The sequence below is a fragment of the Acinetobacter tianfuensis genome, assembly GCF_003611465.1.
GTDB classification, from domain to species: Bacteria; Pseudomonadota; Gammaproteobacteria; order Pseudomonadales; family Moraxellaceae; genus Acinetobacter; species Acinetobacter tianfuensis.
On the sequence record NZ_RAXV01000020.1, the window covers coordinates 1 to 57,671 of the forward strand.

At 44.4% G+C, this 57,671-nt stretch carries 50 protein-coding genes and 1 riboswitch (1 of these 51 running past the window's edge); of the genes, 35 read left to right on the top strand and 15 right to left on the bottom strand.

Features of this window, described 5'->3' with window-relative positions:
- Positions 1-87 precede the first annotated feature (87 nt).
- The gene (locus D7V32_RS09930; protein WP_120402730.1) at positions 88-960 is read right to left on the bottom strand and encodes a tetratricopeptide repeat protein; all 873 of its coding nucleotides are present in this window, start codon (positions 958-960) and stop codon (positions 88-90) included.
- 127 nt (positions 961-1,087) lie between these two features.
- A complete protein-coding gene (locus D7V32_RS09935) occupies positions 1,088-1,486 on the bottom strand; it encodes an Imm63 family immunity protein (RefSeq protein WP_120402731.1) in 399 nt (132 codons plus the stop codon).
- Between the two features lie 158 nt (positions 1,487-1,644).
- Between D7V32_RS09935 and D7V32_RS09940 the strand changes: the two genes are divergently transcribed.
- Positions 1,645-2,979 (top strand): ISNCY family transposase, encoded by a 1,335-nt coding sequence (locus D7V32_RS09940; RefSeq protein ID WP_120402732.1) that lies wholly within the window; start codon positions 1,645-1,647, stop codon positions 2,977-2,979.
- Between the two features lie 154 nt (positions 2,980-3,133).
- Here the strand turns inward: D7V32_RS09940 and D7V32_RS09945 are convergent, their stop codons facing one another.
- Positions 3,134-3,343, bottom strand: a complete 210-nt coding sequence (locus tag D7V32_RS09945; RefSeq protein WP_067727831.1) for a cold-shock protein — start codon at positions 3,341-3,343, stop codon at positions 3,134-3,136.
- Between the two features lie 230 nt (positions 3,344-3,573).
- Entirely contained in the window at positions 3,574-3,780 is a 207-nt protein-coding gene (locus tag D7V32_RS09950; protein WP_120402733.1) for a DUF3565 domain-containing protein, read from the bottom strand.
- Between the two features lie 122 nt (positions 3,781-3,902).
- Here D7V32_RS09950 and gshB point away from each other — a divergent pair, with 122 nt between their 5' ends.
- From gshB to lpxC, 8 genes are all read left to right on the top strand, one after another.
- The gene (gene gshB, locus D7V32_RS09955; RefSeq protein WP_120402734.1) at positions 3,903-4,850 is read left to right on the top strand and encodes a glutathione synthase; all 948 of its coding nucleotides are present in this window, start codon (positions 3,903-3,905) and stop codon (positions 4,848-4,850) included.
- Between the two features lie 353 nt (positions 4,851-5,203).
- A complete protein-coding gene (gene murG, locus D7V32_RS09960; RefSeq protein ID WP_120402735.1) occupies positions 5,204-6,301 on the top strand; it encodes an undecaprenyldiphospho-muramoylpentapeptide beta-N-acetylglucosaminyltransferase in 1,098 nt (365 codons plus the stop codon).
- A gap of 12 nt (positions 6,302-6,313) precedes the next feature.
- Entirely contained in the window at positions 6,314-7,765 is a 1,452-nt protein-coding gene (gene murC, locus D7V32_RS09965; protein ID WP_120402736.1) for a UDP-N-acetylmuramate--L-alanine ligase, read from the top strand.
- A gap of 54 nt (positions 7,766-7,819) precedes the next feature.
- Complete coding sequence (locus tag D7V32_RS09970; protein ID WP_120402737.1) at positions 7,820-8,749, top strand: D-alanine--D-alanine ligase; 930 nt, start codon at positions 7,820-7,822, stop codon at positions 8,747-8,749.
- 3 nt (positions 8,750-8,752) lie between these two features.
- Positions 8,753-9,607, top strand: coding sequence for a cell division protein FtsQ/DivIB (locus D7V32_RS09975; protein ID WP_120402738.1), 855 nt, complete (start codon positions 8,753-8,755; stop codon positions 9,605-9,607).
- Positions 9,608-9,677: 70 nt separating this feature from the next.
- Positions 9,678-10,940 (top strand): cell division protein FtsA, encoded by a 1,263-nt coding sequence (gene ftsA, locus D7V32_RS09980; RefSeq protein ID WP_120402739.1) that lies wholly within the window; start codon positions 9,678-9,680, stop codon positions 10,938-10,940.
- 159 nt (positions 10,941-11,099) lie between these two features.
- On the top strand, positions 11,100-12,278 hold the full coding sequence (gene ftsZ / locus D7V32_RS09985) for a cell division protein FtsZ (protein ID WP_120402740.1): 1,179 nt from the start codon (positions 11,100-11,102) through the stop codon (positions 12,276-12,278).
- Positions 12,279-12,402: 124 nt separating this feature from the next.
- Positions 12,403-13,305: a UDP-3-O-acyl-N-acetylglucosamine deacetylase gene (lpxC, locus tag D7V32_RS09990; protein ID WP_120402741.1), complete on the top strand. Its 903-nt coding sequence runs from the start codon at positions 12,403-12,405 to the stop codon at positions 13,303-13,305.
- Between the two features lie 98 nt (positions 13,306-13,403).
- On the opposite strand, the gene D7V32_RS09995 is transcribed toward lpxC, so the two are convergent.
- Positions 13,404-13,844: a DciA family protein gene (locus D7V32_RS09995; RefSeq protein WP_120402742.1), complete on the bottom strand. Its 441-nt coding sequence runs from the start codon at positions 13,842-13,844 to the stop codon at positions 13,404-13,406.
- A gap of 107 nt (positions 13,845-13,951) precedes the next feature.
- Between D7V32_RS09995 and D7V32_RS10000 the strand changes: the two genes are divergently transcribed.
- The 10 genes from D7V32_RS10000 to recJ all read left to right on the top strand — a co-directional run bounded on the left by D7V32_RS10000 (position 13,952) and on the right by recJ (position 27,474).
- Positions 13,952-14,641 carry a M23 family metallopeptidase gene (locus tag D7V32_RS10000; protein ID WP_120402743.1) on the top strand — a complete coding sequence of 230 codons (690 nt, stop codon included), beginning with the start codon at positions 13,952-13,954 and terminating at the stop codon, positions 14,639-14,641.
- Between the two features lie 305 nt (positions 14,642-14,946).
- Complete coding sequence (aceE, locus tag D7V32_RS10005) at positions 14,947-17,649, top strand: pyruvate dehydrogenase (acetyl-transferring), homodimeric type (protein WP_120402744.1); 2,703 nt, start codon at positions 14,947-14,949, stop codon at positions 17,647-17,649.
- Between the two features lie 2 nt (positions 17,650-17,651).
- Positions 17,652-19,601, top strand: coding sequence for a 2-oxo acid dehydrogenase subunit E2 (locus tag D7V32_RS10010; RefSeq protein WP_120402745.1), 1,950 nt, complete (start codon positions 17,652-17,654; stop codon positions 19,599-19,601).
- Positions 19,602-19,741: 140 nt separating this feature from the next.
- A riboswitch (yybP-ykoY riboswitch) is annotated at positions 19,742-19,844 on the top strand.
- 111 nt (positions 19,845-19,955) lie between these two features.
- The gene (locus D7V32_RS10020) at positions 19,956-20,534 is read left to right on the top strand and encodes a TMEM165/GDT1 family protein (protein ID WP_120402746.1); all 579 of its coding nucleotides are present in this window, start codon (positions 19,956-19,958) and stop codon (positions 20,532-20,534) included.
- Between the two features lie 193 nt (positions 20,535-20,727).
- Positions 20,728-21,525 (top strand): oxygen-binding di-iron domain-containing protein, encoded by a 798-nt coding sequence (locus D7V32_RS10025; RefSeq protein ID WP_120402747.1) that lies wholly within the window; start codon positions 20,728-20,730, stop codon positions 21,523-21,525.
- 100 nt (positions 21,526-21,625) lie between these two features.
- Positions 21,626-21,991 carry a YkgJ family cysteine cluster protein gene (locus tag D7V32_RS10030; protein WP_120402748.1) on the top strand — a complete coding sequence of 122 codons (366 nt, stop codon included), beginning with the start codon at positions 21,626-21,628 and terminating at the stop codon, positions 21,989-21,991.
- 179 nt (positions 21,992-22,170) lie between these two features.
- Positions 22,171-23,637: an IMP dehydrogenase gene (guaB, locus tag D7V32_RS10035; protein WP_120402749.1), complete on the top strand. Its 1,467-nt coding sequence runs from the start codon at positions 22,171-22,173 to the stop codon at positions 23,635-23,637.
- 129 nt (positions 23,638-23,766) lie between these two features.
- Complete coding sequence (gene glmM / locus D7V32_RS10040) at positions 23,767-25,098, top strand: phosphoglucosamine mutase (RefSeq protein WP_120402750.1); 1,332 nt, start codon at positions 23,767-23,769, stop codon at positions 25,096-25,098.
- Positions 25,099-25,112: 14 nt separating this feature from the next.
- The gene (gene pdxH, locus D7V32_RS10045; protein ID WP_120402751.1) at positions 25,113-25,769 is read left to right on the top strand and encodes a pyridoxamine 5'-phosphate oxidase; all 657 of its coding nucleotides are present in this window, start codon (positions 25,113-25,115) and stop codon (positions 25,767-25,769) included.
- A 1-nt stretch (position 25,770) separates the two neighbouring features.
- Positions 25,771-27,474 carry a single-stranded-DNA-specific exonuclease RecJ gene (recJ, locus tag D7V32_RS10050; RefSeq protein ID WP_120402752.1) on the top strand — a complete coding sequence of 568 codons (1,704 nt, stop codon included), beginning with the start codon at positions 25,771-25,773 and terminating at the stop codon, positions 27,472-27,474.
- 89 nt (positions 27,475-27,563) lie between these two features.
- Here recJ and D7V32_RS10055 read toward each other — a convergent pair whose 3' ends face one another.
- Complete coding sequence (locus D7V32_RS10055) at positions 27,564-28,349, bottom strand: putative porin (protein ID WP_106984208.1); 786 nt, start codon at positions 28,347-28,349, stop codon at positions 27,564-27,566.
- A 325-nt stretch (positions 28,350-28,674) separates the two neighbouring features.
- Complete coding sequence (locus D7V32_RS10060) at positions 28,675-29,475, bottom strand: putative porin (RefSeq protein WP_120402753.1); 801 nt, start codon at positions 29,473-29,475, stop codon at positions 28,675-28,677.
- Positions 29,476-29,658: 183 nt separating this feature from the next.
- Here D7V32_RS10060 and prfB point away from each other — a divergent pair.
- The 5 genes from prfB (at position 29,659) to D7V32_RS10085 (ending at position 34,646) form a co-directional block, all read left to right on the top strand.
- Positions 29,659-30,754, top strand: a protein-coding gene (prfB, locus tag D7V32_RS10065; RefSeq protein WP_120402754.1) for a peptide chain release factor 2 whose coding sequence is annotated in 2 segments (ribosomal slippage) — positions 29,659-29,730 and positions 29,732-30,754 — 1,095 coding nt in all. Because the reading frame shifts where the segments join, the coding sequence is not laid out codon by codon here.
- A 147-nt stretch (positions 30,755-30,901) separates the two neighbouring features.
- On the top strand, positions 30,902-31,201 hold the full coding sequence (locus D7V32_RS10070) for an ArsR/SmtB family transcription factor (protein ID WP_120402755.1): 300 nt from the start codon (positions 30,902-30,904) through the stop codon (positions 31,199-31,201).
- 29 nt (positions 31,202-31,230) lie between these two features.
- Positions 31,231-32,295: an alkene reductase gene (locus D7V32_RS10075; RefSeq protein ID WP_120402756.1), complete on the top strand. Its 1,065-nt coding sequence runs from the start codon at positions 31,231-31,233 to the stop codon at positions 32,293-32,295.
- Positions 32,296-32,402: 107 nt separating this feature from the next.
- Positions 32,403-33,683, top strand: a complete 1,281-nt coding sequence (locus D7V32_RS10080) for a 3-deoxy-D-manno-octulosonic acid transferase (RefSeq protein ID WP_120402779.1) — start codon at positions 32,403-32,405, stop codon at positions 33,681-33,683.
- Between the two features lie 252 nt (positions 33,684-33,935).
- Entirely contained in the window at positions 33,936-34,646 is a 711-nt protein-coding gene (locus D7V32_RS10085; RefSeq protein ID WP_120402757.1) for a 16S rRNA (uracil(1498)-N(3))-methyltransferase, read from the top strand.
- Here the strand turns inward: D7V32_RS10085 and D7V32_RS10090 are convergent.
- Positions 34,632-35,594, bottom strand: coding sequence for a mechanosensitive ion channel family protein (locus tag D7V32_RS10090; protein WP_120402758.1), 963 nt, complete (start codon positions 35,592-35,594; stop codon positions 34,632-34,634). The genes D7V32_RS10085 and D7V32_RS10090 overlap by 15 nt on opposite strands.
- Positions 35,595-35,705: 111 nt before the next feature.
- Positions 35,706-36,287: a DUF805 domain-containing protein gene (locus D7V32_RS10095; protein WP_120402759.1), complete on the bottom strand. Its 582-nt coding sequence runs from the start codon at positions 36,285-36,287 to the stop codon at positions 35,706-35,708.
- A gap of 295 nt (positions 36,288-36,582) precedes the next feature.
- Between D7V32_RS10095 and acs the strand changes: the two genes are divergently transcribed.
- Complete coding sequence (gene acs, locus D7V32_RS10100) at positions 36,583-38,526, top strand: acetate--CoA ligase (protein WP_120402760.1); 1,944 nt, start codon at positions 36,583-36,585, stop codon at positions 38,524-38,526.
- A 268-nt stretch (positions 38,527-38,794) separates the two neighbouring features.
- A complete protein-coding gene (locus D7V32_RS10105; RefSeq protein WP_120402761.1) occupies positions 38,795-39,973 on the top strand; it encodes an acyl-CoA dehydrogenase family protein in 1,179 nt (392 codons plus the stop codon).
- 76 nt (positions 39,974-40,049) lie between these two features.
- Here D7V32_RS10105 and D7V32_RS10110 read toward each other — a convergent pair whose 3' ends face one another.
- The 3 genes from D7V32_RS10110 to msuE form a co-directional block, all read right to left on the bottom strand.
- Positions 40,050-40,664, bottom strand: a complete 615-nt coding sequence (locus D7V32_RS10110) for a riboflavin synthase subunit alpha (RefSeq protein ID WP_120402762.1) — start codon at positions 40,662-40,664, stop codon at positions 40,050-40,052.
- Positions 40,665-40,945: 281 nt separating this feature from the next.
- A complete protein-coding gene (gene sfnG / locus D7V32_RS10115; protein WP_120402780.1) occupies positions 40,946-42,043 on the bottom strand; it encodes a dimethylsulfone monooxygenase SfnG in 1,098 nt (365 codons plus the stop codon).
- A gap of 31 nt (positions 42,044-42,074) precedes the next feature.
- Positions 42,075-42,806 carry an FMN reductase gene (gene msuE, locus D7V32_RS10120; RefSeq protein ID WP_120402763.1) on the bottom strand — a complete coding sequence of 244 codons (732 nt, stop codon included), beginning with the start codon at positions 42,804-42,806 and terminating at the stop codon, positions 42,075-42,077.
- A 376-nt stretch (positions 42,807-43,182) separates the two neighbouring features.
- Here msuE and D7V32_RS10125 point away from each other — a divergent pair, with 376 nt between their 5' ends.
- Positions 43,183-43,833, top strand: coding sequence for a response regulator (locus tag D7V32_RS10125; RefSeq protein WP_120402764.1), 651 nt, complete (start codon positions 43,183-43,185; stop codon positions 43,831-43,833).
- 63 nt (positions 43,834-43,896) lie between these two features.
- On the opposite strand, the gene D7V32_RS10130 is transcribed toward D7V32_RS10125, so the two are convergent.
- Entirely contained in the window at positions 43,897-44,664 is a 768-nt protein-coding gene (locus D7V32_RS10130; RefSeq protein ID WP_120402765.1) for a hypothetical protein, read from the bottom strand.
- Positions 44,665-45,087: 423 nt separating this feature from the next.
- On the bottom strand, positions 45,088-48,579 hold the full coding sequence (locus D7V32_RS10135; protein ID WP_120402766.1) for a hybrid sensor histidine kinase/response regulator: 3,492 nt from the start codon (positions 48,577-48,579) through the stop codon (positions 45,088-45,090).
- 186 nt (positions 48,580-48,765) lie between these two features.
- On the opposite strand from D7V32_RS10135, the gene D7V32_RS10140 reads away from it, so the two are divergent.
- The 3 genes from D7V32_RS10140 (at position 48,766) to D7V32_RS10155 (ending at position 51,734) form a co-directional block, all read left to right on the top strand.
- A complete protein-coding gene (locus D7V32_RS10140) occupies positions 48,766-49,098 on the top strand; it encodes a DUF485 domain-containing protein (RefSeq protein ID WP_120402767.1) in 333 nt (110 codons plus the stop codon).
- Position 49,099: 1 nt separating this feature from the next.
- On the top strand, positions 49,100-50,815 hold the full coding sequence (locus tag D7V32_RS10145; RefSeq protein WP_120402768.1) for a cation acetate symporter: 1,716 nt from the start codon (positions 49,100-49,102) through the stop codon (positions 50,813-50,815).
- Positions 50,816-51,017: 202 nt separating this feature from the next.
- Positions 51,018-51,734 carry an ion channel gene (locus D7V32_RS10155; RefSeq protein WP_120402770.1) on the top strand — a complete coding sequence of 239 codons (717 nt, stop codon included), beginning with the start codon at positions 51,018-51,020 and terminating at the stop codon, positions 51,732-51,734.
- Between the two features lie 56 nt (positions 51,735-51,790).
- On the opposite strand, the gene omp33-36 is transcribed toward D7V32_RS10155, so the two are convergent.
- Positions 51,791-52,666 carry a porin Omp33-36 gene (omp33-36, locus tag D7V32_RS10160; RefSeq protein ID WP_120402771.1) on the bottom strand — a complete coding sequence of 292 codons (876 nt, stop codon included), beginning with the start codon at positions 52,664-52,666 and terminating at the stop codon, positions 51,791-51,793.
- A 1,001-nt stretch (positions 52,667-53,667) separates the two neighbouring features.
- Here omp33-36 and D7V32_RS17705 point away from each other — a divergent pair.
- The 5 genes from D7V32_RS17705 to D7V32_RS17590 all read left to right on the top strand — a co-directional run.
- The gene (locus D7V32_RS17705; RefSeq protein WP_265936381.1) at positions 53,668-53,790 is read left to right on the top strand and encodes a hypothetical protein; all 123 of its coding nucleotides are present in this window, start codon (positions 53,668-53,670) and stop codon (positions 53,788-53,790) included.
- Between the two features lie 88 nt (positions 53,791-53,878).
- Complete coding sequence (locus D7V32_RS10170) at positions 53,879-55,360, top strand: GGDEF domain-containing protein (RefSeq protein ID WP_213072550.1); 1,482 nt, start codon at positions 53,879-53,881, stop codon at positions 55,358-55,360.
- A 138-nt stretch (positions 55,361-55,498) separates the two neighbouring features.
- Positions 55,499-56,299 (top strand): class D beta-lactamase, encoded by an 801-nt coding sequence (gene blaOXA / locus D7V32_RS10175; protein ID WP_407641543.1) that lies wholly within the window; start codon positions 55,499-55,501, stop codon positions 56,297-56,299.
- A 269-nt stretch (positions 56,300-56,568) separates the two neighbouring features.
- On the top strand, positions 56,569-57,549 hold the full coding sequence (locus tag D7V32_RS17585) for a hypothetical protein (protein WP_228200202.1): 981 nt from the start codon (positions 56,569-56,571) through the stop codon (positions 57,547-57,549).
- A 90-nt stretch (positions 57,550-57,639) separates the two neighbouring features.
- Positions 57,640-57,671: the beginning of a hypothetical protein gene (locus tag D7V32_RS17590; protein ID WP_228200203.1), read on the top strand. Its footprint extends 661 nt past the window's final position; 32 of the gene's 693 nt are visible here — the first part of the coding sequence; it begins with the start codon at positions 57,640-57,642; its stop codon lies off the right edge, out of view.

Consider the following 57,671-nt stretch of genomic DNA (forward strand, 5'->3'; position numbering starts at 1 on the left):
GCTCCCATTTTTAGATTCGTATAACGTGTATTATGTTAATTTTAGGAAAACTTTATAGAAATATATAAGAAGATAATATGTCTAAAATTAATAATTCTTAAGTTCTTCAATGGCTTTTTTATTGCCTTGTTGGGCAGATTTATTTAACCATTCCAAAGCTTTTCTTTTATCTTTTGCCACACCTTCACCACTTTGATACATACTTCCTAAAAAATACTGTGCATCAGCATTATTTTTATCTGCTGCTTTATTAATCCATTCAAATGCCTTTTTATCATCTTTTGGAATACCACGTCCTAGTATATATATCATACCAAGCCTAAGCTGAGCATCGACATTACCTTGTTGAGCAGCTTGGGAAAACCAAAAAAATGCTTCTTTATCATCCTTTTCTCCACCTAAGCCATTCGAATACATCATCCCTAGTTCATATTTTTTTTCAGCATCAATGTTCGCTATGACCATTTGAGCCGAAGTATTTCCATTTACAGCAGCCTTTTTATACCAATATATGGCTTTATCTAAATCACGAGGAACCCCGTTTCCATATGCATATAACATCCCTATATAGAGCTGTGCTCTAGCGTAATTTTGCTCAGAAGCTTTTAGATACCACTCCATTGCTTTTTCATAATCCTCTCTCACTTCGTAAGATAACCCAACATCATATTGTGCTTCGGGATCTCCTTGTAAAGCCGCTTTTTTTTCCCACTTTAATGCTTCATCGAAATCTTGAGCGATTCCAAATCGTCCTGATGCATAGGCGATTCCTAAATCTTTTTGTGCTCGAATATTTCCCTTTTCTGCGCATTCTTTTGTAAGGTTTAAATCAAGTTTTATTACACCATCGATAATTTCTGCTTTTCTATTTTCATCATCTTTTGGACATTGTTCTGCAAATACACTTTGTACGTTTAAAAATAAAGACATCGCTAGAATGATTTGGATAAATAGTTTCATCTCTAAGACATTTTTGATTTAAGAAGAAACTAAAATGATATCTTATTTTTACCCTCCATTTAACATAATGGCTGTTATGCGAAATTCCATAGATATTTTAATTCTCTTGAAAATAAATATTTATAAATCAAACATCTCTAAAAGGAGCTGTTTCCAATACTTTTTTTATCTCATTTTCTTTTTTTACTTTCCATTGATCACTGATTAAACCAAAAAGTTCAATTTGTTTTGAAAAAGCGAGTCGACGGGAATCTTGTCCTCTAGTTCTATTCTTAAGTTCAAACTCAAACGAATAGCTAGATATAAAATTATCCATTATCCAATAAAGCAACTCTTCAAAATCCTTAGTTGTTTTTTCAAAAAAAACTTCTCCTCTTTCTTCAGAAATATACCAATATTTATTTTCATGGATTAATACATATGGAGCTCCATCATTCTGAACTGCGGGCCAAACTCTTTTTTTTTCCAGCCCAATTTTTTCACAAATTTGATCAACCTTACGTTGAATTTCTAAAAATGTAAGCATTATTCTTTGATTCTCCAAATGTTCTTAATATCTATTTAACATAAAATCTCTTATACGAAATGTCCGTGTTAGAACCCATTTAAAGTGTCTATATTCTCACCAATAAAAATGTCTGGTTTATGATGGTTTTCACCATCATGGGCTGGATATAAATATAGATGCTGATCACTATGTCTGACAAAGAAATTCAACGTCTCGCAGTCCTGCAAGATGTTCGAGATCATCGTATTACACAAGTCCGTGCTGCTGAAATCCTGAATCTTTCAACCCGTCAAATTACCCGGTTATTGCAGAAGTTTAATCAAGATGGTATTTCAGGTCTGGCCCATGCCAGTCGTGGTCAACCAGGTCATCATTGTCATGATGAAGCGGTAAAATCTCAATGCCTTTCCATTATTTCTGAACATCTGCTTGGCTTTGGGCCGACCTTGGCCCATGAGAAGCTCAGCAGCATGTTTGCCCTGAATATCCCAGTAGAAACGATTCGGCGCTGGATGACGGCTAATGATCTCTGGATTCCTAGGTCTAAACGCCTGAAACGTCCATACCAGCCACGCTATAATCGTGATTGCTTGGGTGAACTGATCCAGATTGATGGTTCATATCATGACTGGTTTGAAGGACGATCGGCCAAATGCTGCTTGTTGGTTTATATCGATGATGCCACTGGAAAGCTGTTGCATCTGCGCTTTTGCGAGGCTGAAACCACCTTTGATTATATGCTTTCAACCCGAGCCTACATTGAGCAGTATGGTAAGCCTCTGGCTTTTTACAGCGACAAACATTCGGTATTCAGAGTCAATCAGAAATCTAGCCACGACAGCCAGATCACGCAATTTGGGCGGATTCTGAATGAGTTAAACATCGATATTATCTTTGCCAATTCTCCACAGGCCAAAGGTCGCGTAGAACGTGCCAATAGAACACTTCAGGACCGTCTGATCAAGGAGATGCGCCTGGAAGACATCGGTTCGATTGATGAAGCCAATGCATGGTTGCCCTACTTTATTGAGCATTTCAATCAGAAGTTTGGCAAATGTGCGCGAAACTCAAAGAATTTACATCGGCCTTTAACTGAAGCAAAGACTGAGCTGGATGATATTTTTACTTGGCAAGAGCCACGTAAAGTGACAAAAAGTCTGACCATCACGTATGACAAATGTATTTATCTGCTTGAACCGACTGAATTGAATCAGAAGCTTATAGGACAGTATATTTCATTCTTAGAATATCCAGATGGCACTGTGGCTATCATGTATCAGGGACGAAAGATCAACTATAGCATCTTCAATAAATTAGCTGGGCTACAGCAAAATGAGATCGTTGAGAATAAACGGTTAGGTTCGGTTCTGGCACATATTCAACAACAACATGAAGAGTTGGAACAACAAAATAAGCGTTCCCGGGCCAAGAAAAGTATGCCGAGTCGTAAAGCCCAGAAAGCTATCATTGAGCAAAGAAAATTAAATCCTGTGATTGACTCTTGTGGTTAAAAACAGGACATTTTAAATGGTTTATCGCATAGACATTTTAATTGGTTAATAACAGTCCGCTGTCAGATGTATGCACAACAAGCCGCTGTTTTACCCAACATAAACTGCAGACCTAAAAAAAGCACCTTAAGGTGCTTTTTTTCAAAGTTCTAAATTAAAGAACAGTGATGTTTGTCGCGTTAGGGCCTTTTTGACCTTCAACAACAACAAAAGAAACTTTTTGGCCTTCAGCTAAAGTTTTGAAGCCAGAACCAGTGATTTCGCGGAAGTGAGCGAAAACGTCTGGGCCGCCGTCTTGTTGAATGAAGCCAAAACCTTTAGTTTCGTTAAACCATTTTACTGTGCCAGTAACTGTATTAGACATACAATGAACCTATCAAAATATTAGTAATTTCAGTCATATTGACTGTGGGTAATTTGAAAAAAAGAGTCGAAATGGAAATAAAAATCTGAAAAACGAAGAATTATAAATAACACTACGGCACTTCAAAGATGTTTAACGGAACAACACTTTTTTTCTAGTTCAGGATATCCTACACGAAATTACTGCAGTTCTAAAACTTTAATCGTGACAAAAAATAATTTTTTTTTGCATTATTGGAATAAAGCGCTTTTTTCAGCATCACATTTTTTGCAATTCAGCATCAGCCCCAAGGCATTTTTTCGGCTTTTTTCGGTTAAAACCCAAGGCCTATTTTGCCATGGCGGGTCATGCCGTACGTGCTGTGTATGGCCGCAAGCCAGCAAGGCATACCAGTGGTTTTCATCATCTAAAGCAAAATCAATAATGGGCTGCTGCATCACTTTTTAACCTTATTGAATACATACGAAAGCATACATAGACATGCAAAATCAGAATAAACAAAAGAATAATCTCGGCTATACTCATTCTCAAATTTATTTTCAGAAAAGAGCACAGATACATGCGCGTACTTGTTGTGATGGACCCCATTGAAAATGTAAACCTGAAAAAGGATTCAAGCATGGCAATGCTGTGGGCAGCAGCGCGCCGCGGTCATGAATTAGGGTATGCGCTGCAGCAAGATTTATATATTGACCAAGGCAAAGCATTTGGCTTAATCAGCCCTTTAAAAGTTTTTGAAGATGATGACCATTACTATGAGCTAGGCGAGAAACAAAAAGAATCACTGGCAGCCTATGATGTGGTGCTCATGCGTAAAGATCCGCCTTTTGATATGAACTTTGTCTATACCACGTATATTTTGGAACAGGCAGAGCGTGAAGGCGCATGGATCATCAACAAGCCGCAAAGCCTGCGTGACTGCAATGAAAAACTCTTTGCTACACAGTTCCCAGAACTGCAAGTGCCAACTTTGGTGACATCACAGCAAAGCCTGATTCGTGAATTTATTGCGCAGCATCAAGATGTCATTGTAAAACCGCTGGATGGCATGGGCGGCATGGGGATTTTCCGCTTAACGGCAGACGGCGCGAATATTGGCTCTACTTTAGAAATGCTGACAGAAATGGGCCAGAAGCCTATCATGGCGCAGCGTTATATCCCTGAAATTACAGATGGCGATAAACGCATTTTGATGGTGAATGGCGAGCCTGTGCCTTACTGCTTGGCGCGTATTCCGCAAAATGGTGAAACCCGAGGCAATTTAGCGGCTGGGGGCCTTGGCGAAGCGCGGCCATTAACCGAAAATGATAAAGCGATTGCAGCTCAAGTCGGGCCATTCCTGCGTGAAAAAGGCTTAGTTTTTGTAGGGCTGGATGTGATTGGCAATTATGTGACCGAAATTAATGTCACCAGCCCGACTTGTATCCGTGAAATTGATGCTCAGTTTGGAACATCGATTGCAGATGATTTATTTAATGTGCTTGAGGCTGGTTTAAGCCATAAATAAACGCGGCTGCCTGTCACTGAAAAAGCGCTGTTATGACAGCGCTTTTTTTTCTGATCGGAAAAGTGTGTTTCTCCGCGCATAAAGAAAATAGCGCCGCAAAATTTTTTATAAAGATGGCAGGGCAGGCCCCCTCTATGTATTGGAGAGATATTGAAATTGCATTAAAAATGTAAAAGTTTGCCAAATTTGCATGATTAATAATAAAACTAGTTTAAACTCGATTTTCTGCAGAAAAAAACAATGGGCCGCCGAAGTGAAAAAAGGGAAATCATCTTTCACGGCAATGCGTTTGTGATTACAATTGTCTGCTTATAACCATTATCCACTAGCCATTTTAAAATTGAAGAAATAACGTGACTGACGCACAGCAAAAACAGCCTAAACATGTAATGATGATGGCCGCAGGCACAGGCGGGCATGTTTTCCCTGCGTTAGCCGTAGCAAAAGAACTGCAGCAGAAAGGCATACAGGTGTCATGGCTGGCGACGCCTGCCGGTATGGAAAACCGCCTGCTGAAAAATCATAATATTCCAATTTATCAAATTGACATTCAAGGTGTGCGCGGCAACGGCATTGTGCGTAAAGTGCTCGCGCCGTTTAAAATCTTAAAAGCGACCCTCAGCGCGATGAAATACATGAAGCAGCTGAAGGTTGATGCTGTCGCAGGGTTTGGCGGCTATGTAGCGGGTCCGGGCGGCCTTGCAGCCCGTGCGCTGGGCATTCCTGTGATTATTCATGAGCAGAACGCAATTGCAGGCTTTACCAATACACAGCTTGCCCGTATTGCCAAAACGGTATGTCAGGCATTTCCCAATACTTTTGCGGCGCAAGAAAAAATTGTGACCACAGGCAATCCTGTGCGTAAAGAAATTACCGAAATTTTCAATCCGTCGTGGCGTTATCAAGAGCGTGAAAAATTGGGCCAGCCGCTGCGGATTTTAATTGTCGGCGGATCATTGGGCGCACGTGCGCTGAATGAGTGTGTGCCGGCGGCTTTAAAGCAGCTGAACATGCCGCTGAATGTTTTTCATCAGTGCGGTCAAAATAATGCCGAAGCTACGCAAAAGCTTTATGCCAATGCGCCAGAATCGCTGCAGGCAGAAGTTTCACCGTTTATTGAAGATATGGCTCAGGCTTATGCCGAAGCCGATTTAATTATTTGCCGCGCAGGTGCTTTAACGGTGACTGAAATCGCCACTGCCGGTCTTGCAGCTGTGTTCGTTCCGCTTCCTTCCGCAGTGGACGACCACCAAACTGCAAATGCCAAATTCCTGGCCGGCATTAATGCTGCAAAAATTTGCCCGCAAGCCGAAATGACGCCAGACAGTTTAGCGGATTTGCTTAAGCCCCTTATGAACCGTCAGCTATTGCAAGAAATGGCGGTTAAGGCGCGTCAGCAGGCACAGCCAGATGCAGCACAGCATGTGGTTCGTTTAATTCAAGAATTGTAATTCGAGTAATCTATGTCTCCATCATCAACTCCTGCTGAGCAAGCTAAAAAGTTAATTAAAGTGCCAGAGATGCGCCGTATCAAGCACATCCATTTTATTGGCGTTGGCGGCGCAGGTATGTGCGGCATTGCAGAAGTGCTGAAGAACCAAGGCTATAAAGTGTCTGGTTCAGATATTAAAACTTCAAAAACGACCGCACAGCTTGAAGAAAACGGCATCAAAGTCTATATCGGCCATGCTGCTGAAAATATTCAGGGCGCAAATGTGATTGTGGTTTCAACAGCTATTGATCAGGAAAACCCTGAAATTAAAGCTGCCATTGAAACCCGTACGCCAGTGGTACGCCGTGCAGAAATGCTGGGTGAGTTAATGCGTTACCGTCACGGGATTGCGGTTGCAGGCACACACGGCAAGACGACCACCACAAGTTTAGTCACCTGCATGCTGGCAGAAGAAAATCTCGACCCGACTTATGTGATCGGCGGCTTATTAAACCGTACAGGTGTCAATGCTGCGCTGGGCGCAAGCCGTTTTATTGTTGCGGAAGCGGACGAATCAGATGCATCATTCCTGCACTTGCAGCCAATGGCGACCATTGTGACGAATATTGATGCAGACCATATGGATACGTATGGCGGCAGTTTTGATGTGCTGAAAGATACGTTTGTGCAATTCCTGCAAAAGCTGCCGTTCTACGGTTTAGCTGTTGTTTGCGGTGATGATGCAAATATCCGTGAAATCATGCCGCGCATTGGCCGTCCGCTGGTGACTTACGGCTTTAATGAAGACAATGACATCCGTGCGGTTGATGTTGCTCAAGAAGGCATGCAGTCCCACTTTACTGTATTGCGCAAAGATCGTGAGCCATTGCGCCTAACCATTAACTTGCCGGGTCTGCATAATATTTTAAATGCTTTGGCAGCGATTGGTATTGCCACAGATGAAGGCGTGTCGGATGCTGCGATTGCCCGCGCATTGGAAAGCTTCAGCGGTGTAGGCCGCCGTTTCCAAGTTCAAGGCCACTTTGAAATTGATGGCGGCGATGTGAAACTGGTGGATGACTATGGCCATCATCCGAAGGAAGTCGAGGCAACCATTAAGGCTGCCCGCGCAAGCCATCCAGACCGCCGCTTAGTCATGATGTTCCAGCCGCACCGCTTCAGCCGTACACGTGACTGTTTTGATGACTTTGTTGATGTGCTGTCACAGGTGGATCAATTGCTTTTGCTTGAAGTGTATTCTGCAGGTGAAAAACCGATTGTTGGCGCAGACAGCCGCGCCCTTGCGCGCAGTATCCGTTTGCGCGGAGAGGTCGAGCCGATTCTGATTGATCCAGTCGAAGGCAATCTGCAAAATGCGATGAAAAAAGTCCTGCAGCAGGGTGACTTGTTATTAACGCAAGGTGCGGGTAATGTGGGTGCTATCTCAGTTGAATTAGCACAAAATAATTTATATTTAAAATAATCGCTTCAAGCGGTTAAGTTGAATCGGCAGTTATAAAAGTTTAAGGATATAAACGTGTCAAATGCTTCAAAGTTCGGCAAAGTTGCCGTGTTGCTTGGTGGTAAATCCGCTGAGCGTGAGGTTTCTCTAGATAGCGGTACAGCAGTACTTGAAGCATTGCGCCGTTCGGGTGTAAATGCTGAAGCATTTGATCCGCAGCAGCGCAGCATTACAGAGCTGAAGGGCTTTGACCGCGCATTTATTGTGCTGCATGGCCGCGGCGGTGAAGATGGTCAAATTCAAGGCGCTTTAGAGTGGCTGAATATTCCTTATACAGGCACTGGTGTTCAAGGCTCTGCTATTGGTATGGACAAAGTCAAAACCAAACAGGTTTGGCAAGGTTCTGAACTGCCGACTGCGCCTTACCGCATTGTGACTAAAGATTCAGATTTGAATGACGTTGTGAACAGCATCGGCTTGCCGTTTATTATTAAGCCTGTACATGAAGGCTCAAGCATTGGCATGAGTAAAGTCGAAAAAATTGAAGACTTTGCAGATGCGATTGCAAAAGCGGCTGTGCATGATGCGGTTGTTATGGCTGAAAAATGGATTACAGGCCGTGAATTTACGATTGTCATTTTAAATGGTCAGGCTTTGCCGGTCATCCGTTTGCAGCCGCCTGAAGATGTGGCATTTTATGATTATGAAGCAAAATACCAGCGCAATGACGTACAGTACGGCATTCCGTGCGGTCTGACTGCAGATGAAGAGCAGCGCCTGCAAGCGCTTTGCTTGCGTGCATTCCAAGCCGTGGGCGCAAGCGGCTGGGGCCGTATTGATGCGATGCAGGATGAACAGGGTAATTTTTGGCTGCTTGAAGTCAATACCGTTCCGGGCATGACTAGCCATTCGCTGGTGCCAAAAGCGGCGCAAGCAGTCGGTTTCAGCTTTGATGAATTGTGTGTTGCGATTTTAGAGCAGACACTGACAGGCGCGGCACACTAAGTTATGGCTCAGCTTCCTGCATCTATGCGCCGCAAGCGCGCTGCTGTCACGTCAATCCATGATAAGCCGCCGACACGCAAGGAAAAACTTGCGAATGCGGGCGGCTGGCTGCTGCTGTGTGTGGCGGCTGTGGTGATGGCTGCAGGGATGCTGGGTTTGTATCGGGTGATGACAGATGCGCGGGTTGCGCAGCTGGATGTGGTCGGAACACGCTCTGATGCAGAACTGCATCAAGTGATGGGGCATGTATCGCCAGCGGTGACCGAAAATTATTTTACTTCAGATTTAGAAGTTATCCGCGATCGGGCTCTGGAAATTTCTTGGGTTGACCGCGTTGTTGTATCACGCGCATGGCCGAATGCCATCCGCGTACGTGTTATGCCCCGCCACGCGATTGCGCGATGGGGAACTGGACGCCTGCTGAGTGACAGCGGTGATGTATTTGCAGAAGTTGGGCCAAATAAAAAACAGAACTTGCCGCTGCTGCATGGGCCAGTCAGTCATTCTAAAATGATGATGCGGCGTTACAATGAAATTAATCAGTTATTCTTGCCAGCTGGCATCCGTCTCAAAGAATTATATTTAACGGAGCGTATGACTTGGTTTATGCAGTTTGATTCGGGTCTGCGCATTATTGTCGATCAGGATCAGACCATGAGTAAGCTTCAACGCTTGAGTCATCTGGCGCATAGCGATTTGAAGCCCGTTTGGTCTAAAATTTCAGCAATTGACCTGCGCTACCGCAATGGGCTTGCCATTCAATGGAAGAATTCGGCACCGCCAAGCATAGTGAATGGTCAGTTTGTTGTAACGATTAATGACACAGGCATTGCAGATAGAAGAACAGCAAAGCCATAATGACTGGCTTTGTGATATAGAGGCTTTGTGCCGTAAATTAAACCAATAAATGAAATGGTAGTAGTGAATAATGAGTGAAGCTGTTCCCTCGGTTGTTGCGATTGACATTGGGACACACAAAGTTTCAGTTTTGATTGGTAAGGTACATGCACCTGATAATATTCAGGTGATTGGCATGGCGACCGCCCTGAATCGAGGCATGAATAAAGGGAAAATTGTCAGTCTCGATAAGGTAATTAATGCAATTAAAAATGCTGTGCAGGAAGCTGAAGATATGGCGGAATGCCGTGTGCATTCAGCTTGGATTTCGATTCCTAGCGCAGAAATGAAAAGTTTCTATGCTTCAGGCCGCACGCCTGTTGAAAACAGCGACCATACGATTACAACAAATGAAGTTGTGCGCGCATTAGAGCTGGCAAAAGCCAGCCATTTAACTTCAGATCATTATTTGGTCAGCGCTGTGCCGTTAGGTTTTGAGCTGGATGGAGAGGCGGAGTGGGTGCAAAATCCGATCCGCATGTCTGCGCAGAGCATGACAGGCCACTATCATTTAATGATGCTGCCGATCAGCACCATGCAAAACCTTGACCGCGCATTAAAAGGCGCGAATATTGGCGTGGAAAAAATGGTGGTTTCAGCATTGGCGACGGCTGAATCAAGCTTGCTGAAAGATGAGCGTGAATATGGCGTGTGCTTGCTGGATATTGGTGCAGGCACCACCAATATTGCCGTATATTTAGATGGCCGCTTAGCGATGACTGAAACAGTGCAGCGCGGCGGAGAACATGTAACGCGTGATATTGCAGCGGTACTGCAGACCACTACTGAAGAAGCAGAACGGATCAAGCTTCTGTATGGCTGTGTTGACCTGAAAGTGGTAAAGCCTGAACATATGATTCAGTTCCAAGGGATCGATGGCCCGCAGACCATCAGCCGGATTGAACTGACCGAAATTATTATTGCCCGCTATGATGAAATTTTGGGGATGGTGCGCAATGTGCTGGAGAGTAATGGCGCAATGCAGGGCTTATACCATGGGGTTGTGCTGACCGGTGATGCCAGTCAAATTGAAGGCATGGTCAGTTTTGCGCGTAAAACATTGGGTGTGTCTGCACATTTAGGCAATCCGCCTGCACAAGTTTATGCAGAAGATCAAAATCAGGCAGCGCTGCGCCGTTCACAATATGCAACCGCAGCGGGTTTGCTGATGTTTAGTCAAAGTGAAACACAGGACACAATTGTAGAGCCTGAAGACACAGAAACACTGTCTATGATGAAGCGCTTTAAACGTGCATGGTCAGGTTTTAACGAGACGCTGAAATCAATTTTTTAGTGGAAAAATTAGGGAATATTGTTGGGAAGTTGTACGGATTATCGCTTGTACTTGACAAGCTCATACTGGAACAGCATCCTAAAAAACAATTTTTATTAAGATCAAGGCAGTATACGGGCTGAAGTGACTGCCATTTATAGCTTAGGAATTTTATAGGTCATGGCCTCATTTGAATTTTTTGAAGATGATCAGAGCGACAGCATTGGTCAAGCCCGTTTCACTGTATTTGGTGTAGGCGGCGCAGGCGGCAATGCTGTACAGCATATGCTTGAGTCTGATATTCAGGGTGTAAAGTTTGTTTGCGCCAATACAGACAAACAAGCTTTAGACCGCATGAATGCGCAGTTTAAGATCCAATTGGGCGAGCAGGGTACACGCGGCTTAGGCGCTGGCGCTAACCCGCAAGTGGGTCAAGCTGCGGCTGAAGAAAGCCGTGAACTGATCCGTCAGCACCTTGAAGGTACAGACATGGTCTTTGTAACGGCTGGTATGGGCGGCGGTACAGGTACGGGTGCAGCGCCAGTGGTTGCTGAAATTGCGAAAGAAATGGGTATTTTGACGGTTGGTGTGGTAACAACGCCGTTCAACTTTGAAGGCAAGCGCCGTCAGCAGTCTGCTGAAAAAGGCATCGAAGCGCTTGAAGCCCATGTAGATTCATTGATCATTATTCCAAACCAGCGCTTGCTGAAAGTATTCCGCGATATTTCAATGAAAGACGCGTACAAAAAGGCAGATGATGTCTTGCTGAACGCAGTGCGCAGTATCTTTGATCTTGTGGTTCGTCCGGGTCACATCAACCTTGACTTTGCCGATTTAAAAACGGCAATGAGCACACGCGGTTATGCAATGATGGGCGCAGGTTCAGGCCGCGGTGAAAATCGTGCGCGTCAAGCAGCTGAGCAAGCGATCCGCAGTCCATTGCTGGATAACGTGACTATCATGAATGCAAAAGGCATTTTGATTAACGTGACAGGCGGCGATGACGTCACATTCGGTGAAATTGAAGAAATTACTGATGTTGTGAACCAAATTGTTGACCTGGATGAAGGTCAGGTCTTCTACGGTACAGTATTTGATCCAGATGCGCGTGATGAAATCAGTGTAACGGTGATTGCAACAGGCTTGACACGCAATTCTGCAGACTCTGTAGAGCCCGTGAAACGCCCAAGCGTGCAAGCCGCGCGTCAGCCTGCAGCGCATGCAGCTGTTGAAGAAGATGATGTTCCTGCGATTCAGCGTCAGCAGACAGAAGCAGCAAGCCCGGCGCCTGCAGTTTCAAGTCCTCGTCCAACACCAATGAGCATTCAAGACTACTTGAAAAATCAGCAGCGTAAATAAGCTTTAGCTGTTTGATTTTACGTAATTAAATATAAAAAGGCAGCTTTGGGGCTGCCTTTTTTGTTTTTTATCAATGGCCAAATATGCTAACGTATAGCCGGTTTATAGATTGATGAATGAGAGCATGTTGAAACAGCGAACGCTGCAGCGCGTGGTAAAAGCAAGTGGAATAGGTCTGCATAGCGGGCAAAAAGTGATGATTAACTTTGTGCCCTATCATGCTGATGGCGGCATAGTTTTCCGCCGCATCGACTTAGATCCGCCTGTTGATATCCCAGCAGATGCGATGCTGATTCAAGAAGCCTTTATGTGTTCGAACTTGGTGCGGGGGGAGGCGAAAATCGGCACGGTTGAGCACATCATGAGCGCTATTGCGGGCTTAGGCATTGATAATTTGCTGATTGAAGTATCTGCCTCAGAAGTGCCAATTATGGATGGCAGCGCTGGCCCATTCATTTATCTGCTGATGCAAGGCGGCCTGCAAGAGTTAAATGCGCCGAAGAAATTTATAAAAATATTAAAGCCAGTAGAAGCGCTGATGGATGATAAAAAAGCCGTTTTTTCGCCGCATGACGGCTTTCAGCTGAATTTCACCATTGATTTTGACCATCCTGCATTTAAAAAAGAAGATCAGTCTGCATCAATTGACTTTTCGACAGAAACATTTGTTTATGAAGTCAGTGAGGCGCGTACTTTTGGTTTTATGAAAGATTTGGACTTTTTGAAGGCGCGTAATTTGGCATTGGGCGCAAGCTTGGATAATGCAGTCGGTTTGGATGATACCGGTGTTGTTAATGAAGATGGTCTGCGCTTTGCAGATGAGTTTGTGCGCCATAAAATTTTGGACGCTGTGGGCGACTTATATCTGCTGGGTCATCAAATTATTGCGAAATATGATGCCTATAAATCGGGCCATGCTTTGAATAATCAGCTGCTGCGCAATGTTCAAAGTGATCCAGACAGCTATGAAATTGTAACATTTGATGACATAGATGTTTGCCCAATTCGTTATGTGAGTGTGACCTAAGTCATTGTCTTTTTTTAGGACCGTTATAGTGTAACATAAAAAAGTGTGATATTCGTCACGTTTTAACCTACTGGGAATGTATCAGGCGTTCATTCAGGTTACTTTTTATTGCTTGCCAAACGCATCATGGCTTGGCTAAGCTTAGGGTCGCTCACAAAGTCAGCAGCATCTCGAATGAGGTCTTGCGTTTCTGGGCTGAGGGATCTTGATATTTTTTCAGGGGCGCGGGGAGCTTGAGCAGGAAGTCTTAAGCGAACTTGGATCTTGTTTAAATCTTTAAATTCCGCTATTTGTACTAACTGATAGATATATTGCTTTTGAAGATAGGCCAATTGACTGATCAAAGCCTGATTTTCACCAGTTACAGTCAGTACACCATTTTGATAACAAACAACTTGCCATTGCTCCGGTTGGGGCAGTATAGGCTGAACAAGCTTCGTAAGCTTCTGCCAAGCAGTAACTTGCGTTGAAAGAAACGAAAAGTTTCCTGTTTTTAAGTGTTTTCTTGTTTGTTGAAAGACGTTGACAGGTTCTGACATACATATTTCCTACATGTTTATGTCCTAATCTTATGCGCTCCTTTCAGTGAATATCAAGGAAGAGATCACTCAAGGAACTCGATTAAGAACAGTTATAGAGGTTTTTTATGCATTTGCGACGTATCTTATTGGCTTTTTCTCTGGCAACTTCTGCAGCTTCAGTAGCATTTGCAGATTTAGTTCAGCTCAATGACTCCTCAACAGACAGTCTTGAACAATTGACCCGTACTTTGTCTCAAGGCGCTTATTCTGAAACCAGCGATATTGATATCCCAGCAGAAACCAAGATAAACGTTCAATTGCGTGAGAAGCCAGTTGAATTAAATAATGCAACAATTGCCAAGAAATACGGCACCAGTAAACTTGCAAACTCTTACAGTGCGTCAAATAAAGGCAATGCTTACGACTGGCTGATTGCACACCCGCTGCCAAGCGCGCGCGTAAGCTCTAACTATGGCGGCCGTACCATGAATGGCCGTGCTGAACGCCATTCAGGTCTAGATTTGGCTGCGCCAAGCGGCACGCCTATTTATGCTACTGGCCCAGGTATTGTAACGAAATCAGGCTGGGGCAGCGGTTATGGCCAATATGTTGAAATTAACCATGGCAATGGCTATTTAACGCGTTATGCGCATGCTTCACGTTTAATTGCGCGTGTAGGTGACCGTATTGATGCAGGTGAGCATATTGCTAATGTTGGCTGTACTGGCCGCTGTACTGGCCCTCATTTGCACTATGAAGTAGTGAAAGACGGTCAGCGTAAAAACCCGTCGACTTACTTAGCGATGCTGCCATAAACGAAAGCAAAGCTTAAAAATAAAAAACCTCTTTCTGCACATGCCGTCAAGGATCCGCTTATTGCGCCTTGGCGGTATTTGTGTTTTTAAGCGCTGTATTTTCACACTATCATTAAAAACAAATAAAATTCGTATATAAATTGAGCTTTATTGGCTAAATATTGTATTTTTGTGTGTTAAATGGTCAACTGGTATTTATTTTATAAATAATGGTCTAAAGTCGTATTCATTTGCAGCCATAGGTGAGCAATTTAAAAATATGATACATATATAACTATATTATTAGGCATGAATATAGGTGAATTATGGCGTTTTATGGCGATAGTGATGCACAAGAAACCCAAGAGTGGCAGGAAGCATTTGACTCAGTTTTACAGCACATGGGCACAGAGCGGGCGGCATTTTTGCTGGAGAAACTGTATCAGCAGGCCATCGCTAAACACGTACCTATTCAGCGTCTAAATACTCCTTATTTAAATACGATTTCAGTTGCAGAGCAGCCGGCAATGCCTGGCGATGCTGATATGGAACGCCGTATCCGCGCATTGATCCGCTGGAATGCGTTAGCCATGGTGCTTCGTGCAAACAAAACAGGTGATGACCTAGGCGGCCACTTGGCAAGTTTTGCATCTTCTGCAACATTATATGACGTTGGCTTTAACCACTTTTTCCGCGCCAACAGCGACAGTTTCGGCGGCGACATGATTTACTATCAAGGTCACTGTGCGCCGGGCATCTATGCGCGTTCATTCCTTGAAGGCCGTTTAACAGAAGAACATTTGAATAACTTCCGCCGTGAAGTGGATGGTATTGGTTTGCCGTCTTATCCGCATCCTTACCTAATGCCGGACTACTGGCAGTTCCCTACTGTTTCTATGGGTCTTGGCCCAATCATGTCGATTTACCAAGCGCATATTCAAAAGTATTTAATGAACCGCGGCTTGATTAAAGAAGAAAACCGTAAAGTGTGGGCATATCTGGGCGATGGCGAGATGGATGAGCCAGAAAGCACAGGCGCAATTTCGCTTGCAGGCCGTGAAAAGTTGGACAACTTAATTTGGGTTGTAAACTGTAACTTGCAGCGTTTAGATGGCCCAGTGCGCGGTAACGGTAAAATTATTCAAGAACTTGAATCGCTTTTCCGCGGCGCTGGCTGGCGTGTGATTAAGGTTGTTTGGGGCCGTCATTGGGATCCGCTTCTGGATAAAGACGACACAGGCGCGCTTAAAGCGATTATGGACGAAGCTGTTGACGGTGATTACCAGCGTTATCAAGTGAAAGGCGGCGCTTATACACGCGCGCATTTCTTTGGCAAATACCCAGAAGCGGAAGAGCTGGTAAAAGGCTTGAGCGATGAAGATATTGATAATTTGAACCGCGGCGGCCATGACCCATACAAGGTATATGCTGCTTATGCAGAAGCGATGAAATCTACGGGTCAGCCTACAGTAATCTTAGCGAAAACGGTAAAAGGCTACGGTCTGTCTGAAGAAATTGAAGCGGTGAACAAAACGCATCAAATCAAAAAAATGCAGATTGAATCGCTGAAGTATGTACGTAACCGTTTCAACTTGCCGTTTACGGATGAGCAGCTTGAAGAAGTGCCGTTTTATCGTCCTAGCGAAAACTCGCCTGAACTGAAATATATGAAAGCGCGCCGTGAAGCATTAGGCGGTTATCTGCCGGCTCGCCGTAAAGAAAGCGAACAGCTTGCGATTCCAGAGCTTTCTGTATTTGATGCCGTGCTGAAAGGTTCATCAGGCAAAGAACAGTCAACCACGATGGTGATGGTGCGCCTGATTTCATCGTTACTGAAAGAAAAAGCGATCAAGGACCGTGTTGTGCCAATCGTTCCAGACGAAGCGCGTACATTCGGTTTAGAGGGCATGTTCCGTCAGTTGGGTATCTATGCCGCGCATGGTCAAAAATACACACCTGAAGACCAAGAACAGCTGATGCATTACCGTGAAGCGAAAGACGGCCACATGCTGCAGGAAGGCATTAACGAAGCCGGCGCAATGAGCGCATGGGCGGCGTTGGCAACCAGTTATTCGACGAACAACTTGCCAATGATTCCGATGTACATGTACTACTCAATGTTCGGCTTCCAGCGTATTGGCGACATCGCATGGGCAGCAGGCGATGCGCAGGCGCAAGGCTTCCTATTGGGCGCAACAGCTGGCCGTACAACATTGAACGGCGAGGGCTTGCAGCACCAAGACGGCCACTCGCACATTTTAGCGAATACCATTCCAAACTGTATTTCGTATGACCCATGCTTTGGCTATGAATTGGCTGTGATCGTACATGACGGCTTGAAGCGCATGTATGTGAACCAAGAGCGTGTGTTCTACTACTTAACGGTAATGAACGAAAACTATGAGCATCCTGAAATGCCGCAAGGCGCTGAGGAAGGCATCAAGCGCGGTATGTACTTGTTCCAAGAAGATGAAAAAGCCACAGTTCAGCTGATGGGCTCAGGCGTGATTCTTCGTGAAGTGATCAAGGCTGCTAAAATTCTGCGTGAAGAATACCAAATCCATTCAAACGTCTGGAGCGTAACGAGCTTCAACGAATTGGCGCGTGACGGTATGGCATGTGAAGAATATAACCGCCTGCACCCGACCGCTGAAGTGGTGAAACAAGCTTGGATCACTGAGCAGCTGCGCGGTACTGAAGGTATTGTGGTTTCTGCAACAGATCATATGCGCGCTTACAGCGAACAGATCCGTGCGTATCTTCCAGACAGCCGTCCATTTGTAGCGCTGGGTACAGACGGTTATGGCCGTTCAGATACACGTGCCAAATTGCGCAGCTACTTTGGTGTCGATGCGGCGCACATTGTGGTTGCAACATTGAAGAAATTGGCTGATGAAGGCGAAGTCGATGCGCGTTTGGTTAAAGATGCGATCTCTAGTTTTGAATTAGATACAGACCGTCCAGTGGCATGGGCGCCGCAAGCGACGCCTGAACTTCACGCTGTAGCTGACTACAAAGAGGAGAACTAAGTATGAAAATTACCACTCCTGATATTGGTGTAGATAAAGCGACAGTTGCTGAAATTTTAATCAAAGTTGGCGATACCATCAGTGTTGACGAAAGCATCGTGCTTTTGGAATCTGATAAAGCATCAGTTGAAGTGCCTAGCACTTCAGCGGGTGTCGTCAAAAGCATTTTAGTGAATCAAGGCGACGAAGTTGCTGAAGGCGCTGTGCTGATTGAACTAGAAGCTGAAGGCCAAACTGCAGCGCCAGCTGTAGAGGCTCCTCAGGCTGCGCCTGCACCAGCAGCCGAAGTGAAAGCTGAGCCTGTAGCTCCAGTTGCAGCGCCTGCTGCTGCATCGCAAACTGTAGATGTGCAAGTGCCGGATATTGGTGTTGAAAAAGCAGTGGTTGGTGAAATCTTGGTTGCTGTTGGCGATGAAATTGAAGTCGACCAAAGCATTGTAGTTGTTGAGTCAGACAAAGCAACGGTAGAAGTGCCAAGCACAGCTGCTGGTGTTGTAGAGTCAATCAGCATTCAAGTTGGCGACAGCGTGAAAGAAGGCGTGGTGATTCTGCAAGTGAAGTCTGCTTCATCTGCAGCGCCAGCGGCTCAAGCTGCATCGCAACCAGCTGCAGCTCCTGCACCAGTTTCAGAAGCGCCAGCAGCGGCGCCTCAGGCTGCAGCAGTACCAGCAGGTGATGTAGATGTTGCTGTGCCTGATTTGGGTGTAGACAAAGCGGCAGTTGCTGAAATCTTGGTTGCTGTTGGCGACAAAGTTGAAAAAGACCAAAGTATCATCGTGGTGGAATCGGATAAAGCGACAGTTGAAGTGCCAAGCGCTGCAGCAGGCGTGATTAAAGCGATTCATGTGGCTCTAGGGCAAAATGTCTCTGAAGGTATTGCTTTAGTGACGATTGAAGCGGAAGGTCAAGCGGCTCCTGCTGCACCAGCACCGGCAGCAACTCCAGTTGCAGCGCCCGCGGCGGCTCCAGCACCGAAAGCAGCTGCACCAGTTGCTCCTACAGCACACAGCGCAGACAAGTTAAGCAAAGAGCAAAATGCAGCCAATGCAAAAGTCTATGCAGGCCCAGCGGTACGTAAGCTTGCACGTGAATTAGGCGTTGTATTGGCGGAAGTGAAAGCTTCTGGCCCGCATGCGCGCTTAATGAAAGAAGACTTATTTGCGTATGTGAAAACACGCTTAACTGCGCCAGCGCCTGTACCTGTTGCGGCAGCAGCAGCACCGTCTGGTTTGCCGAAACTGCCAAGTTTTGATGCTTTTGGCGGTGTAGAAGAGAAAGTGCTGACACGTTTGCAGCAAGTTTCTATTCCGCAGCTGTCGTTAAACAACTATATCCCGCAAGTGACACAGTTCGATTCGGCGGATATTACTGAGCTTGAGGCTTGGCGTAATGACCTGAAAGGCGGCTTTAAGAAAGACGGTATCAGCCTGACCATTATGGCGTTTATCATCAAAGCGGTTGCGCATTTGCTGAAAGAAGAGCGTGAGTTTGCAGGCCATTTGTCTGATGACGGCAAATCAGTATTGCTGCGCAATGAAATCCATATGGGCATCGCGGTTGCAACGCCAGATGGCTTAACGGTGCCTGTGCTGCGTAACCCAGACCAAAAATCAATTAAGCAAATTGCGGTTGAATTGGGTGAATTGGGTCAAAAAGCGCGTGATAAGAAGCTTTCTCCGAAAGACCTGCAAGGTGCGAACTTCACCATTTCAAGCCTAGGCGCAATTGGCGGTACAGCGTTTACGCCACTTGTAAACTGGCCGCAAGTTGCAATTTTGGGTATTTCACCTGCAGCGATGCAGCCTGTTTGGAATGGTCAAGGTTTTGATCCGAAGCTCATGCTTCCGCTTTCATTGTCATACGATCACCGTGTGATTAATGGCGCAGATGCTGCGCGTTTTACTAACAAGCTGACGAAGCTGCTGCAAGACATCCGAACTTTATTAATCTAAGAGCTAACAGCGCCTGTTTTCTTGCCATGCAGAGCTCTAACCTGGTTAAAAAACAAAAACACCTTGTTTCGGCAAGGTGTTTTTGTATGCGGAATTACTGTGCTAATGATTGAAAATTATTTGTACAGCGCTTAATATAAGCATACTTCATTGGGGAGTAGCCGCTGTTCAGCTTGAACAGGTGATGGTCAACATATTTGCTCTAAAACGAGCATGGTCATCATAGCAAAGAACCAATTGCTTTCTTTAAAGCATTCTTTTGTTGGCAAGACCTTTGATTTACCACTCTGCAGATTTTGGCTAGCAGGAGCGGTGAGTCATTGGTATTTGTTATGCTAGCCAGAGAATCGCATCATGCTCACAGCATTCTTTATCTCTCTTGCCGTAGTTGCTCTGTCTGAAATGGGTGACAAAACCCAGCTTTTGGCTTTATTGCTGGCAGCGCGTTTCCGTAAGCCTGTTCCCATTTTAATTGCTATTTTTCTTGCCACTGTGGTCAATCATGGCATTTCTGCTGTTTTAGGCCAGTGGATCACGACAGTATTGAGTCCGACTGTATTGCTATGGATCGTATCTTTAGGCTTTATTGGTATGGCTGTATGGATGTTGATTCCAGATGAATTGGATGATGAATCTGAAAGTATTAATAAATGGCAAAAGTACGGTGTTTTTGGCGCAACTTTTGTGCTGTTTTTTCTAGCAGAAATTGGCGATAAAACCCAAGTTGCCACAGTGGCTTTGGCAGCCCGTTTTGACAGTATCGGCTGGGTCACTTTGGGTACGACATTGGGTATTATGCTGGTGAATGCGCCAGCAGTGTTTATTGGCAATAAACTGGCGGAAAAATTACCTATTTCTTTCATTCATAAAATTGGCGCATTAGTATTTTTAATCATCGGTTTAGCGGCGTTGGCGCAGCACTATTTATTCTAAAGTTTGTTTTTAACGATAATAATAACGCAAATCCCGAGTTTAAAACTCGGGATTTTTTTGCTAAAAATAGCTTCAAAATATTGATATATCAGGCAATATAAGACATTTTTACAGTTGTAACTTTGTGTGAATATGGATAATGTAATGAGGATATATTAAGTCAATTTAACAAGAATATTTTTGGGGAATCGGTATGGCTTTTGAGCGTACTACATCGCAGGTCTTATTTGATAATGGCATCCATAAATGCATCAGCTTTACGAGTCTGGTTAAAGGTGAGGGCGTACAGGCCAACCAATTCCTGATTATTGATAATGAGCGTGCAGCTGTGCTGGATCCAGGCGGTGATTTAACGTATGTGCCGCTGACCATGGAGTTGAATAAATACACGCGTTTAACCAATCTTGATTTGGTTATGGCTTCTCATCAAGACCCTGACATTATTACTTCTATGCCGCGCTGGCTGGTCTATACCGATGCCAAGGTTGTAGCATCGAAACTGTGGGCGCGTTTCTTACCGCATTTGAATTCGGCATTTATGAGTGACCGCATGAAAGGCAATTGGCTTGACCGTTTGATTGAGCTGCCGGATCATGGTCAAGTCATTCAGTTAGGCCAAAGCAATATTGTGGCTGTGCCTGCGCACTTTCTGCATTCAGTCGGCAATTTTCAGTTCTATGACCCAATTGCCAAAATTTTATTTTCAGGCGATATGGGCGCATCTATGGTAGATGATGCATCTAAGCCATTGGAAAATTTTGCAGCGCATATTCCTAAAATGAAAGGCTTCCATCAGCGTTACATGTGCTCAAATAAAGTCATCCGTTTATGGGTGCAGATGGTACGCACAATGGATGTGGAAATGATAGTGCCGCAGCATGGCACGCCTTTTGTCGGTAAAGAGCAGGTCAGTCAGTTCCTAGACTGGATTGAAACCTTAGAATGCGGCATCGATTTAATGGATGAGACGGTTTTTACCTGCCCTGAATAATGACCCTAAAATGCAGAAAAAAATATTGAGTTGAAAATCAGCATTTTTTAATATTCTCAATCCCAAAATAAATGTTTTTAGATAACGAGAATTTTAAAAAATGTTGTCTCAAGCTGCATCAAAAGATGCCTGTTTAAGCTGCGGCGCGTGCTGCGCCTATTTCCGCGTTTCATTTTATTGGGCAGAGGGCATTCCTATGCCCGAACATTATACTGAACCTGTGACCTCAGTTTATTCCTGTATGGCTGGCACTAATCAAAAGTCGCCGCGCTGTATTGCGCTGACTGGCGAAATCGGCAAGCAGGTTAGCTGCGGTATGTATGAACAGCGCAGCTCTTCATGTAAAGAAGTTCAAATTGCAGATGATCAGTGTAATAAGGCGCGTTTAGCGCATCGCATGATTCCATTGGTGTGGGTTGCTGAGCCAGATCATGCGAATGATGACGATTTTGACCGTGTCTCTTAAGGTTTTTGAGAGCAGATAGATTGAAGTGAAAAAGCAGTGCATCCGTGTTCTGTTTTTTTATTGAAAAAATATCGGCAATGTGATCTGTGAAATAGATCGGAAAATAATTTTGTAAGAGCAATGAAATTTTAGACCAAATTTGTTTATAATAGCGCACGGAAATTACCAGTGAGACTGTTATGTTGACCATCGTTCAAGACGCTTTGACTTTTGATGATGTCTTATTACTCCCTGCCTACTCGACTGTCCTCCCAAAAGATGTCTCTTTAAAGACACGATTCACTCGCGGCATTCAATTAAACATTCCTCTAGTTTCAGCAGCTATGGATACAGTGACTGAGTCACGTATGGCAATTGCTATGGCGCAAAACGGCGGTATTGGTATTTTACATAAAAACATGGACATTGCTGCCCAAGCTGCAGAAGTGCGCCGTGTGAAAAAATTTGAAGCGGGTATGGTGAAGGATCCTATCACTGTAACCCCTGAAACGTCAGTTCGCGAACTGATTGCAATCACTCAAGCCAACAACATCAGCGGTGTGCCTGTTGTCAAAGACGGCAAAGTTGTGGGTATTGTGACAGGCCGTGATACGCGTTTTGTGACTGAGCTTGAACAGCCAGTCAGCAACATCATGACTGGTCAAGACCGTCTGGTGACTGTTCGTGAAGGCGAATCGAAAGAAAACATTCAAGCATTGCTGCAAAAGCACCGTATTGAAAAAGTATTGGTAGTTGGCGATAACAACGAATTAAAAGGCTTAATTACAGTTACTGACTTTAATAAAGCAGAATTGTATCCAAACAGCTGTAAAGATGACTTAGGCCGTTTACGTGTTGGCGCAGCAGTAGGTACTGGCGCTGAAACACCAAGCCGTGTTGAAGCATTGGTAGACGCTGGTGTTGATGCGATTGTTGTCGATACAGCGCATGGTCACTCTGCAGGTGTGATTGAACGTGTACGCTGGGTAAAAGCAAACTACCCGCAAGTTCAAGTCATTGGCGGCAACATTGCAACTGGCGACGCTGCATTAGCATTGCTTGATGCTGGTGCAGATGCGGTTAAAGTGGGTATTGGCCCTGGTTCAATCTGTACAACACGTATTGTTGCAGGTATCGGCATGCCGCAAATTTCTGCAATTGATGCGGTTGCTTCTGCGCTGAAAGAGCAGATTCCATTGATCGCAGACGGCGGTATCCGTTTCTCTGGCGACATGGCGAAAGCGATTGGCGCTGGTGCAAGCACGATCATGGTGGGTTCACTCATGGCGGGTACCGAAGAAGCGCCAGGCGAAGTTGAATTCTTCCAAGGCCGTTACTACAAAGCTTACCGCGGTATGGGTTCATTGGGCGCAATGGCGGGTGCAACTGGTTCTGCTGACCGTTATTTCCAAGACTCTAAAGCGGGTGCTGAGAAATTAGTTCCAGAAGGCATTGAAGGCCGTGTGCCATACAAAGGTCCAATGGGCAATATTGTGCATCAAATGATGGGCGGTTTACGTTCTTCTATGGGCTATACAGGTTCTGCTGTCATTGATGATCTTCGTCAAAATGCAAAATTTGTAAAAATCACAGCTGCTGGCATGTCAGAATCGCATGTACATGATGTGACGATTACCAAAGAAGCTCCAAACTACCGCGTGGGTTAATTTTTCGTAATTATCCTTCTAAAAGCCGTCATTTAAATGACGGCTTTTTTTATTTTTTGGTGTAAAGTGTTTTGCAGTTTTAATTTGATGATTAACATCACTGTAAGTGAATAAAAAAGCGAGTAGAAGATGAGTTATTTTGGTACTGATGGTATTCGTGGAAAGTTTGGGGAACTTCCAATTACACCTGATTTCGCTTTGAAATTAGGTTTTGCCGCCGGTAAAGTTTTAAAACGTACAAGTAAAAAAAATAAACCAATCGTTGTGATGGGTAAAGATACCCGTTTATCTGGCTATATCTTAGAAGCGGCATTGCAGGCAGGCTTGAATGCTGCAGGTGTCTATGTGCATTTGCTAGGGCCATTGCCTACACCTGCTATTGCGCATTTAACCCGTGCTTTGCATGCAAGCTTAGGCATTGTGATTTCAGCTTCACATAATCCGTATTTTGATAACGGGATTAAATTTTTCTCAAGCGAAGGCAAAAAACTGCCTGATGCTTTGCAGGATGAAATTAACCGTGAACTTGAACTGGACATGGTCATTGATGACACAGCAAGTTTAGGTAAAAGTGTACGTGTGAAAGACGCAAATGGGCGCTATATTGAATTCTGCAAATCGACGTTCCCGTATCACTTGGATTTATCGCATTTAAAAATTGTGGTGGATTGCGCGAATGGCGCAGCTTATAACGTGGGCCCTGCGGTATACCGTGAATTAGGGGCAAAAGTTGTTGCATTATTCAATGAGCCAGATGGTTTAAATATCAATAAAGACTGCGGTTCTACACATCCTGAACATTTGCAGAAAGCTGTACTTGAACATCAGGCCGATTTAGGGATTGCGTTTGACGGTGATGCTGACCGTGTGATTTTGGTCGATAAAAACGGCAAACTGATTGATGGCGACCATATTTTATATATCTTGGCGACTCAGGCGAAACAAAAGCCGGCAGGGATTGTCGGTACGCTGATGTCTAATATGGCCCTTGAGCTGGCGCTTGAAAAAGCGGGTGTTGAGCTGCTGCGTGCAAAAGTAGGTGACCGCTATGTATTGCAAGGTCTGGAAGAAAAAGGCTGGGTGACTGGCGGTGAGCCGTCTGGCCATATTTTAACCTTAGACAAGAGTACAACAGGTGATGCCATTATTGCGTCATTGCAAGTGCTTACCGTCATGGTTGAACAGCAAAAAGCGTTGGATGAATTGGTTGCTGATTTCAAGCTGCTGCCGAATGTTTTGGTGAATGTGCGTTTAGACGCGATGTTTGACCCATATGCAGTACCTGCGCTGGCTGCCGAATTTGAAAAAGCGGAACAGCGGCTGAAAGGCCGCGGCCGTTTATTGATTCGTAAGTCTGGCACAGAGCCTGTGATCCGTGTCATGGTTGAAGGTGATGATTTGGCTGAAGTAACGGCATTGGCAAACCAATTGGCAGATGCAGTACGTGCGAACGCTGCATAATAGGCAGGCTGAAGATGAGTGATTTAATTAAAGATCTGGCTGAGCTGCGCATGAGCTACCAAAAAGGTGAGCTGCATGAAGCGCAGGTGAATACGAATCCGCATGAACAGTTTTTACTGTGGTTTAACCATGCCTTAGAGGCGCAGCTGCATGAACCCTATGCAATGTCTTTAGCGACTGCAAATGCGCAAGGCCGTCCGCATGTGCGCACGGTGCTGCTGCGCGGCGCTGCCGAAACGGGTTATGACTTTTATACCAACTATGACAGTCAAAAAGGCAATGATTTAGCAGAAAATCCGTATGCTGAATTGTTGTTTTATTGGCAGGAACAAGAACGTCAAATCCGTGTTGGCGGGCGAGTGCTGAAAATTACGCAAGAAGAGTCTGCTGATTATTATCATAAACGCCCGCGTGACAGCCAAATTGCTGCGCACATCAGTACGCCGCAAAGCGGGGTGATTGCCAGCCGTGAAGAATTGCAGCAGCGTTTTCAACAGCTGCATGACCAAGTGGAAGGCAAAGAGATGCTGGCTAAACCTGAGTTCTGGGGCGGGTATCGCTTAGAGCCTGATTATTATGAGTTTTGGCAAGGCCGTCCGAACCGCCTGCACGACCGTTTAAGCTATGCGCTGGAAAATGGTCAGTGGGTGCTGCAGCGCTTGATGCCATAGTATGCAAAACGTTTTAATCAAACAAAGACCATTGCTGACACGCCCTGAACTATTTCAGGGCGTTGCGCCGTTTATTGCAGAAATTTTGGCGCGCCGCGGTGTGGCCTCTGAGCAAGAACTGGAACTGAAGCTGAAATATTTGCTGGCGCCTGAAATGAGAGGGCTGGCTGAGGCAATTCAGCTCATAGATCAGGCGATTGATCGGCAGCAAAAAATTGTGATTGTTGGTGACTATGATGCGGATGGCGCAACAAGCACTGCTTTAATGATTTTAGCGCTGCGGGAAATGGGCGCTCAAGTAGATTATTTGGTGCCAGACCGTTTTAAATATGGTTATGGCCTGACACCAGCAATTGCTGATTTGGCATTTACGGCATTTAGCCCCGATCTGCTGATTACAGTCGATAATGGCATTTCCAGCCATGCGGGTGTACAGCAGGCTCAGGCGCACGGTATGCAGGTGATTATTACGGATCACCACTTAACGACGAAGCCTACGCCTGATGCTGAAGCTGTCGTTAACCCGAATCAACTTGGCTGTGATTTTCCAAGTAAAGCTTTAGCTGGGGTAGGGGTTGCTTTTTATGTCTTGGCGAATTTATCCAGTTTGCGCGCCAAGCAGGGAAAAACCGCTGCTAAGGTAGTCAATTATCTCGATTTGGTTGCATTGGGCACTTATGCCGATGTTGCCAGTTTAGATTATAACAACCGTATTTTGGTGGATGCTGGAGTCAAGCGGATACAGCAAGGACTTTGCCGAGCAGGCATAACTGCGCTGCTGGATATTGCAGCGCGGGATCCTGTGCAGCTGAAAGCGCAAGATTTAGGTTTTGTACTGGGGCCGCGCATTAATGCCGCGGGACGTATGGAAACTATGGACATTGGCATTGAATGCTTAATTGCTCCTGATTTGCAGCAGGCTTACCCTTTGGCGCAGCAGCTGAATCAGCTGAATGTGGAACGCCGTCAGGTCGAAAGTAAAATTAAACAGGAAGCGCTGGCTGAGCTAGAGCTGATTCAGCTCGATACGCAAGACTTGCCCGCAGCGCTCATTATGTATGAACCCCATTGGCATCAAGGTGTGATTGGGATTGTCGCAGGACGTTTAAAAGAGCAGTTTCATCGACCGAGTATTGTCTTTGCTTCGGATGACGATGGCTTGCATATTAAGGGCTCAGCGCGTTCGATTGAAGGTATTCATATCCGAGATTGTATTGAACAAATTGCCGAGCAATATCCGCATTTGATCAGTCATTTTGGTGGACATGCTGCTGCTGCAGGCTTAAGTATTTTAAAAGAGCATTTTGAAGAATTTAAGCAATTTTTTGAGGCCTTAATGGCCACACAAGATGAACAGCTCTTCCAAGCGGTCTTGTGGACTGATGGTGAGCTTCCTGATTATGCTTTTCATCTTGAAACGGTCGATCTTTTACAAAACTTAAGCCCTTGGGGACAAAAATTCCCAGCACCCATTTTTGATGGGATGTTTAAGGTGGTTGACTATCGCTGGCTGAAAGACACCCATTTAAAACTACGTTTGGCCCTGGCCTCAGGGCAAGTGGTTGATGCGATTGCTTTTAATGCTGCAGATAAATATCAGTTTGATCCTATGCAATCCGAGCTTCGTATAGTGTATGAGCTGGATAAAAACACTTTTAATGGCGTGACTAATTTACAGCTCAGAGTTCTGCATTTGGAGCAGTAATGGGGTAGGGCTACATCACTGTACATATAATGAAGTACAAAAAAAACCGCTCTTAAGAGCGGTTTTTTTTGTGGAGAATCTAATTTGAATTAGAAGCGGTATTTTGCTGCTACGCCAAATGAGTTGTAATCATTTTTACCAGCTTCACCAAATCCAACACGGCCTTCTAGGCTGACTTGTTGATTGATGAATTTACGTGCATTGATTCCTACTTCGCTTTGATCAGTAAGATCATTGTTATAGTAATCAGCACCTACACTGAATGTTTTGTCGATGAAGTAATCTGCTTTCACATTAAATTCATCAAGGTCACCAAATGACGCGCCAGCTTCTAAGTTGATGTCTTTACCATTGCTTAGTGTTGTTACGTATTTGGCACGAATTGTTGGATCTGCACCGCTGTCATTGTCGTTATCATAACCTTTCACACCCGCAGCAACTAAGAAACCAGGTGCTGGAAGGTAACCTACTTCAGCTGCATAATACGTGGTGTCAAAGTCACGTTTGCCAAGTGGTGTTTTAACTTCTAAATTATTACGGCTGATGTCACCGCTTAAGTAAAAGTCAGAGTTTGGCACGAAGTATTCAATGCCAGCGCCGTAAGTGTTGTCGTCTACATCACCACGATCTGCAAATGTTGCATGTGCATTGACATTGCTTGCGCGGTCAAGGAATGCAGCTTCTGCAAGTGGTGCGTTACGTGTTTGAACAGGCTTAAAGTAATATTTACCATTTACACCGAATTCGCTACCTGAACTACCATTGTCTGGATCAATATAGGCCGCTGACGCGCCAACTTCTGCTTGGTATGCATGAGCAGTACCTGTAATTGCAACAACTGAAAGTAGTGCTGAAGCAAGTGCTAATTTTTTCATGGATCATACCCCTCTGAAATTTGCCTTAATAAATACATTTTTTGTTACAAGTTTCAGTCTAGAGAAATTTTCAGCCCCGTCAAATTTTAGAAAGTTACAGAAATGTTTCTACGGTAATTTTGTGTAAAATATGTTCACTATCTTATTGAATATTAATGTAAAAAATATAATGTTTAGTTTTATTAAAATTAAGGATTTTTTGTGAATTTCATTGTTTTTTGTTTGTTTTTTAATCTTTATTGTTGGGGTTCTTTTGTGTGTTTAAGAAAAAAGACGCGTCTAAAAACGTGTCTTTTTTATACAATCTTATTGCAAATTTAGAAGATTAGAAGCGTAAAGTTGCATTGATGTTGTAGGTGTTTAGATCATCACCAAAACCAATTGCGCCGCCTACAGCAAAGTTTGGATTGATGAAGTATTTGCTGCGAATCAGGAAGGTATCTTCATCAGCAGTATTGTTGCCGTAGTCGATAGATTCATAACCCACACCTAGGCTTAGAGCAGTGTTAATATAGTAATCAGCACCTAAACGAACTTCGTCAATATCCCCAAACTCAGCGCCAGCTTCTAGATTAATCGATTGGCCATTGCTCACTGGTGCCACATATTTTGCTTGGATAGCAAAACGAGTGTCATCAGAATTTGGAAGGTCGGTATTGTAGCCATCAATCCCTGCAGCCAAGAGCAAGTTTGAAATTGGCATATAACCAGCAAGCGCGCGGTAAGTGAAAATATCATAGTCTTTTTTCGGTGGCTTAACTGATTCTTGGCCATAACCGAGTTCAGCATTGACATAAAATTGATCGACAAAGTACTCAATACCAGCTTTGAAAAGGTTGGTTTCATCTTTAGGTGTTTGGCCTAATATTGTATTGAGTTTGGTGAAGTCGTATGCATAGCCTAAATAAATATTGCTGTTATGGCCTAAGAACGCCGCTTCATTTAAAGGGCCTTTCGCGTTGACATTGTCGAAGTAGAAAGTGCCTTTTAGTTCAAATAAGCCAGAAGTATCTATAGCATTGCTATCATAATCACGGAATGTATAGCCCCCTTCAACTTGGCCATTATAAGCAAAGCTTGTACTTGCTAAACCCATTAAACCCAATGCGATGAATAATTTATTCATTATTTATTATCCTAGTTTTGTATGTAAAAAAAGTGCAGCAAATGCTTCAAAAGCGTGCGTATTGTTTATAAAGTGAGCGCCAAAGTCAATCGATGATTCGCATGACTGGGCTGAAATTGCATAAACGGTCTGTGCTATAATCGCGGTCTATTTAAGCCAAAATTTTATTTTGAGAGAATTCACGTGGAAATTAATCCGTACCTATTGCAGCTAAAAGACTTGAACGAACGTGGTCAAACACTACGGGGGTATCTTTGACTACGATCTGAAAAAAGAGCGTTTAGAAGAGGTTCTGCGTGAATTAGAAGACCCAGCTATTTGGAATGACCAAAAGCGTGCGCAAGCAATGGCGAAAGAAAAAGGCGAACTTGAAAACGTATTGAATGTTTTGGAAGGTCTTGCAACGCAAATTGAAGATGCGCAAGCGCTGCTGGATTTAGCGGTTGAGGCGGATGACGAGGCCTTGCTTGACGATGTGCAAGCTGAATTGACAATGGCTGAAGAAGAGCTGGCGAAACTTGAATTCCGCCGTATGTTCAATAATCCAATGGACCCGAATCCTTGTTATGTGGAAATTCAAGCGGGTTCAGGCGGTACAGAAGCACAGGATTGGGCTTCAATGTTGCTCCGCATGTATTTACGCTGGATTGAACGCCACGGCTTTAAAGCAGAAGTCATGGAAGAATCTGACGGCGATGTTGCAGGGATTAAATCTGCAACCATCCGCGTCGACGGCGAGTATGCTTATGGCTGGCTGCGTACCGAATCTGGCGTACACCGTTTAGTGCGCAAGTCGCCATTTGACTCAGGCAACCGCCGTCATACTTCATTCTCTGCAGTATTTGTATCGCCTGAAGTTGATGACAATATTGAAATTGATATTAACCCTGCAGATGTACGTACGGATACTTACCGTGCATCAGGTGCGGGCGGTCAGCACATTAACAAAACTGACTCTGCGGTACGTTTGACGCATGCGCCTACAGGTATCGTTGTGGCATGTCAGAACCAGCGTTCACAGCATGCCAACCGTGACCATGCATGGAAACAGCTGCGTGCAAAACTGTATGAACTTGAAATGAGTAAGCGTAATGAGGCGGCTCAAGCGCTTGAAGACTCGAAGTCTGATATTGGCTGGGGCAGCCAGATCCGTTCATATGTATTGGATGACTCGCGTATTAAGGACTTGCGTACAGGTGTGGAAAACTCGAATACTGGCGCAGTGCTTGATGGTGACTTGGATAAATTTATTGAAGCCAGCTTGAAGCAAGGCTTATAATTTTTAAAATACAAAGCATTAACAGTGTGTTTACAATATATCTAAAATGGTCGATATATAAATCGTAAAAATGCGATATATTGTAGTCCACATGCTGGTTCGTGCTTTGTTGTGTTTTTTAATGTCGTGATTAAACCAGTCTGAACTATGGATATTGATTTAATTTTTAAAGCGCTGGCAAATCCAACTCGCCGGCAGATTCTGGAATGGTTGAAATCGCCAGAGCAGTTTTTGTCTGAAGAGCATTGCGGCGGTTTTAATCGTGGAGTATGTGCAGGGAATATCGAAAAGCTCGGTAATGTCTCACAATCTACTATGTCAAATCATTTATCCGTTTTGCAGCAGGCGGGTTTAATTAAGGCTGAAAAACATGGCCAATGGTCATATTTTTCACGTAATGAAGTACTGATTCAGCAATATATTGATTACTTGAAAAACTCACTCTAAAAACAATAGCTGTGGGTGATGAGGAAAATATGGCTGAACTCAATTCTCCGTTAACACTTGGCGCATTAAATCTTAAGAACCGTGTTGTCATGGCGCCCTTAACACGCAGCCGTGCGACAGATGACCGCGTGCCAACGCCAATGATGGCGGAATATTATGCGCAGCGCGCCAGCGCAGGTTTAATTATTTCTGAAGCCACAGTAATTTCAGAAGAGGCGAATGGTTATTTAAATACACCAGGGCTGTTTACCGATGCGCAAGTTGAAGGCTGGAAGCTGGTCACTCAAGCTGTCCATGCTAAAGGCGGCTTAATTGCAGCTCAGCTTTGGCATGTGGGCCGTGTATCTCATCCAGATCTTTTAGATGGCGAAACGCCAGTCTCAGCCAGTGCTGTACAGCAGGCAGGGCAAGTCAGCCTGCTGCGCCCTAAGCGTGACTATGTGCTGCCGCGCGCCTTAGAAATTGCTGAAATTAAAACCATTGTTGAGCAATATAAGCAAGCTGCGGTCCGTGCCAAAGAGGCGGGTTTTGACGGCGTGGAATTGCATGCAGCGAATGGTTATTTAATTGACCAGTTCTTGCAAAGCAAAACCAATCAGCGTGATGATATTTACGGCGGTTCAGTTGAAAACCGCGCACGTTTATTATTGGAAGTGGCGGATGCTTTAATTGAGGTTTGGGGTGCAGGCCGTGTGGGGATTCACTTAGCGCCCCGCGGTGATGAGCATGACATGGGGGACAATGATCCACGTGAAACCTTTGGCTATGCACTGGAAGAATTAGGAAAGCGTAAAATTGCATTTTTCTTTACCCGTGAATATTTGGCGGACGACAGCATCAGTGAGTATATGAAGTCACGTTCTGGCAGCGTGCCGTATATTGCCAATATGAAGCTCAGCCGTGATGACGCGATTGAATTATTAAATTCAGGTAAGGCAGATGCCGTGTCATTTGGTAAAGCGTATATTGCCAATCCAGATTTATTTGAGCGTTTAGTACAAAATGCGCCGCTGAATGAGCTGATCTTTGACAATATGATCGGGACGAATGTGGCGGAAGGCTATATTGATTATCCTGCATTAGCGGGCGAATGACTGCGCTGAAAAAATCAAAATAAACACAATTCCTTGAGCCTCGTCAGTTAACAAGCTGGCGAGGCTCTGTTATATTCGTGCCAATTCAGTTGATTGAGCACAACTATTTGGCTACTCCTTTTTGGTATAACGCTGCCTTAGCGATCGTAAAACCGCTGTATCAGTGGAAAATAAAAAAGCGTGCGCTAAATACAGAGGCATATCAACAAGAGTGTCTAGAACGTTTTGGCCCTTTTCAGCCTGTTAAAAATAAAAATACGATGTGGTTTCATTGTGTTTCAGTGGGAGAAACCAATGCAGCTCAGCCTTTAATTGAATATTATTTAAAGCAAGGGCATCCGGTGTTGGTGACGAATACCACCAAGACTGGGCAAGCCCGATCCAAAGCTTTATTTGAAAAAGCAGCCTTTGAAAATTTATTTCAAGCGGTATTTTTGCCTGCAGATCAAAAGTCTTTAATTGCTGATTTTTATCAGAAATATCAGCCAAAACTGCTGATTTTAGTTGAAACTGAGCTTTGGCCCAATCTGATGGATCAAGCGAGTGAATTCAATGTTCCTTGTATATTGGTTAATGCCCGTCTTTCAGAAAAATCAGCAAAAGGCTATGGCAAAGTGCCGTCCTTAACCCGTCCGATGCTGCGGGGACTAAATCAGTTATTGGCGCAGGATCAGGCAACGCTTACACGCTTCATTCAGCTTGGCGCAAATGCAGCCAGCAGTCAGGTTGTGGGCAGCATTAAATTTGATATACATGCGCCTGAGCAGTTTATACAGCAGGCTAAACAGCTGCAGCAGGACTGGGCTTTAGCGTCACGTCAAATGATCACCCTTGCCAGTACGCATGCGCCTGAAGAGCAAAAACTGCTGGCAGCGTTAAAGCCATATTTAGAACAGCATCCTGAGCTGCTATGCATTGTTGCGCCGCGTCATCCTGAACGCTTTGATGAAGTGTTTGCAGAGTCGCAAAAACTGGAGCTGCGCACGCAGCGCAGAAGCTTAGGGCAAGCTATTCAGTCAGATACGCAAGTATATTTGGCGGACAGTATGGGTGAGCTGTGGCTATGGCTGGCGCTGAGTCATGCTTGTTTTGTTGGCGGTTCTTTAAATGAGCCGGGCGGCGGCCATAATATTTTAGAGCCGATTGCGCTGCATGTGCCTACGGTGTTGGGAAAAAATTATTTTAATTTCCAAACCATTGTAGATGAGTTTGTCGCGGTTAATGCCGTGGAAGTTGTGCAGGATGCAGAGCAGGCCGCGCAGGTGCTGGCTGCATTGATCGGCGATTTGCCAAGAGCGCAGGCCTTGAATGCGGAAGCGCAGCGAATTATGCAGAAGAATACGGGGTCTTTAGCGAAGCATATTGCGGTGATAGATCAATATTTATGATGGGTAGATAAGCTGCTGATAATTGGGTGTCTTTTCATTATTAATTTATTGGCTGGAGCTCGAATTTTACTTTTGTTTAGGCAAAAGTAACAAAACCATTGGTCATCCACAAAACTCGACCAATACTGGGAATGAATCAGCCAGTCGCAGAAACATTTTTAAATAGAAGTATCCTGCTTCGAACAATTGTGGATGACATTTCCATGCATCCTATTTGGGTGTTTTGAATATGCTTCTTTATCTTAGGTTTATATGAATATTGTCCTGCTTGATCCGCGCCAAACTCAGTCTGAACTTTGGACGATCAGCGCTAAACGCCAGCTGGAACACTTACGCACACATGTAGATGTGCAGGTTGGAGATACGCTGAAAGTCGGCATTCGCGAAGGGAAGCGCTATTTAACAGAAATAGTCAGTGTTTCAGAGCTGCAGATTCAGTTGAAGCCGCTGCGTGAAGAACCTGTTCCTGCAAAATTGCCCGTGACTTTAATTGTGGCAATGCCGCGTCCGAAAGTCCTGCGCCGTTTGATTATGGATGCTGTGACGCTGGGAGTGGAAAAAATTATTCTGCTGCACAGTTATCGGGTAGATAAAAGTTATTGGCAAACCCCATTTTTACAGCAGCTGGAACATTATGTTGATTTGGGCCTAGAGCAGGCAGGGGACACCATTGCTCCTGCAATTGAATTATATAAGCGCTTTAAACCTTTTGTGGAAGATGTCATGCCCGCTATGATTTCAGCAGCCTGTCCAGCTTATGCAGCGCACCCTTATGCAGAAATAAAAATGCCAGCGGGTATTTCGCACCCGTGTACGATTGTGATCGGGCCAGAAGGCGGTTTCATTCCTTATGAAATTGATTTACTCATCAAAAACGGCTGCCAAGCAGTGAGCTTAGGCAGCCGTATTATTCGTACAGAAACAGTGATTCCTGTCATTTTAGGCCGTTTATTCAGCGGCTGATTGCACCGTTTCACCGCGGTAAACTTTCACTTCCTGTACTGGATAAGGAATAGAAATGCCATGCTCAGCAAAGGCTTCAATCACTTTTTCCTGAATTTCACTGATTGATGCTGCTGTTGAGGTTTCTGTGGTATCGACCCACCAGCGTACATTTAAATTTACAGAGAAATCGGCAAGCGCATTGACATTCACGGCAAAACCCGGCTGGCTCAAAATGTTTGAGTTTTTATCTAAAATGCTGAGAATCACATTCTTGGCTTTTGGAATGTCATCTTCATAGCCGATGCCCACCACAAACTCGCAGCGGCGGCGGGTGTAAGCAGTGTTCACTGTTACGGCACTGGTATATACCGTTGCATTTGGAATGACGATACGGCGGCCATCAGGTGAGCGTAAGAAAGTCGCGCGGATTTGAATGTCTTCAACCGTGCCTTCCATGCCTGAAACGATAATGTCATCGCCGATTTTGAAGGGTTCGCCTAGCAAAATTAAAATGCCGGAGAGCAGGTTTTGGAAAATATCTTTGAATGCAAAACCGATGGCTACTGAACCAATACCTAAAGCGCTCATGAGCTGACCGGGCGTGAAGCCCGGTATTGCAATAACCATAGCAATCAAAAAACCGAAAAAGATGATTGCTGAGCTGCCGACACGGTTCAGAACCAAGACTAAATTCTGTTTGGTATAAGAACGGTCAGACAGCGCTTTGCGTACAAAAAATTTAAATAGTTTGGACAGCAGATAGAATAGGGTGAAAACAAAAAGCGCGATGCAGATATAAGGCAAGCGCTCCCAGAAGCCATCTACAAACTTATCGATGGTGCTGTATGCATCGTTATATTTTGCAGTGTGCTGCAGTACAGCTTGCGCTGTTTTTTCAGTCGCATCCTGCAAGAGTTCGGTTGTGCCTTGAGTGACGTCACTTAAGGCATGTTGTTGCTCAGCCACGGGTATTCCCAATGAGTATAGTCTTGCGTATTTTGCCTGAAATGCTTCTATAACTTAAATGGAATTTTTTTCCTATTCTGTAAAAATAGTAATATTCGGCGGCTTTTCAGCTTAAAAAAATTCCGTACCTTTTTGCATGACTTCTTGAGGCGTTTTGATCTGGCCTGATCCCATCATGAATGAGATGAGGCTGCCAGCTGCGAAAAGGCTCAGCGCAGTCAGAATAATCATAGTCCATGCCAGTAATTTTTCCCAGACAGCTGCAGGGCGGGGCAAGCCGTATTTATTTGCGCCTGCATCGCCGGCGGCCAGCAGCAAGTACAGGATAAACAGCACATTTAAAACCGGGATGAGCAGCAGCAGCATGAGCCAGCCGCTGTTATTGCGGTCATGCAGACGGCGCGCTGTCAGTACGATATAAAAATAAATGTAAAGCACTGTCAGCACAGCATAGCCAAGTCCTGCAATGCCTGTCAGCGCATTGATAAAATGGCTGTCCAGCGCCAGAGTATTTAAACTGAAAATACCGGCAGCTAAGCTCAGGCCAATAGATGTGAAGAACATCATGATATTTAAAAAGGCATGCCAGCCGATAAAGCTTAGCCGCCCAAAACGGCCATTGGGCGACAGCAGGCTGTCTGCAGCAGGCTTTGGCGTGTGTGAAAAAAATGGAGCGTTTTCATTCTGGTTCATGGGCTGTACACGCTTAGATTGATTTTTTTAGGGAGCACATTCGGTTTTGTGCAAAAAATGTATTGAATATCAGTTGTATTATAAGAGCATTTAAACTGCTCAGATACGTAAAAACGACCGAATTTTGTTGAATTTAGCTGCTAGGCTATGCTTTAAATATAAGTATTAAGATGCGACCAAAGCATGATTGATGTGTTTAAAAAATAAGCGCAATACTGCAATCGAACCCGTAATAAGATGAAAAAAACGGCAAAGCCTCTCGTGATGAGAGACAAGAAGAGCAAGGAAGTAGAATATGAAAGAGTTATATCCAGTACCCGACAGTTTTAAAAAAACAGCACGTATCAATGAAGCGGAGTATTTTGAGCTTTACCATAAATCTATTGAGCAGCCGGAGGAGTTTTGGGCGGAACAGGCGAAAAAAATTGACTGGATCAAGCCGTTTAGCCAAGTAAAAAATACCAGTTTTAATCCAGATAATTTTAAAATTGAATGGTTTGCCGATGGACAGCTGAATGTCAGCGCAAACTGTTTAGACCGACATTTAAAAGAACATCCGCATAAGCCTGCCATTATTTGGGAGGGTGATCATCCGTCGCGGCATAAAATTATTTCGTTTGAAGAACTGCATGATGAAACCTGCCGCTTTGCCAATGTGCTGAAAAAGCACGGTGTAGGCAAAGGTGACCGAGTTGTGCTGTATATGCCGATGGTGCCTGAAGCGGCAATTGCGATGCTGGCATGTACCCGTATTGGCGCAGTGCATTGTGTGGTGTTTGGCGGTTTTTCACCAGATTCGCTAGCCAGCCGTATTGATGACAGTCAAGCCAAAGTCATTATTACTGCAGATTCAGGTATGCGCGGCGGCAAGCCTATTCCTTTAAAAGCCAATGTTGATGAAGCGCTGAAGCTGGAAGGCACTTCCTCTGTTCAAAACGTGATTGTGGTGCACCGCACGGGCAATCCAATAGAAATGATTGAAGCGCGTGATCTTTGGTATCACATGGAAATTATGTCAGTCAACGATATTTGCCCGCCAGAGCCGATGAATGCTGAAGACCCTTTATTTATTTTGTACACATCTGGCTCGACAGGAAAACCCAAAGGAGTATTGCATACGACGGGCGGCTATTTGACTTATGCCAATTGCAGTTTCCGTGAGGTTTTTGACTTAAAACAAGATGATGTGTTTTGGTGTACCGCAGATGTCGGCTGGATTACAGGACATTCTTATGTGCTGTACGGACCGCTTTCCAATGGGACCACTACGGTGATGTTCGAAGGTGTGCCGCAGTATCCGAGTTGGGCGCGTACAGGGCATATTGTTGACAAGCACAATGTCACGATTTTATATACAGCGCCTACTGCAATCCGCGCCATGATGCGTGAGGGCGATGCTTTTGTGCGTGAAAGCGACAGAAGCAGTTTGCGTCTGCTGGGTTCTGTCGGTGAGCCGATTAACCCAGAAGCATGGAATTGGTATTACACCGTAGTTGGTGAAAGCCGCTGCCCCATTGTAGATACTTGGTGGCAAACAGAGACAGGCGGTTTTATGATTACGCCGCTGCCGGGGGCGACCGATTTAAAACCTGGCTCCGCAGCGCGTCCATTTTTTGGTGTGCAGCCAGCCATTGTGGATGCAGACGGACAAGAACTGCAAGGCGCTGTCGAAGGCAATTTGATTATTAAAGATTCATGGCCTGGGCAAATGCGGACGATTTGGGGGGATCCTGAGCGTTTTATTGAAGCTTATTTTTCGACGTATCCAGGCGCTTATTTTACGGGTGACGGCGCTCGCCGTGATGCCGATGGCTATTATTGGATTACTGGACGAGTGGATGATGTCCTCAATGTATCGGGACACCGTTTAGGCACAGCCGAAATTGAGAGTGCATTGGTTGCGCATGAGAAGGTCGCGGAAGCTGCTGTTGTCGGCATGCCGCATGAGATAAAAGGTCAAGGTGTTGCCGCTTATGTTACCTTGCAGGCAGGTGAGGCGGAAACTGAAGCGCTGCGGCAGGAACTGGTGAGCTGGGTGCGTAAAGTGTTGGGGCCTGTCGCGACGCCTGATGCAATTTATTGGGCGCCGTCTTTGCCTAAAACCCGTTCTGGCAAGATTATGCGCCGTATCTTAAGAAAGATTGCAGCCGATGAATTAGACAGTTTAGGCGATACTTCGACATTGGCAGATCCAAGTGTTGTGGATCAGCTGATTGCTGAGGTTAAGGCGAATTCTTAAAAATTAGCCTTTGCTGAATATTCACTTATTAAGCATATGTATTTACATAAATATCTTCCTTAATCCCCCTTTTTTAAAGGGAGCTTGGGAAGGATTATTTTGTAAATTGAAAACAATATTCCTGATTAGAGTGACTACCCCCAAAGTTGAATACCGCCGTGAGTTATCAGGCGGTATTTTTATGTAAAGAATAAGCACAGCAAGCATTCAGATAAGTGTCTTTGCTTCAGTCTGCTAAGCTCATGGAAGCTAAAATAAGGACAGGAAAATGAACGCACCGCACCAGCCTTTGGCAGATCCAATTCACATTGCAAAACAGCTCGCAGATCAGTTTGCGTTGACAGCATCTGAACGGGATAAGGCGGGAGGAAACCCAAAAGCAGAGCGTGATTTAATCCGTCAAAGCGGCCTGTTGGGACTATCTATTCCAGCGCAATATGGCGGGCAAGGCGCAGATTGGAAAACGATTTTTCAAACCATTCGAACGATTGCGCAAGCAGATAGCTCAGTTGCGCATGTCTACGGTTTTCATCATTTACTCATTGCGACGGTACAGCTGTTTTCACAGCCTGAACAATACGGCAGATGGTTTGAACAAACAGCGAAAGAAAACTTGTTTTGGGGCAATACTTTAAATCCTTTAGACAGGCGAACTGCGGTACAGCGGATTTCAGAAAATGAGTTTATTTTTCAGGGTGATAAAAGTTTTTGTTCAGGTTCAATTGATTCTGATATTTTGCTGTGTTCAGGCTATAACGAGGCTGGGAAGTTATTGATTGGCGTGATTCCAACGGCACGTGATGGTGTGAGTTTTTTGGGTGATTGGAACAATATGGGGCAGCGTCAAACCGACAGCGGCACCAGTCATTTTGAACAGGTCAAAATTGCCAAAGATGAATTGCTGCTTCATCCGGGGCCTTTAAGTACGCCATATTCAAGTTTACGTCCGCTCATTGCCCAATTAATTTTTGTGCATTTATTTTTAGGTGTGGCCGAAGGCGCTTTTGACGTGGCCAAAGAAACGGTACAAAGTCAAAAAGCATGGCCGAAGTCTTTGGCTGAAAATGCGGTGAATGATCCTTTTACGCAAAAGCATTTTGCTGAGTTTTATGTGCAGCTTGAAGGTGTACGTTTACTTGCAAATAAAGCAGTTGAAATTTTGCAGCAGGCTTGGGAGATTGGCGGGCATTTAACGGCTGAACAGCGCGGTGAAGTTTCGATTGCGATTGCGGCTGCAAAAATTGCAGCCACCAATACGTCTTTATTTGTGACGCAAAATATTTTTCAAGTGATGGGGGCGAGAGCAACCGCCGCCAAACTGAATTTAGACCGTTTTTGGCGTAATGTGCGCACGCAGACGTTGCATGATCCAATTGATTATAAGTATCAAGAAGTTGGGGAGTGGGTGCTGACTGGTAAAGTCCCTGATCCGAGTTTCTATTCTTAATGATTAGTATAAAAAAGGGCTTCATGTATGAAGCCCTTTTCATCTTTAAACATTGAAAGCGTATGCCGCATTCGGTTTATTTGCGATGAATGTTTTCTAATGTATCGACTAAGGTGCGCGTAGTCTGATCAATTTCATAATTGACCGCATCGCCTGCTTGGATATTTTTCCATGTGGTCAGGCGCAAGGTCTCTGGAATTAGGTCAATTGAAATTTCAGATGCCTCCCGATCTACACGGTTGACTGTCAGGCTGCAGCCATTCAACCCAATAAAACCTTTGAGAAAGAAATACTTGATATTGCCGTTTGGTATTTCAAGATCAATATGCACCGTGCCGCCAGAGCGGCTTAACTGTTTTACTTGCGCCATACCCTCAATATGGCCATACAGATTGTGGCCGCCATTTTCTGCACCGACTTTAGCAGAGCGTTCGATATTAACTTCATCGCCTGCTTTCAGGCTGCCCAGTGTTGTCAGGCTGAGGGTCAGATCCGAGACATCAAAATGGACTTGATTGGCGGCTAAATCAATATGCGCCGCTGTTAGGCATGTGCCGTTTACAGCAACACTGGCGCCAATGAAGACATCATGAAAGAAGTTATGATCATTGGAAATGACTAAACTGATAAATCCTTCACCTTGACGGATTTCTAAAACTTTTTCCAAGCCTTGAACAATGCCGGTATACATCTGCAGATTTCCTTTTAGCTGAATGCTGAGCGCTTTAAGTGTAAATCGGTTTTGCTGTTTCTAGGCTGAAATTTTATGCATTGGCGCAGAGCATGATGACTGCGCCCATAGCCCCAGATGTGATGCGGCGCTTAAAACAGGCTTGCGCAGCATCTAAATGTGTTTCTGCTTCAGCGGCATATCGGTAAATAAAAAATCCCCTAAGCCGAGCCTTAGGGGGGAGTCAGTTGATTTACCTTTATCATTATGATTCGAGTGCAATGCGGCTGTTTCAATTATCTTTAAGCCGATTTGGCTGGAAGGTGTGGCTGCGCTTCCAGTTCACGGACCAAGGGCAGCACTTTTTCGCCAAAATATTCGACCTCTTCAATAAAATGCAGGAAGCCAGAAAGGACTAAATTAACACCAGCAGATTTCAGCTCGACAATCCGTTCAGCAATTTGCTGCGGCGTGCCAATCAGATTGGTTTTAAAGCCGTCGTTATACTGCACTAAATCTTCAAAAGTTGATTTTGCCCAGTTGCCTTCACCTTCGGCTGTGGCGGCGCCAGCTTCGCGGGCAGCCTCACCAAAGGCATTGACGGCTTCAGTATTCGCTTGATCAATGATTTCCTGCAGTACCGCGTGCGCTTCTTCTTCCGTATCGCGGGCAATAATGAATGCATTCACACCAATTTTGACACTGTGGCCGTTGGCTTTCACTTTTTCACGGATATCATCAATTTGCTTTTTCAGTTCTGCAGGCGTGTTGCCGTTGGTGAAATACCAGTCTGAAACACGTGAAGCCATATCGCGGGCCGCCCGTGAACTGCCGCCTTGGAAAATTTCAATATGCGGTTTTTGCAGCGGTTTTGGACTTAAGGTGTAGTCTTTGAATTGGTAATATTTACCGTCAAAACTAAAATTATTTTGTGTCCAAATACCTTTTAAGCTGCGGATGAACTCTTCAGAACGCGCATAGCGCTCATCATGCTCAGGCCATGCTTCGCCAATGGCATCAAATTCACCGCGGAACCAGCCGCTGACTACATTAATCGCAATACGGCCATTGCTAAGATGGTCAATGGTTGCTAGCTGTTTAGCTGCCAGCGCAGGTTTCCATGGCCCAGGCAAGATCGCGGCAATGACTTTCAGGCGTTCAGTTTTGGCTAAAATGCCGTGACTGAAGCTGACTGATTCGTGCTGGTTTTCTGCATTGTAGCCGGCAGTAAAACGGATTTGCGTCAGGGCGTATTCAAAACCGCTGTTTTCGGCGGCTTGCGCTAAACGGACATTATAGTCATAGCTCCAGTCTGTGCGCTGTTCAATATTGCTGACCACAAGACCGCCGCTGACATTTGGCACCCAATAGGCAAATGTAATTTGATCTGACTGAGACATGGCTGAATCCTCTGAATGTCTTTTATATGTGTTATGCCACATGTGCTTTTGGCTTTTTATGATGCAGACGCGCTTCAGCCGCATCTAGGCTAGGGACCGCTGCAGACGGCAGCACTTCTTCTTGCTCAATTTGTTTGTTGATGCCTAAGTTTTGATTGGCCAGCTGTGATTTTTCTTTGATGGCTTCAGCGCGCTGGCCTTTGGCGGGCGCCCATTCCAAAATTGGCAGCGCGCGCGCAACAGCTAAAGTGATGCGCTCATGAAGCAAGCCGCTGTGAATGGTGTATTCAGGTGTGAAATCTTTATCGGTTGCATACACGCCAATAGGTAGGGTTTGCGCTTGGAAGAAACTGAACAAAGGGCGCAATTGATGCTCAAGCACTAAGGCATGACGTTCGCTGCCGCCAGAAGCCGCCAAAAGTACTGGTACATCGACAAGCGCAGTTTGCTCGACAAAGTCAAAGAAGTGTTTGAACAGGCCAGTGAATGAGGCGCGGTAAACGGGTGTGCCGACAATCAGCGCATCAGCCGCTTCTACAGCAGCTAAATCATCCTGTACGCGCTGCGGCAATTGATTGCGGTAAATCGCGCCGCCCAGCAAGCGGCCAATTTCACTGAATTTAATAAAGTGAACATTGATTGGGATTGCTTCACCCAGCTCATTAATAATGGCTTGTACCAAGGCTTCAGTTTTTGAAGGGGTATTTAGGCCGCCGGATACAGCAACAATATTAAGCGGTTTTTGCACGTTTAAATTAGACATTTTTTAACCTGAAAATTGGATTTGGCTTGGAATACGGTTATTAATCCCGACAGGCTTATATGTGTAAAATAAGCAAAAGGCGAAACCTTATCTGTTTTTTAGATATGTGAGCAGCAGGCGGAAATACCCGTGATTCGCCCATTTAATTAGTTGAAATGTATATTTATATTTTTAAAGGATAAGATTTTTCTAAAAATGGATAAAATTTATATAAAAATGTGAATAGAAATCCATAAATAGCGAAATTATTAAAAAGCGGCTCAATTGATGCTAAAAAACAGCATATTCTTATAAAAATAGTCGCTTCGTGCATATCCATATCAGGCTTTGTATGGTTAGAATAGGACAATTGTGCACAAGATCTCTCACGCTGCTTATGAATATTTTAATCGTTGATGATCATCCGCTATTTCGTCATGCTTTGATTCAGGCTGTCCGTTATAGCCTTCCTCAAGCTCAGATTCATGAGACGGCTGCAGTAAACGAATTTTATGAACGCTTGGAAAGCGGCGCAGAACCCGATCTTGTATTGCTTGATCTGAACTTGCCGGGCGCTTCTGGTTTTTCAGCGCTGGTGCATGTACGCGCGCAATATCCTGCTATTCCAATTATTGTTGTTTCTGCGCATGAAGAAGCATCAATTATTCACCGTGCAATTGCGCATGGCGCAATGGGCTATATTCCAAAATCGGCTCATCCGAGTCATATTGGCGAAGCGATCCGCCAAGTGCTGGAAGGTGATATTTGGCTGCCGCCGAATTTGCCGTCCGCATCGAGCTTTGATCCGCGTGCAGCAGATGAAACGGCATTGGCTGAACGTATCCAGTCGCTGACACCGCAGCAGTTCCGTGTACTCATGATGGTTGCGGAAGGCTTGCTGAACAAGCAAATTGCCTATGAATTGGATGTGTCTGAAGCTACGATTAAGGCGCATGTGACAGCGATTTTCCGTAAGCTGGGCGTTCAAAACCGTACCCAAGCAGTACTGGCAATTAATGCTTTGAATATTGAAGAAAAGAAAATGTAAGGCTGACCTTATAAAAAAAGACCTCCATCGGAGGTCTTTTTTTATCCGCCTATTCTTTGTGCATTAGGCAATGCAGTCCTGTTTTGGAGTTGCATCGGTGCAGAATAGCGGATTCAGAGCGCATTGCAGCTCATCAATCTGTTCATCTGTCACGTAACCGCGTTCTGTTAAATAGGCCGCAACACGGTCATCGCGAAGGCTTAAAAATGCAGGGTCATATACACCTAAGTCCACAAAAAGCGCGGCTGTTTCCAGACTGTTAAAACGGTCTAAATACACGTCACTGCCATACATGAGGAAAATATGATCTTGTTCTGAGTAGGGATCTACATGAAGGCGTTTTGCCAAGGCTAAGGGTGACGTTTTAATAAACAGCAGATCAGACAGTTCATCAAACTGGGTAGTATCGAGCTGATTTTGTCCAGTTTTGACTTTGCCGAGCCATGCTTTAAACACCAGTACTGCGCCGCCGCGCAGCAGCATGCTCCAAATTTGATGCTGTACTGCCGCAGAACGGTCCTGCGCTTCATTATCCAAACGCTGCAAAAAAGCATTTTCCTGTTCTGCCAGACGCTCAAATAGTCCAAGCCCTTGCGGTTTGTATGAGGCTGGCGCAAAGACATCAAATTTCAGCTCGTCAAAGACCTGCAGCGCTAAAGGCACCGCGCTTTGATATAGCGCATCCAGCGCCTGCAGATGCTCATCCTGCAATTTACTGTGCTGAAAGACTTCCGTCCAGCAGATATCAGGCAGCATGGCATTCGCGCCGTACTGCCGGTGGAACTGCTGTGTCTGGTCTAAGCCTTGCGGTACAGTGTCATAAATCTTCATGCGGTAACTCCTATTGAGGGGAAAGATCAGCTCCTCAAATGGAGTTAAAATGCGAAAATACATTGGGAAGCTGATCAATATCTATCCTATTTTTAGAGCTTTTTACTGTGTTTTTAATATACGACTAAAGTATTAATTTTAAAAAAAATAATAAAATAATTAAATTAAAACAATGGTTTATATAATTGTAACTAGGTGTACAAGCGTTCACTTACAACTTGGTGATGTTTTGCCATAGGCAAGGCAGTTTTGATAATTTTCGCCAATCGATAAGCTTTAAAATAGCTGGATTATGAGTGCTTTTGCACATAGCTTTTAAAATTTCGCCACTTAGGCGTTTAATTGGCAGATACAAAGATAAAAAGACGGCCTATTTAACTGCAAAATAGGCCGTCTTAAGAGCGGGTTTTAAGGATGTTTGGCTTAGCTGCCGGAAATTTTTAAGCCAGAGAGCCAAGCACGAAGTGAGGCAGGCTTCAGCGGTTTTTTCAGCAGCACGATATTCAGTTCTTTCAAGCGCTGCGGCAGTTCTGGGTCAGAATCAGCTGTAATCAGCGCTGCCGGTACATTTTCCTGACGGTTCTGCATAATGAAATCCAGTCCGATTTTGCTGTTGTTTAAGTGCTGATCGACCAGCCAGACCTGAATGTTTTCTTGCTGAATCATTTCCAGCGCCTGTTCAGGTTCTGTGGCTTTAAACACCTGATAGCCCCATTTGGTCAGCAAGGTTGCCATGCCTTCTAAAATGGCTTCGTCATTGTCCAGACACAAAATCTTATAGGCTTTGGTTCGCAGCGGCACAGCTTGTACTGGAGCTGCCGTTACTTTAGGCGCTTCAGTGATCGGCACTTCAATCATAAAGCATGAGCCTTTGCCATATTCCGAATAGACATGCACAGGGTAGTGCAGCATGCTGGTCATACGCTGCACAATGGCCAGTCCGAGGCCAAGGCCTTGTTCACCCCAAGGGGAGGTATGGCCGCAGCGTTCAAACTCTTGGAACAATTTAATCCGCTGTTCTTCTGCAATACCAGGACCAGTATCCCATACGCCAATACGGATATGATTCGGTTTGTCTGCGGAACGAAGCACACCGACAACGACGCGGCCGCGGGCAGTATAGCGCAGCGCATTGCTGACAAAGTTCTGAATAATCCGGCGGATCCACTGCGGGTCAGTATCAATCCAGAACTGTGCATCATGCACGCTGAATTTGATGCCGCGCTGCGCTGCAATCGATTTAAACTGCAATTCTAAGTCACTGAGTAAATCATGCAGCGGATAAGCCTGGCGTTTAGGCTGAATTGTACCGCCTTCTAAGCGGGCAATATCCAGCAGCGCAGAGAGCATGCTTTCTGCGCCATGCAGCGCACGGTCCAGCTGCTGCAGGGTTTTCAGATCATCTGCACTTTGCACGCTTTGTTCAAGAGCAGTACTGAACAAACGGGCAGCATGCATGGGCTGAAGCAGGTCGTGGCTGGCTGCGGCAATAAAGCGGCTTTTTGACATATTGGCTTTGTCGGCAGCTTCACGCGCCAGCTGCTGTTCAGACAGCGCATTGGCGAGCTGCTGAGTGCGATCTTGTACACGGCCTTCTAAGACAGCTTCATTTTCACGGAAAGCAGTAATATCTGCAAAGGTCGTGACAAAGCCGCCGCCTTCAATCGGGTTGCCGCGCATTTGAATCACACGGCCATCTTTACGGATACGTTCAAACTCATGTGAGCTGCCGACCTGCATCCAATGAATGCGCTTGCGTACATGTTCTTCGACTGATCCCGGACCGCATTCGCCGCGCTCCGCGTTATAGCGGATCAGATCGGCAATTGGGCAGCCGACATACACAATGTCTTTTGGATAGTCGAATAATTTTAAATACTGATTATTCCAAGCCACCAGACACATGTTTTCATCAACCACGGACACACCTTGGGTCATATGGTCAATCATGGTCATGATCAGATTTTGGTTAAAGCGCTGCCATTGCGAGGCTTGGTCAAGGATATTTGCAACCTGACCGAGAGCTAAGCCGTTATTGACCATGGCTGTGGTCAGCAGGGTACGGGCGGAGGCTGCGCCAATGGTGCCTGCTAAATATTGTTCGGTAAAACGCCACCACATGCCGTTGGCGCTGCTGTTTTCATTCAGTGTAACGTTATTTTGCAGGCAGAATTGCTCAAAAGCTCGCGCTGCAGGGCCATCGCCAGTAATGCGTTTGGCTAATGTCAGCAAGTCACCGACTTTCAGGCGGGCAACATCATGATGCAGGTAGCTGATCTCTGTTGACGTGCTGTGAGCAGGCAGCGGTTTCGTTTCATAATAAAAGAAGCTTTCAGCTTGAATTTGTTCAGCAATGCTGGGGCGGAAAACGCGGGACACCCAAATGTATAACAGGATATTTAAACCTAGTGCCCAAACTACGCCATGTGTCAGCGGGTCAAAAGATTGGAAACCAAACAGCGCCTCTGGACGTAGCCATGCAATGCCGAAAGGCCCTTGGGTTAAAATTTCTTGGCTCAGGTTTTGGAGCTCTTTGGGCAGGCTGCGCAGCACTGTTGGGAACAGCAGGGTATAAGCCCACATGGCAAAACCAGTCAATAAGCCTGCATAGACACCTTGTTTGCTGCCGCCGCGCCAGTACAGACCGCCAATCAGGGCTGGCGAAAACTGTGCAACTGCACTGAAAGCCAACAGTCCAAAGACAGAGAGCTGATCTATATCATTGAAAAAATGAAAGAACATAAAGCCAAGCAGCATGACGGCTAAAATGCAGACCCGGCGTGTAAATTTCAGCACCAGCGGCAGGCGTTTGTCATGGCGCGACAATAACCGTGTACGCCACAAAGCAGGCATGATCAGGTCATTGCTGAGCATGATGGACAGTGCAACGGATGACACCAGCAGCATGCCGGTCGATGCAGAAAAACCGCCTAAGAATGCCAGCAAGGTCAGCCAATCCTGATTGTAGCTGAGCGGCAGAGACAGCACAGCAACATCTGGAATGGCCAAATATGCAGGCGCTGCATGCAGCGCCCAGCTGGCAATAGGAATAATGGCCAGTGTGGTTAAAATCAGATATACCGCAAACCAGCGCCGTGCGCCGCGAATATGTTTTTCATCACGCAGTTCAACGACGGCCACATGGAATTGGCGCGGCAGGCAGATGATTGCCAGCGCAGCCAACAGGGTCTGAATCCAAAAGCTTTGCGGGACGCCAAACATCTGTACTTCTTTAAATGTAACTTGAACATCTTGGCTGATTTGATGCAGATTTCCTGGCGCTTCAAACATGAAAAAGGCGGCCACAGCAATTAAGGCAAAAAGTTTGACAAAAGATTCAAATGCTACGGCCAGCATGAGGCCGCCATGCTGTTCGGTGTTGGCAATTTGCCGTGTACCGAACATCATGGCCAAAATAGCCAGTATGCCTGTGAGGAATAATACGCCGTTGGTGGTGCCGGCAATGCCTGAGTTCGGTTCTAAAATTACAGCTGCGCTGAGCGCAATGGCGCGCAGCTGCAGTGCTAAATACGGAATGATGGCAATGACTGCTAAAATGGTGACTAAGGAGGCCAGCGGCCCGCTTTTACCGTAGCGGGCTGCAACAAAGTCCGCAATTGAGGAAATGGCATGATGCTGGCGGACACGTCCCAGCCTGCGCCAAATGTCATAGCCAACAGCGACAAACAGCAGCGGGCCTAAATAAATCGGTAAAAAGATAATGCCTTCGCGGACAGCGGCGCCTGTTGCGCCATAGAATGTCCATGACGAACAGTAAACACCTAAAGTCAGGCTGAACAGCAGCATCCGCCCGCGTGTGCTGAGGCGGCTTGCATGTTTTTCACCATAAAAAGCGCAGATAAAGAGTAATGCGATATAGAGGGCCAATACCCCCATTATGAGCCAGCTGTTCATAGTTTCCGCAGCAGATAAATCATGGCTTTATCATACCGTATCTGACTGCAGCAAGAATAATTTGATCAAAATTTAACGACCAAAGTCTAAATTACAGAAGGCTGCTAAGCTTGTTATTTTTACAGGGTAATAATTCAAATTAAAAAAATTATGCGTCCATGGCTGGACGTGAATGGGAGTAGGCGAATGGATGATAGACAAGTAGAGCAAATTCTACAGAATCCAAAATTTAAAGAAATGGTTAAGCGAAAAAGTACATTGAGCTGGACACTGACAATCATCATGCTGGTGGTTTACGTGGGCTTCATGCTGCTTGTTGGCTATAACAAAGAATTTTTAATGACTTCACTGAGCGGCGGTGTAACAACCATCGGTATGCCTCTAGGACTGAGCATTATCGTACTGTCTTTTCTTTTGTGCGGCGTGTATTCGTATATTGCGAATAATAAGCTGGATGTATTAAACGAAGAAGCGATGCGCGAAGTTGAAGCAATCACTCATGAAAAAGGACAGCACTAAGATGAAATGGAATTCATTGAAAGCTAAAGCGCTGGCAGCGCCAGCGCTGCTGATGTCAGGCATGGCTATGGCAGGTCCAGATTTAGGCGCTGCTGAACAGCAGGCGACGAACTGGCATGCAATCATCATGTTCGCAATTTTTGTGGGCTTCACGCTGTTTATTACCAAATGGGCAGCGAAACAAACAACGAATACTGCAGACTTTTATACTGCCGGCGGCGGTATCTCAGGTTTCCAAAATGGTTTGGCGATTGCCGGTGACTATATGTCAGCAGCATCGTTCCTCGGTATTTCCGCAATGGTGTTCCTGTCAGGTTTTGACGGATTGCTTTATTCATTAGGCTTCATGGTAGGCTGGCCAATTGTATTGTTCTTGGTTGCAGAACGTCTGCGTAACCTAGGCAAGTTCAACTTATCTGATGTGGTGTCTTTCCGTTTAGCGGAAAAACCAGTACGTACTTTGGCAGCGATCAGCTCATTGGTTGTTGTTGCTTTCTATCTGATTGCTCAGATGGTTGGTGCAGGTCAGCTCATCAAGCTATTGTTCGGTTTGAACTATAATATTGCCGTAGTGATTGTAGGTCTTCTGATGATGGCTTATGTAATGTTCGGCGGCATGCTGGCAACCACTTGGGTACAGATCATTAAAGCGGTGATGCTGCTTTCTGGCGCAACATTCATGGCATTCATGGTGATGAAAGGCGTTGGTTTCAGCTTCTCTGAAATGTTCTCTCAGTCAATTGCTGTATTCTCAAAAGTGAATGATGTGAGCTTAGCTGAAGCGGGCAACATCATGGGTCCTGGCAAATTGGCTGCAAACCCGATTGATGCGATTTCTCTTGGTCTTGCATTGATGTTTGGTACAGCAGGCTTGCCGCACATTCTAATGCGTTTCTTCACCGTTAAAGATGCGAAAGAAGCACGTAAGTCAGTGGTTGTTGCAACAGGTTTCATTGGCTACTTCTACCTATTAACATTCATCATCGGTTTCGGCGCGATCCTTTATGTATCGAACAACCCGCAATTCCTTGATGTAGCGAAAATGGCAGTAACTGGCAAGCTAGAGCTTGTTGGCGGCAACAACATGGCTGCGGTTCACTTGTCTGATGCATTGGGCGGCGACTTGTTCATGGGCTTCATTTCAGCGGTAGCATTCGCAACAATTCTTGCAGTTGTAGCGGGTCTGACTCTGTCTGGCGCTTCAGCAATCTCTCACGACTTATATGCAAACGTATTCAAGAAAGGCCAAACTACGCCTGAATCTGAACTTCGCATGTCTAAAATTGCAACTTTGGGCTTAGCAATCTTTGCAATGATCTTGGGTATTCTATTCGAGAAACAAAACGTTGCATTCATGGTTGGCTTGGCATTCTCTGTAGCAGCATGTGCAAACTTCCCAGTGCTTGTATTGTCTATGTTCTGGAAAGGTTTGACCACTCGCGGCGCAGTAATTGGCGGCTTGGTTGGTTTGATTACAGCAGTGACTCTAATTATCTTATCTAAAGCAGTTTGGGTAGATACATTCGGTATCTCTGAAACACCAGTTAACCCGTTCAATGGTCCAGCAATCTTTGCAATGCCATTAGCGTTCATCTGCTGCTGGCTGTTCTCTGTGACCGACAATTCAGCACAGGCGCAAGCAGAGCGTAAAGCATTTGATGCACAGTTTGTACGTTCACAAACAGGTATCGGCATCTCTGGCGCATCAGATCACTAAGATCTATGCAGCAAACAAAAAAGCGCCTTCGGGCGCTTTTTTGTTTTTCAGCCAGGCCTGATGCCGGCAAGATACAAAACTGCTTTTTATGCTGCTGCCGTGCTGTGCTACTTTTAATTTGAAGCTGAAATCAGGCGAATATAGATGCAGTGATGAACAGCCAAAAATGAAAAATTTTAGAATAAAAAACGAGGAAGCTTGCATGCGGGCATTTATTGACTTTTGGCATGGGCTGCGTGTGATGCCATCAGCATGGCTGCTGATGCTTCAGCTGCTGATTTTGGTGCTGTCTGCAGTAACCAATCACAGTCAATCCTTTCGGGCGCTGCTGTGGCTGCTAGGCGCAGCAGTGCTGCTGATTATTGCGAAAGTGATCCGTCAAACGCCAGTATTTACCATTTTGGGATTAAGCTTCGTTGGCTGCGCGATGATCTTTTCCGTCTTGATACTGATGGGGGCTGATAACCCTGTGATCCAAATTATTGCACATCTATTTGAAGCATTAGCCTACTTTTGCGCTGCATTTGGCCTGCTGCGCTATATGTTTTCAGACCGCTATTTGACGATGGATGAACTTTTTGCGGCTGGAGCAGTATTTACTCTGCTGGCGTGGGGATTTGCATTTCTATATAGCGTTTGCCAGCTGATAGATCCGCAAAGTTTTGCTAATCCAGCACAGCCGGATATGCAGTCATGGCTGGATTTGCTGTTCTTAAGTTTTAGTTTGCAGTCTGCAACAGGGCTGTCAGATATTATGCCTATCAGTGCCAGTGCCCGAGTGTTGGCTATGCTGCAAATGTTTTGCGGAGTCATGTATTTGGCCTTGGTCGTATCCCGACTGATTGCATTGAATTATGTTGGGCATTTGCCAGAAGAAAGGCATAAAGATAAGCCAGCTGAGCAAGAAAAAGCAGAGTAAGCCTCAATAAAAAAGGACACCGCAGTGTCCTTTTTTTGATTCAGCGTCTAAATGAATTAGAAACGGAATTTAGCATTTAAGCCAACAGTTTGCGTGTCACGGTTAGACTCAGTTGCGTTAGCGTCAACAAAAGATGCGCCTACAGCTACAGCAGGAGTGATGAAGTAGTTCACATTCGCGCCAATAGCAGAGTCGATGTCAGCAAGGTCAGATTCTAAGTAAGAAACACCTACGCTTAGTTTGTTGTTTAGGTAAAGTGTAGTGCCTAGGTTGTAAGCAGTTTCTTCGCCGTAAACTAAGCCAGCATCAAAGCCGATAGACATGTTTGTGCCGTCAATCGCGCCAACATATTTAGTACGTGCAGTGATTGCATCTTGGTCTTGATCAATTGTGTCAGATTCAAGCGCTGCTTTAGCAACACCATTGTTGAATTGGTTGAAAGCGTCATAAGAAGTTTGGTTTGCAACGCTTGTATAACCTACTGCAACCAAGAAGTTCGGCGCAATTACAGCACCAAGTTCAACAGCATAGCGGTCGCCATGGTCATCAGCACGGTTGTTTTTGTTGTCTATAATTGTATTGCTGTAAGATGCGCTAGCGTATACAGGAACATATTTAGTAGGAACATACGCTTCAGCTTTAGCGCCAATAGTGTGAGAAACCAAATCTTCACGATCAGCATCTACGTCGTATTCGCCATAGTTATAAGCTACAGCTACGTTAGAAGCTTGGTTTAAAAATGCAGCTTCAGCCAATGGACCTTTAGAAGAGTCAACATTTTTGAAGTAATAAGTACCTTGAACAGCACCAGTAAAGTTTTTGTCATTTACAGTGTTGTCGATGAATTCAGATTGACCTTGAACTTCGAATTGGTACGCTTGAGCACCGGTCATGGCTAAAAGAAGAGCAGTGGCTAAACCGAGTTTTTTCATGATAAATACCAGTAACATTACAAATGGATTAAACAGTGAGCATTGTATTGTTACAAAACATTTAGTCAACATTCTTAAAATTGTTTACTTTCGTAAGAAGATGATAAATAAGGTTTTGTCTAAAATTCACTCAGCTGAAAAAAAACTTGTCAACCTTTGAAAAAGTGATAAAAAACAATTGTTAATCCTTATTTTTTACCTTTTCTGACGTAAAGAAAGTGTTAGATTTGGAATTTATTTTATTGAAATAACCGATCACATTAATCTATAATACAAATAATAAAAAGCGTTTAAAAAATAATCAATATTGGACTTTGACGCTTTATGGACATCAAAATATAGAAATTCTATGTTTTTAATCACATTAAAAACATAAAATTGGTTATGAAGTATCCGCAAGTTTAGTTCAAATGTGCTATATGGTGTATTTGTCCGCAAAACAGTGTTGTATTTCACATATTGGTGCATTAATATGCTTTACAAGCCAAATTAATTTTATGATAATTTTAAGAGTTAAATCACATAGTCAACATTTTGAGTGATTAATTCCTCCACAATTTTTGTTTTTATATGCCCAGCTTTCCCCAAGGTTGGGCTTTTTTTTTTTATCTGGGCTTTTGACCGTATAAAAAATACTTGGTGTGGCGGGAAGTGGAATGAGTTGAATTAAATGCACCAATGTGGTGCTAAATATAAATCATTTATTCAAAAAATTTTCTTCTAACATAAAAAAATCCCAGTTTTTAGAAAAAACTGGGATTTTTTACGCCAAAATTTGCGGGAAATCTAAATAAACTGCTGAGGAATTATGTAGAGTGCCCTAATGCAGTGCATTATGCACTGCATTAGGGCTGTTGTAAATATATTCTTACAATATGGTTTAAAAAAAGACAGTTTTTTTATAACCTATGCACTTTGCAGCGGTACTGGGGCAGCAATTTTAATTGTGAGCAGTGTGCCGTTTTATTTTGACAATATTTTGGAGCGTGAAGGGTATGCAGATGTTGCGTTCTGAATTAATCAGTAAGCGCTTGAATTTAGCCATGCTGATTATTGTCATGTCTTTATTTATGTTAGCCCTGCCGCTGATTGCCGCCAGTTTTCAGAGCTATAAAAAAAAATGAACAGTCACTGACTGAAATTAAGACCTTAAAATTAGCTGCTGAGCTGTCTAACCAAATTTCTGCAGAGCGCGGGCCAGCTAACAGCGCTATGTCCAGCAGTCCGAAAGAGCTGGTCAAGCATCGGGAGATGCTGAAGCTGAAGCGGGCTGAAGTTGATGCGTATTTTGTTCATACTTTGCAAGCTTTAAAATTTGCCGGATTTAGCCAAGCTGCGCATCAGCTGGAGCATCAAACCTATGCTGCTTTAATGGATGGCCGTAAGCAGGTTGACCGTTATATGGATTTAGCGCCGGCAAAACGTACAGCAGACGAGATGGATGCTGCCATCAGTGCGATGTTTATGGCTTGGGATGAAAGCTATATTGTGCTGCAGAATGTGATTGGCTATTCACATGCTAAAAACTCAGAAACCGCACATTACTACACCTTAATTTTACTGCTGGCAGACTTGCGTGATCAGGCTGGACGTTCGGCATCCAATATTATTGCCTCAGTGGCTTTTAATGAAGCTATTCCAGAAGATGATTTTGCCCGTTCGCTGCAGACGCAGCACCAAAGTAAATATCTTTGGGGAGTTATTGCAACCGTACAGCCTGCTGACAGCAAAACAGATCAGTTTGTCCGCCTGCACCAGACGGTGAAAACAGAGTTCTTGGAAAAAGGCCTCATTTTGGTCGACGGTCTGCTGCAGGACAGTTTAAATCATCGTCCTTATTCACTCAGCAGTATTGAGCTGACACAAAATATTATAGGCAAGTTCAATACAGTGGTGGAGCTTCAGCATTATATTTTACAAGACAGTTTGATGCAGGCCGAAATGCAGCTGAAGATTGCGCGCCGTGAATTGATATATACGCTTTTGACCGTCATGCTGTGTTTGGTGACCGTGCTGCTGACCATGGTTTATGCTAAAAAATGGGTTTTTGAGCCTTTAATCTCAGCGCGCCAGCAGCTGGTGGCATTGGCTCACGCTTATACAGGCAAGAATGTAACAGAGCCGCTGTTCAGTCAAAGTTTATTTGATGCGATTCATCATTTAGAAGACCGCCTGCAAGAGCGTGATGCTTTAGAACTGCGTTTGAAAGTGCTGGCGCATACAGATTCTTTAACAGGAGTGTCTAACCGCTTTGCATTAATGGAATATGTAAAGGTTCTTGAACAGCAGCCTGAGCTGTTTCAGCAGAGCTGTGTGATTCTATTAGATATTGATCATTTTAAGTCAGTGAATGATGTCTATGGCCATATTATAGGGGATCAGGTGATCCAGTTTGCTGCATTGCAAATGAAGGCTAATCTTCGCAGTTCAGATCTGCTGGTACGCTATGGCGGCGATGAGTTTTTAATTTTGCTGGAACAGGTTTCACTGGAGCATGCCATGCAGATTGCAGAGAAAATCCGCAGTGCAGTTGCTGAACATACCATTATGCATGAAGGAATGACGGAACCTCTGGGTGTAACGGTCAGTGCTGGTGTTGCTATAGGGGCGGCAAGCTGGATGGGGCTGCTGGCTAAGGCGGATGAAGCGCTGTTCAGAGCTAAGGCCAAAGGCCGCAATACAATTTCTGATTGATTTACCGATGCGGTGAAAATTTCTAAAAGGCGATACAAATATAGTATCGCCTTTTTATATACTGCTTGTTATTACATAGCCTTAAATGAAACGCATGGATGGTGTCAGGAAATGACCAGTTTTAAATTTACGGGATTAATGTCAGCGGTGCTGTTTTTAAGTGCCTGTGCACAAATTGAGGATCAGCCGAAGAGTACCGCATATGCGCAGGTTCAGAAGCAAAATATTCAGGCCTTATTTAATGAGATTTCCGCTGATGCGGTTTTTGTGACTTTTGATGGTCAATCTATAAAGTCTTATGGTTCAAATCTTTCCCGTACAGATACAGCTTATATTCCTGCATCTACTTTTAAAATGGCCAATGCTTTGATTGGTTTAGAGCACGGTAAAGCTACTGCATCTGAAGTGTTTAAATGGGATGGCAAGCCTCAGTTTATTCCAGCATGGGAGCGGGATTTAACTTTGGGTGAGGCTATGCAGGCTTCGGCTGTGCCTGTATATCAGCAGCTGGCTAGACGTATTGGTGCAGATTTAATGCAGTCTGAGTTAAAACGGATGGGTTATGGCAGTGTTGAAATTGGTTCAAAAGTGGATGAGTTTTGGCTGAAAGGCCCATTAACAATTACGCCAAAGCAGAACGTTGAATTTGTGTATCAGCTGGCAAAAGGGCGGCTGCCGTTTAAGCCTGAGGTGCAGCAGCAGGTGAAAGAGATGCTGTATGCAGAGCGCCGTGGGGATAATAAGCTGTATGCTAAAAGCGGCTGGGGTATGGATGTTGAGCCTCAAGTTGGTTGGTATGTGGGCTGGGTAGAAAAAGCAGATGGTCAGGTGGTGGCTTTTGCTTTAAATATGGATATGCGTAAAGGGGATGATGTGGGTTTGCGTAAGCGGCTGACTTTGGATGTGTTGGATAAGTTGGGTGTGTTTCATTATTTATGATTGTTGTTTTTGAATTTTGAATTTTGAATTTTGAATTTTGAATTTTGAATTTTGAATAGGCATTTCTTCATTTTGCATTAGTATTTATTTTCCATTGCGTAGGATGCTTCTACTTTTGAAAGCACAAACGTAGGCAAAATGCTTTTGTTTGACTGAGGGCACGTCCGTGTTGCCCCAGTCAAACGGACGACATCCATGTCGCTGTCATGTGATTGAATTTATTATTTTTTACAGATATAAAGGATACAAGTTATTAATATTTCAAGAAAATGAATCAGTCTCAAGAGCAACGGTTAGAAGAAATTTTTCGCAAAAATGAAAATAAGGGAATTGCAATAGCGATAACAGGCTTATGGGGTGTTGGAAAAACATTTTTTTGGAATACCTTTCTAGAAAATCAAACCGTCAAAGAGTATAAAAAGAAGAAAGGCTTCTATTATTATGCGAGTAAATTAGAGCATGTAGATGTTTTTGAGAATAAAAAATATGCTTATATTTCGTTGTTTGGGATAGAAAGTCTTGATGCTCTTAAGAATGAAGTAGCCATAAAACTTGGCTGGAATCCACATTCTCAATATAAGCACACTCATTATGGGATACCTCAGCTTTTAAAAAACACATTAAATCAGTTTAAGGGTATACAGCTTTCTCACTATGGTGTGAGCTCGAATTCTAGGTTGATAGAGACATTACTTTTTGCTCAAGTAAAAAATGCGATTATTTGTTTTGATGACTTTGAAAGGTTATCGGAAAAACTTCAAATTCAAGATGTTATGGGTTTAGCAAACCAACTCAAACTAGAAAAGAATTGTCAGATTATTTTGATTCTAGATGAAAGTAAAACTGAGGACAAAAACAAAGAAAAATATGCCGATTATAAAGAAAAACTGATTGATGAAACCATCAAGATTACTTCCGTTGAGCCTTTAATTCGTGAAAAATCAAAAGATATGGATGAACCATTAATCGACTTGATGGTGAAGTTTGCTGATGGTTTAGAAATTCATAATTTTAGGTTTTTTCATAAAGTCATAAAACTTTATAGACAGTTTTTAGAACAACTACCTGAACAAGTAGCAGAGTCTACAAAAGAAATTATTTTAGTTCGAATTTTACAGGGGTATTTAATTGCTGATTATGGAATTTCTTTGAAAATTACGTGGGAAGATTTCACAACTGAGAAAGCAATGGGAATTTTAGAATCAACAAATGATAATTTAAATGATATTACTCATGAACTTTTTAACTAGCTCAATAACATTCATTACAAGTTTACAGGTTCTTTTGATGGTTGGTTTATCCAGTTTAAAAATTGGTTCGAGCAAAAAGATCAATCAAATATGGATATTTTGAGCGATTTAGCTAATTCAGA

Bases quoted from the DNA above. Each gene is read 5' to 3' on its own strand.
- D7V32_RS10110 (WP_120402762.1), bottom strand. From the start codon at position 40,664: ATGTATACCGGCATTGTTCAAGGCTTGGAAAAAGTTTTAGAAATCCGT.
- D7V32_RS10025 (WP_120402747.1), top strand. From the start codon at position 20,728: ATGGCTTTTGAGCGTACTACATCGCAGGTCTTATTTGATAATGGCATC.
- D7V32_RS10030 (WP_120402748.1), top strand. From the start codon at position 21,626: ATGTTGTCTCAAGCTGCATCAAAAGATGCCTGTTTAAGCTGCGGCGCG.
- recJ (WP_120402752.1), top strand. From the start codon at position 25,771: ATGCAAAACGTTTTAATCAAACAAAGACCATTGCTGACACGCCCTGAA.
- D7V32_RS10130 (WP_120402765.1), bottom strand. From the start codon at position 44,664: ATGAAGATTTATGACACTGTACCGCAAGGCTTAGACCAGACACAGCAG.
- D7V32_RS09945 (WP_067727831.1), bottom strand. From the start codon at position 3,343: ATGTCTAATACAGTTACTGGCACAGTAAAATGGTTTAACGAAACTAAA.
- sfnG (WP_120402780.1), bottom strand. From the start codon at position 42,043: ATGTCTCAGTCAGATCAAATTACATTTGCCTATTGGGTGCCAAATGTC.
- D7V32_RS10125 (WP_120402764.1), top strand. From the start codon at position 43,183: ATGAATATTTTAATCGTTGATGATCATCCGCTATTTCGTCATGCTTTG.
- D7V32_RS09930 (WP_120402730.1), bottom strand. From the start codon at position 960: ATGAAACTATTTATCCAAATCATTCTAGCGATGTCTTTATTTTTAAAC.
- D7V32_RS10010 (WP_120402745.1), top strand. From the start codon at position 17,652: ATGAAAATTACCACTCCTGATATTGGTGTAGATAAAGCGACAGTTGCT.
- ftsA (WP_120402739.1), top strand. From the start codon at position 9,678: ATGAGTGAAGCTGTTCCCTCGGTTGTTGCGATTGACATTGGGACACAC.
- D7V32_RS09950 (WP_120402733.1), bottom strand. From the start codon at position 3,780: ATGCAGCAGCCCATTATTGATTTTGCTTTAGATGATGAAAACCACTGG.
- D7V32_RS10095 (WP_120402759.1), bottom strand. From the start codon at position 36,287: ATGAACCAGAATGAAAACGCTCCATTTTTTTCACACACGCCAAAGCCT.
- msuE (WP_120402763.1), bottom strand. From the start codon at position 42,806: ATGTCTAATTTAAACGTGCAAAAACCGCTTAATATTGTTGCTGTATCC.
- D7V32_RS10140 (WP_120402767.1), top strand. From the start codon at position 48,766: ATGGATGATAGACAAGTAGAGCAAATTCTACAGAATCCAAAATTTAAA.
- guaB (WP_120402749.1), top strand. From the start codon at position 22,171: ATGTTGACCATCGTTCAAGACGCTTTGACTTTTGATGATGTCTTATTA.
- D7V32_RS10020 (WP_120402746.1), top strand. From the start codon at position 19,956: ATGCTCACAGCATTCTTTATCTCTCTTGCCGTAGTTGCTCTGTCTGAA.
- pdxH (WP_120402751.1), top strand. From the start codon at position 25,113: ATGAGTGATTTAATTAAAGATCTGGCTGAGCTGCGCATGAGCTACCAA.
- D7V32_RS10135 (WP_120402766.1), bottom strand. From the start codon at position 48,579: ATGAACAGCTGGCTCATAATGGGGGTATTGGCCCTCTATATCGCATTA.
- D7V32_RS17705 (WP_265936381.1), top strand. From the start codon at position 53,668: ATGTTGCGTTCTGAATTAATCAGTAAGCGCTTGAATTTAGCCATGCTG.
- D7V32_RS10170 (WP_213072550.1), top strand. From the start codon at position 53,879: ATGTCCAGCAGTCCGAAAGAGCTGGTCAAGCATCGGGAGATGCTGAAG.
- D7V32_RS10075 (WP_120402756.1), top strand. From the start codon at position 31,231: ATGGCTGAACTCAATTCTCCGTTAACACTTGGCGCATTAAATCTTAAG.
- D7V32_RS10105 (WP_120402761.1), top strand. From the start codon at position 38,795: ATGAACGCACCGCACCAGCCTTTGGCAGATCCAATTCACATTGCAAAA.
- D7V32_RS09995 (WP_120402742.1), bottom strand. From the start codon at position 13,844: ATGTCAGAACCTGTCAACGTCTTTCAACAAACAAGAAAACACTTAAAA.
- D7V32_RS10085 (WP_120402757.1), top strand. From the start codon at position 33,936: ATGAATATTGTCCTGCTTGATCCGCGCCAAACTCAGTCTGAACTTTGG.
- omp33-36 (WP_120402771.1), bottom strand. From the start codon at position 52,666: ATGAAAAAACTCGGTTTAGCCACTGCTCTTCTTTTAGCCATGACCGGT.
- glmM (WP_120402750.1), top strand. From the start codon at position 23,767: ATGAGTTATTTTGGTACTGATGGTATTCGTGGAAAGTTTGGGGAACTT.
- D7V32_RS09940 (WP_120402732.1), top strand. From the start codon at position 1,645: ATGCTGATCACTATGTCTGACAAAGAAATTCAACGTCTCGCAGTCCTG.
- D7V32_RS10055 (WP_106984208.1), bottom strand. From the start codon at position 28,349: ATGAAAAAATTAGCACTTGCTTCAGCACTACTTTCAGTTGTTGCAATT.
- D7V32_RS10145 (WP_120402768.1), top strand. From the start codon at position 49,100: ATGAAATGGAATTCATTGAAAGCTAAAGCGCTGGCAGCGCCAGCGCTG.
- lpxC (WP_120402741.1), top strand. From the start codon at position 12,403: ATGTTGAAACAGCGAACGCTGCAGCGCGTGGTAAAAGCAAGTGGAATA.
- D7V32_RS10000 (WP_120402743.1), top strand. From the start codon at position 13,952: ATGCATTTGCGACGTATCTTATTGGCTTTTTCTCTGGCAACTTCTGCA.
- D7V32_RS09935 (WP_120402731.1), bottom strand. From the start codon at position 1,486: ATGCTTACATTTTTAGAAATTCAACGTAAGGTTGATCAAATTTGTGAA.
- D7V32_RS09975 (WP_120402738.1), top strand. From the start codon at position 8,753: ATGGCTCAGCTTCCTGCATCTATGCGCCGCAAGCGCGCTGCTGTCACG.
- murC (WP_120402736.1), top strand. From the start codon at position 6,314: ATGTCTCCATCATCAACTCCTGCTGAGCAAGCTAAAAAGTTAATTAAA.
- aceE (WP_120402744.1), top strand. From the start codon at position 14,947: ATGGCGTTTTATGGCGATAGTGATGCACAAGAAACCCAAGAGTGGCAG.
- acs (WP_120402760.1), top strand. From the start codon at position 36,583: ATGAAAGAGTTATATCCAGTACCCGACAGTTTTAAAAAAACAGCACGT.
- gshB (WP_120402734.1), top strand. From the start codon at position 3,903: ATGCGCGTACTTGTTGTGATGGACCCCATTGAAAATGTAAACCTGAAA.
- blaOXA (WP_407641543.1), top strand. From the start codon at position 55,499: ATGTCAGCGGTGCTGTTTTTAAGTGCCTGTGCACAAATTGAGGATCAG.
- D7V32_RS10060 (WP_120402753.1), bottom strand. From the start codon at position 29,475: ATGAATAAATTATTCATCGCATTGGGTTTAATGGGTTTAGCAAGTACA.
- ftsZ (WP_120402740.1), top strand. From the start codon at position 11,100: ATGGCCTCATTTGAATTTTTTGAAGATGATCAGAGCGACAGCATTGGT.
- D7V32_RS17585 (WP_228200202.1), top strand. From the start codon at position 56,569: ATGAATCAGTCTCAAGAGCAACGGTTAGAAGAAATTTTTCGCAAAAAT.
- D7V32_RS10155 (WP_120402770.1), top strand. From the start codon at position 51,018: ATGCGGGCATTTATTGACTTTTGGCATGGGCTGCGTGTGATGCCATCA.
- D7V32_RS10070 (WP_120402755.1), top strand. From the start codon at position 30,902: ATGGATATTGATTTAATTTTTAAAGCGCTGGCAAATCCAACTCGCCGG.